This is a genomic window from Streptomyces sp. NBC_01506, assembly GCF_045040295.1.
GTDB lineage: Bacteria > Actinomycetota > Actinomycetes > Streptomycetales > Streptomycetaceae > Streptomyces.
Genome location: NZ_CP109422.1, coordinates 1 through 57,671, shown reverse-complemented (window position 1 = coordinate 57,671; position 57,671 = coordinate 1). Strand labels below are relative to the sequence as shown.

General features: G+C 71.4%; 53 protein-coding genes (1 of these 53 running past the window's edge). 33 read left to right on the top strand and 20 right to left on the bottom strand.

Features of this window, described 5'->3' with window-relative positions; genetic code table 11:
- The 3 genes from mvk to OG329_RS00255 all read right to left on the bottom strand — a co-directional run.
- Positions 1–531, bottom strand: the 5' portion of a protein-coding gene (mvk, locus tag OG329_RS00265) for a mevalonate kinase (protein ID WP_405791564.1). The gene continues 462 nt to the left of window position 1, outside the view; 531 of the gene's 993 nt are visible here — the first part of the coding sequence; its start codon is at positions 529–531; its stop codon lies beyond the left edge, outside the window.
- A 623-nt stretch (positions 532–1,154) separates the two neighbouring features.
- Positions 1,155–1,340 carry a hypothetical protein gene (locus OG329_RS00260; RefSeq protein ID WP_405791563.1) on the bottom strand — a complete coding sequence of 62 codons (186 nt, stop codon included), beginning with the start codon at positions 1,338–1,340 and terminating at the stop codon, positions 1,155–1,157.
- Entirely contained in the window at positions 1,337–1,966 is a 630-nt protein-coding gene (locus OG329_RS00255; protein ID WP_405791561.1) for a hypothetical protein, read from the bottom strand. The genes OG329_RS00260 and OG329_RS00255 overlap by 4 nt, the downstream gene beginning before the upstream one ends.
- 523 nt (positions 1,967–2,489) lie before the next feature.
- On the opposite strand from OG329_RS00255, the gene OG329_RS00250 reads away from it, so the two are divergent.
- From OG329_RS00250 to OG329_RS00155, 20 genes are all read left to right on the top strand, one after another.
- Complete coding sequence (locus tag OG329_RS00250) at positions 2,490–4,484, top strand: FAD/NAD(P)-binding protein (RefSeq protein ID WP_405801600.1); 1,995 nt, start codon at positions 2,490–2,492, stop codon at positions 4,482–4,484.
- Positions 4,485–5,298: 814 nt separating this feature from the next.
- Entirely contained in the window at positions 5,299–6,843 is a 1,545-nt protein-coding gene (locus tag OG329_RS00245) for an NAD(P)/FAD-dependent oxidoreductase (protein WP_405791559.1), read from the top strand.
- A 309-nt stretch (positions 6,844–7,152) separates the two neighbouring features.
- Positions 7,153–8,886, top strand: coding sequence for a cytochrome bc complex cytochrome b subunit (locus OG329_RS00240; protein ID WP_405791557.1), 1,734 nt, complete (start codon positions 7,153–7,155; stop codon positions 8,884–8,886).
- Between the two features lie 100 nt (positions 8,887–8,986).
- The gene (locus OG329_RS00235; RefSeq protein WP_405791555.1) at positions 8,987–9,352 is read left to right on the top strand and encodes a DUF3099 domain-containing protein; all 366 of its coding nucleotides are present in this window, start codon (positions 8,987–8,989) and stop codon (positions 9,350–9,352) included.
- Between the two features lie 523 nt (positions 9,353–9,875).
- On the top strand, positions 9,876–10,901 hold the full coding sequence (locus OG329_RS00230; RefSeq protein ID WP_405791553.1) for a type III polyketide synthase: 1,026 nt from the start codon (positions 9,876–9,878) through the stop codon (positions 10,899–10,901).
- Positions 10,898–11,455 (top strand): cupin domain-containing protein, encoded by a 558-nt coding sequence (locus OG329_RS00225; RefSeq protein WP_405791552.1) that lies wholly within the window; start codon positions 10,898–10,900, stop codon positions 11,453–11,455. Before OG329_RS00230 ends, OG329_RS00225 begins: the two co-directional genes overlap by 4 nt.
- Positions 11,456–11,460: 5 nt before the next feature.
- A complete protein-coding gene (locus OG329_RS00220; protein WP_405791550.1) occupies positions 11,461–12,600 on the top strand; it encodes a DegT/DnrJ/EryC1/StrS family aminotransferase in 1,140 nt (379 codons plus the stop codon).
- Positions 12,601–12,727: 127 nt separating this feature from the next.
- Positions 12,728–14,314 carry an AMP-binding protein gene (locus tag OG329_RS00215; protein WP_405791548.1) on the top strand — a complete coding sequence of 529 codons (1,587 nt, stop codon included), beginning with the start codon at positions 12,728–12,730 and terminating at the stop codon, positions 14,312–14,314.
- Positions 14,311–15,033: an AAA family ATPase gene (locus OG329_RS00210; protein WP_405791546.1), complete on the top strand. Its 723-nt coding sequence runs from the start codon at positions 14,311–14,313 to the stop codon at positions 15,031–15,033. The genes OG329_RS00215 and OG329_RS00210 overlap by 4 nt, the downstream gene beginning before the upstream one ends.
- 72 nt (positions 15,034–15,105) lie before the next feature.
- Positions 15,106–15,729, top strand: a complete 624-nt coding sequence (locus OG329_RS00205; RefSeq protein ID WP_405791544.1) for a flavodoxin family protein — start codon at positions 15,106–15,108, stop codon at positions 15,727–15,729.
- Position 15,730: 1 nt separating this feature from the next.
- Positions 15,731–16,162, top strand: coding sequence for a nuclear transport factor 2 family protein (locus OG329_RS00200; RefSeq protein ID WP_405791542.1), 432 nt, complete (start codon positions 15,731–15,733; stop codon positions 16,160–16,162).
- Positions 16,163–16,173: 11 nt separating this feature from the next.
- Positions 16,174–17,172, top strand: coding sequence for an AvrD family protein (locus OG329_RS00195; RefSeq protein WP_405791540.1), 999 nt, complete (start codon positions 16,174–16,176; stop codon positions 17,170–17,172).
- A 27-nt stretch (positions 17,173–17,199) separates the two neighbouring features.
- Positions 17,200–18,225: a beta-ketoacyl-ACP synthase III gene (locus tag OG329_RS00190; protein ID WP_405791538.1), complete on the top strand. Its 1,026-nt coding sequence runs from the start codon at positions 17,200–17,202 to the stop codon at positions 18,223–18,225.
- A 33-nt stretch (positions 18,226–18,258) separates the two neighbouring features.
- Positions 18,259–18,507, top strand: coding sequence for an acyl carrier protein (locus OG329_RS00185; RefSeq protein WP_405791536.1), 249 nt, complete (start codon positions 18,259–18,261; stop codon positions 18,505–18,507).
- 139 nt (positions 18,508–18,646) lie between these two features.
- On the top strand, positions 18,647–19,720 hold the full coding sequence (locus tag OG329_RS00180) for a polyprenyl synthetase family protein (protein ID WP_405791534.1): 1,074 nt from the start codon (positions 18,647–18,649) through the stop codon (positions 19,718–19,720).
- A gap of 61 nt (positions 19,721–19,781) precedes the next feature.
- The gene (locus OG329_RS00175; RefSeq protein WP_405791532.1) at positions 19,782–20,162 is read left to right on the top strand and encodes a helix-turn-helix domain-containing protein; all 381 of its coding nucleotides are present in this window, start codon (positions 19,782–19,784) and stop codon (positions 20,160–20,162) included.
- Positions 20,141–20,530: a hypothetical protein gene (locus OG329_RS00170; RefSeq protein WP_405791530.1), complete on the top strand. Its 390-nt coding sequence runs from the start codon at positions 20,141–20,143 to the stop codon at positions 20,528–20,530. The genes OG329_RS00175 and OG329_RS00170 overlap by 22 nt, the downstream gene beginning before the upstream one ends.
- A gap of 55 nt (positions 20,531–20,585) precedes the next feature.
- On the top strand, positions 20,586–21,878 hold the full coding sequence (locus OG329_RS00165; protein WP_405791528.1) for a cation:proton antiporter: 1,293 nt from the start codon (positions 20,586–20,588) through the stop codon (positions 21,876–21,878).
- A 106-nt stretch (positions 21,879–21,984) separates the two neighbouring features.
- Positions 21,985–23,379, top strand: a complete 1,395-nt coding sequence (locus OG329_RS00160; protein WP_405791526.1) for an MFS transporter — start codon at positions 21,985–21,987, stop codon at positions 23,377–23,379.
- 174 nt (positions 23,380–23,553) lie between these two features.
- Positions 23,554–24,207, top strand: coding sequence for a hypothetical protein (locus tag OG329_RS00155; protein ID WP_405791524.1), 654 nt, complete (start codon positions 23,554–23,556; stop codon positions 24,205–24,207).
- Between the two features lie 94 nt (positions 24,208–24,301).
- On the opposite strand, the gene OG329_RS00150 is transcribed toward OG329_RS00155, so the two are convergent.
- The 3 genes from OG329_RS00150 to OG329_RS00140 form a co-directional block, all read right to left on the bottom strand.
- The gene (locus OG329_RS00150; RefSeq protein WP_405791522.1) at positions 24,302–25,885 is read right to left on the bottom strand and encodes a DUF6851 domain-containing protein; all 1,584 of its coding nucleotides are present in this window, start codon (positions 25,883–25,885) and stop codon (positions 24,302–24,304) included.
- A 150-nt stretch (positions 25,886–26,035) separates the two neighbouring features.
- Positions 26,036–27,475 carry a DUF6851 domain-containing protein gene (locus OG329_RS00145; protein ID WP_405791520.1) on the bottom strand — a complete coding sequence of 480 codons (1,440 nt, stop codon included), beginning with the start codon at positions 27,473–27,475 and terminating at the stop codon, positions 26,036–26,038.
- A 70-nt stretch (positions 27,476–27,545) separates the two neighbouring features.
- Positions 27,546–28,460: an aromatic prenyltransferase gene (locus OG329_RS00140; protein WP_405791518.1), complete on the bottom strand. Its 915-nt coding sequence runs from the start codon at positions 28,458–28,460 to the stop codon at positions 27,546–27,548.
- 444 nt (positions 28,461–28,904) lie between these two features.
- Here OG329_RS00140 and OG329_RS00135 point away from each other — a divergent pair, with 444 nt between their 5' ends.
- Entirely contained in the window at positions 28,905–29,819 is a 915-nt protein-coding gene (locus tag OG329_RS00135) for an aromatic prenyltransferase (RefSeq protein ID WP_405791516.1), read from the top strand.
- 119 nt (positions 29,820–29,938) lie between these two features.
- Here OG329_RS00135 and OG329_RS00130 read toward each other — a convergent pair whose 3' ends face one another.
- From OG329_RS00130 to OG329_RS00120, 3 genes are all read right to left on the bottom strand, one after another.
- Positions 29,939–31,237 carry an NAD(P)/FAD-dependent oxidoreductase gene (locus OG329_RS00130; RefSeq protein ID WP_405791514.1) on the bottom strand — a complete coding sequence of 433 codons (1,299 nt, stop codon included), beginning with the start codon at positions 31,235–31,237 and terminating at the stop codon, positions 29,939–29,941.
- 180 nt (positions 31,238–31,417) lie between these two features.
- Complete coding sequence (locus tag OG329_RS00125) at positions 31,418–32,206, bottom strand: nuclear transport factor 2 family protein (RefSeq protein ID WP_405791512.1); 789 nt, start codon at positions 32,204–32,206, stop codon at positions 31,418–31,420.
- The gene (locus tag OG329_RS00120; RefSeq protein ID WP_405791510.1) at positions 32,203–33,084 is read right to left on the bottom strand and encodes an aromatic prenyltransferase; all 882 of its coding nucleotides are present in this window, start codon (positions 33,082–33,084) and stop codon (positions 32,203–32,205) included. The genes OG329_RS00125 and OG329_RS00120 overlap by 4 nt, the downstream gene beginning before the upstream one ends.
- Positions 33,085–33,584: 500 nt before the next feature.
- On the opposite strand from OG329_RS00120, the gene OG329_RS00115 reads away from it, so the two are divergent.
- The 7 genes from OG329_RS00115 to OG329_RS00085 all read left to right on the top strand — a co-directional run bounded on the left by OG329_RS00115 (position 33,585) and on the right by OG329_RS00085 (position 40,071).
- Complete coding sequence (locus tag OG329_RS00115; protein WP_405791508.1) at positions 33,585–34,361, top strand: (5-formylfuran-3-yl)methyl phosphate synthase; 777 nt, start codon at positions 33,585–33,587, stop codon at positions 34,359–34,361.
- Between the two features lie 8 nt (positions 34,362–34,369).
- Positions 34,370–35,794 (top strand): aldehyde dehydrogenase family protein, encoded by a 1,425-nt coding sequence (locus OG329_RS00110; protein WP_405791506.1) that lies wholly within the window; start codon positions 34,370–34,372, stop codon positions 35,792–35,794.
- Positions 35,795–35,796: 2 nt separating this feature from the next.
- A complete protein-coding gene (locus tag OG329_RS00105) occupies positions 35,797–36,891 on the top strand; it encodes an NAD(P)-dependent alcohol dehydrogenase (protein WP_405791505.1) in 1,095 nt (364 codons plus the stop codon).
- Between the two features lie 119 nt (positions 36,892–37,010).
- A complete protein-coding gene (locus OG329_RS00100; RefSeq protein ID WP_405791503.1) occupies positions 37,011–37,880 on the top strand; it encodes an SAM-dependent methyltransferase in 870 nt (289 codons plus the stop codon).
- 613 nt (positions 37,881–38,493) lie between these two features.
- Positions 38,494–38,655: a hypothetical protein gene (locus tag OG329_RS00095; protein WP_405791501.1), complete on the top strand. Its 162-nt coding sequence runs from the start codon at positions 38,494–38,496 to the stop codon at positions 38,653–38,655.
- Complete coding sequence (locus tag OG329_RS00090) at positions 38,652–39,239, top strand: RNA polymerase sigma factor (RefSeq protein WP_405791499.1); 588 nt, start codon at positions 38,652–38,654, stop codon at positions 39,237–39,239. The genes OG329_RS00095 and OG329_RS00090 overlap by 4 nt, the downstream gene beginning before the upstream one ends.
- Positions 39,223–40,071, top strand: coding sequence for a hypothetical protein (locus OG329_RS00085; RefSeq protein WP_405791497.1), 849 nt, complete (start codon positions 39,223–39,225; stop codon positions 40,069–40,071). Before OG329_RS00090 ends, OG329_RS00085 begins: the two co-directional genes overlap by 17 nt.
- A gap of 883 nt (positions 40,072–40,954) precedes the next feature.
- Here the strand turns inward: OG329_RS00085 and OG329_RS00080 are convergent.
- Entirely contained in the window at positions 40,955–43,492 is a 2,538-nt protein-coding gene (locus OG329_RS00080) for a Helicase associated domain protein (RefSeq protein WP_405791495.1), read from the bottom strand.
- A 99-nt stretch (positions 43,493–43,591) separates the two neighbouring features.
- Between OG329_RS00080 and OG329_RS00075 the strand changes: the two genes are divergently transcribed.
- Positions 43,592–43,828 carry a hypothetical protein gene (locus OG329_RS00075; protein WP_405791493.1) on the top strand — a complete coding sequence of 79 codons (237 nt, stop codon included), beginning with the start codon at positions 43,592–43,594 and terminating at the stop codon, positions 43,826–43,828.
- A gap of 115 nt (positions 43,829–43,943) precedes the next feature.
- On the opposite strand, the gene OG329_RS00070 is transcribed toward OG329_RS00075, so the two are convergent.
- A complete protein-coding gene (locus tag OG329_RS00070) occupies positions 43,944–44,882 on the bottom strand; it encodes an aminoglycoside phosphotransferase family protein (protein WP_405791491.1) in 939 nt (312 codons plus the stop codon).
- A gap of 102 nt (positions 44,883–44,984) precedes the next feature.
- On the opposite strand from OG329_RS00070, the gene OG329_RS00065 reads away from it, so the two are divergent.
- A complete protein-coding gene (locus OG329_RS00065) occupies positions 44,985–46,205 on the top strand; it encodes a hypothetical protein (RefSeq protein WP_405791489.1) in 1,221 nt (406 codons plus the stop codon).
- A gap of 10 nt (positions 46,206–46,215) precedes the next feature.
- Here OG329_RS00065 and OG329_RS00060 read toward each other — a convergent pair whose 3' ends face one another.
- From OG329_RS00060 to OG329_RS00050, 3 genes are all read right to left on the bottom strand, one after another.
- Positions 46,216–47,220, bottom strand: coding sequence for a hypothetical protein (locus OG329_RS00060; protein ID WP_405791487.1), 1,005 nt, complete (start codon positions 47,218–47,220; stop codon positions 46,216–46,218).
- 93 nt (positions 47,221–47,313) lie between these two features.
- On the bottom strand, positions 47,314–48,900 hold the full coding sequence (locus OG329_RS00055; RefSeq protein ID WP_405791485.1) for an amidohydrolase family protein: 1,587 nt from the start codon (positions 48,898–48,900) through the stop codon (positions 47,314–47,316).
- A 359-nt stretch (positions 48,901–49,259) separates the two neighbouring features.
- The gene (locus OG329_RS00050; protein WP_405802231.1) at positions 49,260–49,730 is read right to left on the bottom strand and encodes a TetR family transcriptional regulator; all 471 of its coding nucleotides are present in this window, start codon (positions 49,728–49,730) and stop codon (positions 49,260–49,262) included.
- A 114-nt stretch (positions 49,731–49,844) separates the two neighbouring features.
- On the opposite strand from OG329_RS00050, the gene OG329_RS00045 reads away from it, so the two are divergent.
- Positions 49,845–50,528 carry an SDR family NAD(P)-dependent oxidoreductase gene (locus tag OG329_RS00045; protein ID WP_405801598.1) on the top strand — a complete coding sequence of 228 codons (684 nt, stop codon included), beginning with the start codon at positions 49,845–49,847 and terminating at the stop codon, positions 50,526–50,528.
- A gap of 33 nt (positions 50,529–50,561) precedes the next feature.
- Positions 50,562–51,197: an NADPH-dependent F420 reductase gene (locus OG329_RS00040; protein WP_405791483.1), complete on the top strand. Its 636-nt coding sequence runs from the start codon at positions 50,562–50,564 to the stop codon at positions 51,195–51,197.
- Between the two features lie 987 nt (positions 51,198–52,184).
- Here the strand turns inward: OG329_RS00040 and OG329_RS00035 are convergent.
- From OG329_RS00035 to OG329_RS00010, 6 genes are all read right to left on the bottom strand, one after another.
- A complete protein-coding gene (locus tag OG329_RS00035; RefSeq protein ID WP_405791481.1) occupies positions 52,185–52,673 on the bottom strand; it encodes a tyrosine protein phosphatase in 489 nt (162 codons plus the stop codon).
- A gap of 1 nt (position 52,674) precedes the next feature.
- Positions 52,675–53,619, bottom strand: a complete 945-nt coding sequence (locus OG329_RS00030; RefSeq protein WP_405801597.1) for a hypothetical protein — start codon at positions 53,617–53,619, stop codon at positions 52,675–52,677.
- 19 nt (positions 53,620–53,638) lie between these two features.
- Positions 53,639–54,745: a hypothetical protein gene (locus OG329_RS00025; protein WP_405791479.1), complete on the bottom strand. Its 1,107-nt coding sequence runs from the start codon at positions 54,743–54,745 to the stop codon at positions 53,639–53,641.
- Positions 54,746–55,012: 267 nt separating this feature from the next.
- A complete protein-coding gene (locus OG329_RS00020; protein ID WP_405791477.1) occupies positions 55,013–55,564 on the bottom strand; it encodes a tyrosine-type recombinase/integrase in 552 nt (183 codons plus the stop codon).
- Between the two features lie 58 nt (positions 55,565–55,622).
- Positions 55,623–56,081, bottom strand: a complete 459-nt coding sequence (locus OG329_RS00015) for a site-specific integrase (protein WP_405791475.1) — start codon at positions 56,079–56,081, stop codon at positions 55,623–55,625.
- 150 nt (positions 56,082–56,231) lie between these two features.
- Positions 56,232–56,507 carry a hypothetical protein gene (locus OG329_RS00010; RefSeq protein WP_405791473.1) on the bottom strand — a complete coding sequence of 92 codons (276 nt, stop codon included), beginning with the start codon at positions 56,505–56,507 and terminating at the stop codon, positions 56,232–56,234.
- 179 nt (positions 56,508–56,686) lie between these two features.
- Here OG329_RS00010 and OG329_RS00005 point away from each other — a divergent pair, with 179 nt between their 5' ends.
- Entirely contained in the window at positions 56,687–57,205 is a 519-nt protein-coding gene (locus tag OG329_RS00005; protein ID WP_405791471.1) for a pyridoxamine 5'-phosphate oxidase family protein, read from the top strand.
- The last annotated feature ends 466 nt before the right edge of the window (positions 57,206–57,671 follow it).

The following is a 57,671-nucleotide window of genomic DNA, read 5'->3' as shown; positions in this document are numbered from 1 at the left end:
CGGGCGCGCCGCGCCGACCGCCACGGCGTCGACACCGCTGGCCCGCCCGTGCGCCATGTTCTCGGCCGTCTGCACCAGCGCGAACGCCTCGCCCGGCGTCAGTTCGCGGCCGAAGAGATCGGCGAGGGCGAAGGCGATCGCGCGGGAACTCGCCGCGCTGGACCCCAGCCCCCGGCCGGGCGGGATCGTCCCGTCGAGGATCACGTCGAAGTGCGCCCCGCCTCCCACGCCCATACGCGCCAGGAACTCCTCCGTCAGCCGGCGCAGCCCGTCGGAGGCCTGCGTCACCAGCGCCCTGGAGGGGGAACCGGTCATCGTGAACGACAGGGCGCCCGCGCTGTCGGACGTACGGGAGGACCACGCGGCGCTCGCGGTGACGGTGAGCTGCGGGATCGGCAGCGCGAGCGCCGGGGCGCCGTAGACGACCGCGTGCTCCCCCAGCAAGATGGCCTTGGCATGGGCGCGGCCGATACCGACCGAGCGGGTCCGGCCGCTTTCCGGCACCCCCTCCACCGAGGTCGGAAGAGTCAACGCACTCAGCTCCCTTTGTCTTGTCTGCATGGAGACCGCACCGTCGAAAGCGCTGGGAAACGAATGGAGCCGCACCCCGTACGGCCTCCCGCGCCGCGGGGGCGGACCGCACACGGCGGCACACACGGCGGCACACACGGCGCCCGGCGCGCGCGGGAGCCGGCGCGCGGACACCGGCGGGCGCCGCGGGGCGGGCGGGGTTTCGTGAGCACCGGGACGGCCGTCACCCGCGCGCGGCGCAAGGGGTGTTGTACGGGGCGCGGGCCGGGCCGCAAGGTGTGACGCACACCGGGCGGGCAGCCGGGCCGGCCTGCGGGAAGGCTGCCGTACGCGCGGGGACCGGGCCTGCCGCGCGGGAACTTCCGGGCAGGGTGGACGTGGGGAGATAGTGACACGGGGGAGCCCGCACGCCAACCGCGCCCCGAAGTGACCTGTGTCACTGAAGGCGGGGCCCCTCGCGCACCGCGCCGCGAGGGGCACCCGCGCACGGGCACCGCGGGCCGCGCGGGCCAACACCGGTGCGGCCGGGGGGACTTCGGCCGCCCGCCGCGACCGCCCCGCCCCCTGCCCCTGCCGGTGGCGGTGCCTGTGTGCGTGCCGGTGTGCGTGCCGGTGTCGCGGGGTCATGGCCGGCGCCGGCGGGCGATCTCCGTGAGTTCCTCGATGTCGAACTCCGAGCGGCGGTGCGGCGCGCCGTAGCGGGTGATCTTCCCGCGGCTCACCCACTTGCGGATGGTCGCCTCGGACACCCCCACGGCGAGCGCGGCCACCTTCGTGGGGACGAGCCGGTGGCTCGGTGGTCTGATCACGCGTCGACGCCCCTTCGCTGCCGTTCCATGAGCTCCCGGAGACCGAGCCACTCGCGTATTTCCCACGAATGCCCCGAGGAGCAGGTAATGCTGCCGCCTCGCGCACCGGCGCCGCCGCGGGGCAGGGCACTGATCGTTCCCGGGCAGTTGTCCACGACACACTTTCTGATGAGCGCGTGGAGATCACTGGGGTCGGGGTCGATCGTCCGGCGCAGTTCAACGACGATGCTCTCGATTTCATCCGCAAAGTCGACCGCCGGGGACTGGGCGGTGAGCCATCCCAGATGGTGCGTGAGAAACCGCGCCAGATGAGGAACCGTACGGGGCGGGGCGGTCGTTCCGAGTTTCTCCACGACCATGCCCGACCATGATTCGAGAATGGCGAAGATGTGATGACGGGCATCGAGAACCGAGATGTCCAGGTGATCCCACTTCCGGGAGCCCGAAACCTTGGTCGGGTTCGTCTGCCTGACGGTCGGTGACACCTGGTGCAGGCACTCCTGGTGCAGACCGGGGAGCGCGCGCAGACCGCGTTCCACCCGCCCGACGCAGGGGGCGCAGAGGACGGACCCGGCGGCGGCACGGTTTTTTTGAGTATGGCTTCTCGGGCATGGGTGAAACTTCATCGAAGCTCCTTCATGAGGGCGGCGCGCCCCGCAACCGCTGTTCAATCACATGGTTTTCCCGTGCCGATTGCGGAAGTTAACTCAGTGCTTTCCTGTCGGTGGGCGTCCGTATCTGCGGGGGAACTCCATATTCCGCTCTCTGTGTCCTGGTCCGGTTAGTCAGGTGCGAGTCCCGGCGGGCAGTGCCAATTACACCGGCCGGCGGCTCGAGTCCCGATACAGCCTCGTTCGGGGCCGGCTTGCGCCGGCACCGCGGGCACACGTACCGCCCGCGCCCCTCAAGTCGGCTTCCACCCGGAACCGAGCCTTGGTAGAGCGCCTGCCTCGACGGTGGCGGAAGGAAGGAGGCACTGTGGACGGTACGCACGGAGGCGAACGCGCAGTAAGCGGCCGACTCGTCGCGGGACCGCCGGTGACGGCGGACGCTCAGTTCCCCCCGCAGGAGCCATCGTCACCCGGCCACCCGGCCACCACCCGCGCACCGGCCCCGCCGGCCGGTGACGCCACGTCAGCACACCTGGAGGTGTGTCTCGTCGGCGCCGGACCCCGGGGCCTGTCCGTGCTGGAACGGCTCTGCGCGCAGGAACGGAAGTCGCCCCGCTGGGACACCGTCACCGTGCATGTCGTCGATCCCGACCCGCCGGGCCCGGGACGGGTATGGCGCTGCGCGCAGTCCCGGCACCTGCTGATGAACACCGTCGCCTCCCAGGTCACGGTGTTCACCGACGCCAGCGTGCGCATCGACGGCCCGCTGGAGGAGGGGCCGAGCCTCTACGAGTGGGCCAAGACCCTGGAGCCGGGCCCCCGCACCCCGCCCGCCCCGCCCACCGCGGGCACACCCGCCCCGCACGCCGCCCGCGAGGACGTCCTCGCCGAGGCACGCGCCCTGGGCCCCGACGTCTACCCCACCCGCGCGCTCTACGGCCGCTACCTGGCCTGGGCGTTCCAGCGGGTCGTCGCGAACGCCGCCGCCCACGTGAGGGTACGCACGCACCGCGTACGGGCCGTCGCCCTCAAGGACGCGGGCACCCCCGGCGCCGGGACCCAGACGGTCGTACTCGAGGACGGCACCCGCCTGGCCGGCCTGTCCGCGGTCGTCCTGGCCCAGGGCCACGTACCGGTACGGCCCACCGCCACCGAACGGCGGCTGGCCGCCTTCGCCGCCCGGCACGCCCTGACCTACCTGGCCCCCGCCAACCCGGCCGACGCGGACCTGTCGGGCATCCGCCCCGGCCAGAGCGTGCTGCTGCGCGGACTGGGGCTCAACTTCTTCGACTACATGGCCCTGTTCACCCACGGCCGCGGCGGCGTCTTCACCCGCACCGCCGGCCGCCTGGTCTACCGGGCCTCCGGCCGCGAGCCGCGCCTGTACGCGGGCTCCCGGCGCGGCGTGCCCTACCAGGCGCGCGGCGAGAACGAGAAGGGCGCCCACGGACGCTACTTCCCCCGGCTGCTGACCGCCGGCCACATCGAGGCACTGCGCGCCCGGGGCGCGGCCGTCGACTTCGCCGCCGACCTGTGGCCGCTGATCTCCAGGGAGGTGTGCGGCGTCTACTACACGGCCCTGCTCGCCGCCCGCGGCGAACCCGGCCCGGCCCGCGAGGAGTTCACCGAACGCTACCTGCGCACCGCACCGGGCCCGGACCAGGACCGGCTCCTCGACGAGGCCGGGATCGGCACGGCCGAACGCTGGGACTGGCAGCGCGTCGCCCGCCCCTACGACACCCGCGCCCTGCGCGACCTGGCCTCCTTCCGCGACTGGCTGCGCGGCCACCTCGACCAGGACCTCGCCCTGGCCCGCCAGGGCAACGTCAGCGGACCGGTCAAGGCCGCACTCGACGTCCTGCGCGACCTGCGCAACGAGGTGCGCCTGGCCGTCGACCACGCCGGCCTGAGCGCCGCGTCCCACCGCGACGACCTCGAACGCTGCTACACACCGCTCAACGCGTATCTGTCCATCGGCCCCCCGCCCTCACGCATCGAGGAGATGGCCGCGCTCATGGACGCGGGCATCCTGGAGGTGACCGGCCCCGGACTCGACATCACCGCCCAGGAGCACGACCCGCTCGGCCCCTGCTTCACCGCCACCTCGAGCCGGATACCGGACGTACGGGTACGGGCCACCGCACTCATCGAGGCCCGCCTGCCCGAGATCGACCTGCGCCGCACCGCCGACCCCCTGATGAGACAGATGCTGCGCACCGGTCAGTGCCGCCCGTACCGCATCACCCACGACGGCGACGGGGACGGTTCGGGTTACGAGACCGGCGGCCTCGCCGTGTCCCCGCGGCCCTACCACCTGATCGACGCCCGGGGCGTGCCGCACCCCCGGCGCTTCGCCTACGGGGTCCCCACCGAGTCCGTGCACTGGGTGACCGCCGCCGGCATCAGACCCGGCGTCGGCTCGGTCACCATCGAGGACTCCGACGCCATCGCGGCGGCGGTCCTCGCCGTCCCACGACAGCAGCCCACGCCCCGCGTCCCGCTCACGGCCCCGGGCACGAAGACGGACGCCTGAGCCCCCGGGGTCACCGTCCGCGCGTACGGCCACCGGCACACCGCCGGCGGCCGCACACGCCGCCCCCTCACCCCGCACGGCGACTCCCGCCCCGGCCCAAGCCCCGCCCGGTCGGCGCCCCGCGCCGTACAGTCCGCCACCGGCCGGCGCGGGTGTTCACCGCGCCGTACGGCACCAGGCACCGCCCCCCCCGGCCCAAGTCCCGCCCGAACCCTGCCGATCGCCGTCCTGGCCACCGGCGGACAGCCCGCCACCGGGCGGGTCCCGACCGGCCACCGGCCCGCCGGGTACTCGCCGCGCCGTGCGGCACGAGGCGCCGCTGTCCCGGCCCGAACCCTGCCAAGTCCCGCCCAGGTCCGCCCGGTCGGCGGCCCGCGCCGTACAGCTCGCCGCCGGTCCCGGCCGACCCGGGGTGTTCACCGCGCCGTACGGCACAGGGCACCGCCGGCCCGTCCCGGCCCAAGTCCCCCGGCCGGAGCCGCGTCCGGGCAGGACGAGGCCGGGGAACCATTGACCCGGGCCGCGCGGCCCCCGGCCGGGTGCCTGCCGCGCCGTGCGGCCCGAACCCCGCCAAGTCCCGCCCGCGGCCGGCCGGTCCGCGGCCCGGGCCGTACAGCTCGCCGCGCCGCCGGGGGAGGACCGCCCCGTCTCCCCGCCCCCGCACCCGGCCCGGGTTCCCGTGGTGGCGCTCGAGGGCTCCTCGTGGGCGCCTCGACGTTCACTCGAGGCCCCGGCCCCCGGCGGTGCGAACCCTCCCGCCCGCACGGCCGCGCCCCGCATGATGCAACCACAACACACGGGGAAGGCGGGCGACTTGAGCCGGGACGCGGGTGGCAGCGGCGGGGGCAGGGGCGGTCACGGTCATGCCGTGGTCGTCGGCTCGGGCCTCGCCGGGCTCACCGCGGCGCGCGCCCTGGCCAACTTCATGGACCGGGTCACCGTGATCGAGCGCGACTGGGTGCCCCCCGGCCCCGCCCGGCGCCCGGGAGTGCCCCAGGCACGGCACACCCACAGCCTCATGACAGCCGCCCAGCGGGGCCTGGAGCAGTTGTTCCCCGGTATCGGCCAGGACCTGACCGGCGCCGGAGCGGTACGGGTGCGGATGCCCCGGGACATGCTGCTCCTGGGTCCGGGCGGCTGGCTGCCCCGGTTCGACTCGCACCTGTCGATGCTCAGCGCCGGCCGCGACCTGATCGACTCGGTGATACGCCAGCGGCTGCGCGCCGACCCCGCGGTGGCCTTCCTCCCCGGGCACGAGGTCGTCGCCCTGAACCCCGGCCGCCACGACACCGTCACCGGCGTATGGGCACGCCGGCGCGACCGCGCGGCGCCCGGCGGACGGGCCGCCGCGCACCTGATACCGGCCGACTTCGTCGTCGACGCCACCGGACGCGGCTCACACGCCCCGAAGTGGCTCGCCGAACTCGGCTACGAGCCCCCTGGCGAAACGGTGGCCGGTGCCCGTACCGCGGTCGCCACCGCCGTGTTCGCCCCGCCCGTCGGCCATGTCGCCGACTGGAAGGCCCTGTTGCTCATGCCCTCGGCCGCCGACCGGTCCCAGGGCACCCTCAACCCCATCGAGGGCGGCCGCTGGTCGGTGTCGCTGTGCGCCGGCGACGGCATGCGCCCGCCCGCCGACCACCAGGAGCTGCTGGACGCCGCGGGCGCCCTGCGCCACCCCCTGCTGCGCGAGGTCCTGGACGCCGCCACCCCGCTGGGCCCCGTCTACCGCTGGACGCGCACCGGCAACCGCTGGCGCCACTACGAGAAACTGCGCCGCTGGCCCGACCAGTTCCTCGTCGTCGGCGACGCCCTCGCCGTCCTCGACCCGGCCCACGGCCAGGGCATGACCACCGCGGTGCAGTGCGCCCTGGTCCTGGACCACCTGCTCGCCGGACACGGCACGGCCATCGGCCTCGGCCACCGCATGCGCCGGGCCCTCGCCCACCAACTGGCCCCCGCCTGGCGCACGAGCACCCGCGAACTGCGCGCGGCACAGGGGGATAAGGACCCGCGGGCCCCGGGCCGCGCCGAACGGCTCGGCAGGCGCTTCGCGGCCCGGATCGCCACCGCCGCGAGCACCGACACGAACGCGGCGACACTGCTGCTCGAACGGCTGCAGAGCGCCTCCCCGCCCGCCGCCGCGCTGCGGCCGAGGGCGCTGCGGGCGGCACTGCGCCGCCCGCACGCCCCGGCCCCGGCCCCGGCCGCGCCCCCCAGCACCACCCACGGCCCCGACACCCGCCGGCGCCGCCCCGCCACCGCCGTGTCCACCGGCTCCGCCCGGCGCACACCCACCACCCCGCCGCCACCGCAGCCGCCGGCCACCACCCCGGCCCGCGACCCGCACCGGCCGTGAACCGGCGTACGCGCCCCCTGAGCCGCCCCCGCCCGCCGTACACCCGCGAACATGGCCGGGAATCAGCCCTGTTACGCCCCCCGGTGGCCGAAACACCCCGGCACCTCGTAACTCGCTCAAGAACCAGTCCAGTTGGACCGGGCCCCGGCCCGCAGAGGTTGTCCGCCCGCGCCGCGCGTCGATAGCGTTCCCACTGATCCAGGGCACAGGCCCGCCCGCGCCGCGGCGGACCGCCTGGACCAACGACCGCTCGCCGGCCGGACCGGGTGTGCCTGTCACGGCCGGCGGCGATGGGGAGGGCGCGCGGGTATGAGCACGACCGGAACGGCCCCGCAGGGCTCACGGACCGAGACACCGAAGGGTGAGCGGGTCGCCGACTGGGCGGACGGGCGGCTGGGGCTCTACCAGTTCCGGTTTCTGATCCGCAAGGTGTTCCCCGAACACTGGTCGTTCATGTTCGGCGAGATCGCGCTCTACAGCTTCATCATCCTGCTGCTCACCGGGACCTGGCTCACCTTCTTCTTCGACCCCAGCATGGCCGAGACCGTCTACGACGGCCCCTACGTCCCGCTCCAGGGCGTGCTGATGTCGGAGGCGTACGCCTCCACCGTCGAGATCAGCTTCGAGATACGCGGCGGCCTGCTCATCCGCCAGCTCCACCACTGGTCCGCCCTGATCATGATCGGCGCCCTGTGCCTGCACACCCTGCGGCACTTCCTCACCGGCTCCTTCCGCAAGCCGCGCGAGGCCAACTGGCTGATCGGCTTCACGATGCTGATCCTGGTCACCCTCGAGGGCTTCTTCGGCTACTCGCTCCCCGACGACCTGCTCTCGGGCACCGGCGTGCGCATCGCCTCGGGCGTCACCCTCGCCGTCCCGGTGCTCGGCACCTACGCCCACATGCTCCTGTTCGGCGGCGAGTTCCCCGGAACCGAAGTCGTCACCCGGCTCTACCCCGTACACATCCTGCTGCTGCCCGCACTCATCTTCATCCTGCTCACCGTCCACCTGATCCTGGTCTTCTACCACAAGCACACCCAGTTCCGCGGGCCCGGCCGCACCGAGAACAACGTCGTCGGCGAACCCCTGGTGCCCAACTACACGGCCAAGGCGGGCGGCTTCTTCTTCCTGGTCTTCGGTGTCCTCGCGCTCCTCGCGGGCATCGCCCAGATCAACCCCGTGTGGGTCTACGGGCCCTTCCGCTCCGACCAGATCTCCCAGGGCTCCCAGCCCGACTGGTACATGGGCTTCCTCGAAGGCGCCCTGCGGGCCATGCCCGCCTGGGAGTTCGTCATACCGGGCGGCTACACCGTCAACATGGGCGCCCTGATACCGGCCGTCGTCGTGCCCACACTGATGATCGCGGTGATCGGCCTGTGGCCGTTCCTGGAAGCCTGGGTCACCGGCGACAGACGCGAACACCACCTCCTGGACCGGCCGCGCGACCACCCCACACGCACCGCGTTCGGCATCGCCTTCGTCGCCCTGTACCTGGTGCTGTTCTTCGGCGGCGCCAACGACATCCTCGCCGAACGCCTCCATCTGTCCCTGAACACGATCACCTGGGCCGTACGCATCGGGATCTTCCTCGTCCCGGCACTGACCTACATCATCACCAAACGGCTCTGCCTGGGCCTCCAGCGCCGCGACCGCGACAAAATCCTGCACGGCCGCGAGAGCGGCAGGATCAGAAGGCTGCCGCACGGCGAGTTCGTCGAGGTCCACGAGCCCCTGGACCCCGGACAGCGCTACGCGCTGCTGTCCCGGCAGGACTACGAGCCGATGCCCGAGCCCGTGGCCGAACACGACGGCGTGCCCCGCCCGCGCGCCCGCACCCAGGTCCTGCGCCACCGCCTCAGCCGCTGGCTGTACGGCGGGAACATCGAAAAACCGGCACCCCGGGAGCTGGAGCAGGCCCACGAGCACACCGCCCACACACCCGACGGCTCCTTGGGCCCGTCCGACGGCCACGACGGGCACAGCGGCCCCGCCGTGCCCCGCCCCGCCACCGAACGGGAACGGGAGCCGGGCCAACTGCGCTGACCCGGCGCGGCGTCCGCCGCGATCCGGACCGGACCGGGCCGGGGGGCCGGCCCGTCCCGGCCGGCCGGCGCCCCTTGCCGCAGTGCCCACGAAAGGCCCGATGAGCCCAGCACCGCGGCCCGGCGCGCCCCGGCCCCAGTCCGTCACCGGGGCCCGCCCCGGCCTGACCCAGGACCTGCGCGCCCGTCAGCGCCGTTACATCACGGCCATGCTGGTGCGCACCGCCTGTGTGCTGGTGATGGCCGCCACCTGGAACCGCTGGCCCGTCCTCGCCGTCTGCGCCCTGACCGGCGGGGTCGTCATCCCCTACGCCGCGGTGGTCGCCGCCCAGGCCGGGTGGCCCCAGCGGCGCGGTACGCGGTCCGCGCCGGCACGCACCGCCCCCGCCCCGGCCGCCCGTGCCGTACTGGAACCCACCCTGATCCTGCCGCCCGAACCCGGCACGGCGCCGCACCCCGGCACCTGACCCGCACCCCCGCACAGACCGCCCGGCACGAACCGCCCGGCACCCGGCCGCGCGGGCGGGAGAACTCCCGTCCCCGCGCCCCCGGTTGACGCCGGTTGACGTGATCCACGTCACTTCACGGTGCTCTTGGCGCGCACGTGACGGCCGTGTCACTATTTGAGCAAGCTCCCCCTGCCCAAAACCTGCCGTGCGGCAGCGGGTTGAGTGTCCACCCCCCCGTACAGGCGAACCGGGTCCGTGCCGGACACGCCCTGTACCCGGGCGGCCCTGTGCCCCGGCGGAACAACCGTCCGGCGCCCGCAGGGGCCTTCGCGCGACGCGTCCCGCCCCACACCTCACCCGCAACCCCGCCCCCGGGCCCCGGCCTTTCGGCGCGGGGTCCCACGCGCGCGTCCGCGGGCGGCACCCGCCCGACGAGCACCGGGGCTCTTCCCGTACAGAAGGCAGACTCTACAGAGAGCGGACCCCAGATATGCCAAGGCTATGCAAGCCCGCGGTGCATGCGCCGGAACACGTCATCACGATGGAAGAGACTCTGGAATTCGCCCGAAGCGCCCACGACGGAAAGCCGCAGCTTCCGCTGGCGCTGCGGCTGATCCGCAACACAGGGGTGCAGAAACGGCATCTGGTGCAGCCGATCGAGAAGACGCTGCGCCATCCGGGCCTGACGGAACGCAACCGTATCTACGAGATCGAATCCAAGAAGCGCTGCCCCCAGGTCGTCGAACAGGCCCTTCAGAACGCCGATATGACGGCACGTGACATCGACGCGATCATCTACGTGTCGTGCACCGGATTCCTGATGCCCTCACTCACCGCGTGGCTGATCAACACACTCGGATTCCGCTCCGACACCCGCCAGATACCCATCGCGCAACTGGGGTGCGCCGCCGGCGGCGCGGCGATCAACCGCGCGCACGACTTCTGCCTGGCCCACCCGGGCAACAACGTCCTGATCGTCGCGTGCGAGCTGTGCTCACTGTGCTACCAGCCCGACGCCGACGACATCGGCTCGCTGCTGTCCGACGGGCTGTTCGGCGACGCGGTCGCCGCCGCCGTGGTGCGCGGCAGCGGCGGCACCGGCATCGAGCTGGAGCGCAACGCCTCCTACCTCATCCCCCACACCGAGGACTGGATCTCCTACTCGGTGCGCGACACCGGCTTCCACTTCCAGTTGGACCGCCGGGTGCCCGGGACGATGGAACCGCTCGCCCCGGTGCTGCGGGAGTTCGCCAAGGACCACAGCTGGGACATCGGCAGCCTCGACTTCTACATCGTGCACGCCGGCGGCCCGCGGATCCTGGACGATCTCGCCAAGTTCCTCGACGTCGACCGTGAGGTGTTCCGGCACAGTTGGGCGACGCTGACCGAGTACGGGAACATCGCCAGCGCCGTCGTGCTCGACGCGGCGCGCCGGCTGTTCGAGCAGGACACCCCCCGGCCCGAGGCCACCGGTCTGATCGCGGGCTTCGGTCCCGGCATCACCGCGGAGATGGCGCTGGGCCGCTGGGGCGCCGACGCCCCGGCGCGACTGGGCAAGGCCGCATGAGCGGCGTCGTCCTGCCGCCCGGCCAGGGGCGCAGGCTGATCACGAAGGCGCAGGAAGTGACCTTCAAGGCGACGAAGGCGCAGGGTTCGGCCGTGTCGATCTTCGAGGTGGTCGTGCCGCCCGGCTTCGACGTCGGGGCCCATGTCCACCGCGACTCGCAGGAATTCTTCTACGTCCTTCAAGGCGAGCTGCAGCTCATGGCGTTCGAGCCGCAGGAACGCACCGGCCAGTCCTGGCAGGACTGGCGGTCCCCGCAGGGGGACCGGGTGATCCGGGCGACCGAGGGCGCGTGCATGTTCGTTCCCCCCGGAACCCCGCACGCGTTCAAAAACGCCTCCGACGCACCGGCACGCATGCTGTTCCAGTGCTTCCCCTCGCCGTACCACGAGCTGTACTTCGAGGAGATCGCGGAGATCTGGGCGTCCGGCGAGACGGTCGACCCCCGGGCCGTGGAGCGGATGCGCCGGCGTTACGACGTCGACCAGCTCACACCGCTTCGCTACGACCCTCCCGCCCTCCTTCCCACCCGGCCGGCGACCGAGCACGGAGTGTGAGCCAGATGAACGCGACGGACACGATTCCCCTGGTGCGCGCGAGCCTGGGCGAGCGCGAACTGGCCGCGGTGGCCGAGGTGTTCACCTCCGGCTGGCCGGCCGGCCAGGGCCCGCAGGGCACCGGGCTGGAGGCCGAGCTGACGCGGCGTTACGCGGCCGGCGGCGCGGTCGCGGTGAGCAACTGCGGCGCGGCGCTGCACCTGGCCATGCTCGCGCTCGGCGTGGCACCCGGCGACGAGGTGATCGTCGCCGACTACACCTTCCCGGCCCCCGCCCACGCGGTGCGCTACGTCGGTGCCACCCCGGTGACGGCCGACGTGCGCGCGGACACCGGGACCGTCGACCCGCAGGCGGTCGCGGACCTCATCGGCCCGCGGACCGTGGGCGTGATCGCGGTCGACACACTGGGACTGCCCGCGGACTACGCGCAGTTGAAGGCGGTCACCGACCGGCACGGGCTGTTCCTCGTCGAGGACGCCGCCTGCGCGGTCGGCGCCACCTACCAGGGCCGCGAGGCGGGCGCGCTGGCCCCGGTGGCCTGTCTGTCCTTCCACGGGCGCAAGGGGGCCACCAGCGGTGAGGGCGGGGCGCTGATCGCCACCGACCCGGCGGTCGCCCGCGACGCGCGCATGCGCTCCTCGTTCGGCATCGGCAGCATCTTCGACCAGGCGCAGATCGTCGGCCTGCCCGTGCCGGAGTTCACCGAGATCGGCTACAACTTCAAACTGTCCGACATCGCCGCGGCGATCCTGCGGGTGCAGCTCGGGCGGACCGGCGAACTCCTCCAGCGCCGCCGCGCCGTCGCCGCACGCTACGGCGAACTCCTGGCCGGCGAGGAACTGCTGAGCGTGCCGCACGTGCCCGCGGACCGCACCCACGCCTGGCAGTCCTACCCGGTGACCCTTGACGCGGGCGTGGACCGCGCGAAGGTCGCCACCGACCTGCGCGCGGCGGGCATCGGCTGCGGGCACGGCGCCTGGGCCACCCATCTGCAGCCGGTGTTCGCCACGAAGCACACCTGCCCCGTCTCCGCGGATCTCTTCCGCCGCACCCTGGCCATACCCATGCACGCCGAACTGAGCATGGACCAGGTCGAACGGGTCGTACGGGTGCTGCGCACCGCGCTGCGCGCCCACGCGTCCTGAAGGCCCCGGCGCCGCACAGCACACACCCCCGCACCCGGCCCGGTCGCACCCGCCCCCCACCGGAATTCGCGCCCCGTGCGCCCTGCGCCGCCGACCCCGCGAGGCGCCCGAGAAGGAGACAGTGCCCATGAAGGGCTCGACAGCCTACACATCCATACAAAAACGCGGTCTTCACATCGGCCTGCTGCCGGAGATGGCCGCGGCCGTGAACGCGTCGACGCCGATCACCCTGGACCACGACCTGGACGTCCTGCCCGAGGCGGGACGCCGGCTGACCGTGGCCCAGTACGCCGGCCACGTGGCCGACCTGGCGGCCCGCCTGTGGGCGGCCGGGGTGCGCCCCGACGAACACGTCGTGATCCACAAGAGCGCCAACGCCGACATCTGGATGCTCGCCGCCGCCGCGTCACGGGTGGGAGCGGTCGTCGTGATGCTCTCACCCGCCCTGGACGCGGTGACCGTCGGCGCCCTGATCGAGCGGGTGGACCACCCCAACCTGCTCACCGACACACGCACGCTCGACGCCCTGGCCGAGCTGCCGCTCGCGGACCTGACCCGGCGGGTGATCACCGCGGACGGCGACCGCCCCGGAGCACTGTCCCTGACCTCCCTGGCCGGCGCACCGCCGGTGCGCCCGGTGGTACGCCCCATCGACGCGCCCGCCGTGATCACCCACACCTCCGGCACCACCGGGATCCCCAAACTCGTGGTCCACACACCGCGCACCCAGGGCATCCGCCTGCTGCCGCAGTGGCGGCTGCTGGCCCTGATGCGCAAGAAGGAAACCGTCGCGATCCATATCCCCTTCGTGCACTCGCGGATGGTCGCGGCGATGTCCCTGGCACTGCTCAAACAGTTCCCGGTCCTGCTCATGCGCGACTCCGACCCCGCCGCCGTCGCCGAGCGGTTCATCGAACACCGGCCCGTGTTCGTCGAAGCGCTTCCCAACTCACTGATGGAGTGGGAAGAACTCGCCGACGACCCGCGCGCCCCGTTCGGCTCGGTGAAGGTCTTCAGCAGCACCTTCGACGCGATCCACCCCGGCACGATGAGCCGCCTCCTCAAGGCGTCCGACCGGCGCGGCGCCCTGTTCTTCCAGATCTACGGGCAGAGCGAGGTCGGCCCGGCCGTCGGCCGCGCCTACTTCCGCAACTCCGCCCACAAGGCCAACGGGCGCTGCGTCGGCTGGGCCATGCCCAAGGGCGCCGCGCGGATCCGGGTGGTCGGCCGGGACGGCCAACCCCCCTCCGAGGCCAACCCCGGCTTCATCGAGGTCGCGTGGGCCGGACTGGCCAAGACCTACTTCGCCGAGCAGGAGCGCTACGACACCAACCGCGACGGCGACTGGTGGCGCACCGGGGACGTCGGCTACCGCACCCGGCTGGGCTGCCTGCACATGCTCGACCGCGAGATCGACATGATCCCCGGCGTACGCAGCTCCCTGCAGATCGAGGACGTCGTCCTGAGCCAGCTGAACGAACTGAGCGAACTGGTCGTCGTCCAGGGCCCGGACGGCGGACCGGTCCCGGTCATCTGCACCGTCGACGACAAACCCCTTGACCCCGCCCGCTGGGCCACGGCCGCCGCCGCCTTCCCCCAACTGGCCGCCCCCGTCCAGATCCCGCAGGCCGAGCTTCCCCGCACCGCCACGCTGAAGGTCCAGCGCCTCGCGCTGGCCCGGCGCCTGAAGCAACAGCCCCGGGACCCCTCATGAAACTGGCCGTGTCCGGCACCTACTCCTCCGGCAAGACCTCCACGGTGATGGCCCTGTCGCACTACACCGGCATCCCGCGGACCCTGGCCCGTACGATCCGCGAGATCATGCCCGAAGCCCTGCCGGGCCTGCGCCTGGCGGAGGTGACACCCGCACAGTTCCTCCAGCTCACGATGCGCCGCCACACCGGCCGCGCCGTCCAGGAAGCCCTGCTGGGCGACGACTTCATCTCCGACGGGTCCTCCCTCCAGGAGTGGCTGTACGGGGCGGGGCGGCTCATCCACGGAATGAACCCGAACGCCACCGCGCACCGGCAGGACGGCCGCCCGGCCCCCGGCGACAGCGCCGGCGACCAGGAGATGGTCTTCTTCGGCAAGGTCGTCGAGCAGTACGGACAGGCGTTCAAGCAGCACGTGAAGAACACCTACGACGCCTACGTCCACCTGCGGCACGAACTGCCCCTGGCGGCCGACGGACACCGGCCGATGAACAGCCGGTTCCGCGCGACCATCGACACGATGCTGCTGGCGACGCTGGACGAACTGAAGATCCCCTACCACGTGGTCGGCGGCACCATGGACGAGCGCCTGGAGACCATCACGGCGATCTTCGGCCTCACCCCCGTCATGAGTACGGGCCGGGCCGTGGAACTGGCCCGCCGCGACTACGCCCGCCAGGACTTCCGCCTGGAGACCGACCGGGCCCCCGCCCGCACCTGACCCACCGCCCGCCCGCACCGGTGGTGCGGCCACGCCCGCCCCCGCCTCCGGGAGAACAGGGGAACAACCACGATGGACACCCCGCCCGCAATCGCCATTGCCCACCACTCCGGCAGGGGCCACACCGACGTCCTGGCCCGCTCGGTCAAAGCCGGCGCCGAAGCCGCCGGGGCCACGGTCACCCTGGTCGGCGTCGGCACCATGACCGACGCCAAGTGGGAAAGCCTCGACACCGCCGACGCGATCGTCTTCGGATCCCCGACCTACATGGGCTCGGCCTCGGGGAAGTTCCACACCTTCGCCGAGTCGACCAACAAACGCTGGGCGGCCAAGGCATGGCGGGACAAACTCGGCTCCGGATTCACCACCGGCGCCTGCAAGGCCGGCGACAAGCACTCCACACTCGCCTACTTCGCGACCCTCGGCGCCCAGCACCAGATGACCTGGATCAACCTCGGCCTGCTCCCCGGCTGGCACCTCAGCCACGAGAGCGAGAACGACCTGAACCGGCTCGGGTACTTCAACGGCGCCGCGGGCACCACACCCGGCGACCTGCCCGTCGACGCCGTGCACAAGGCCGACATCGCCACGGCCGAATACCTCGGTGACCGCGTCGCCCGGCACACCGCGATCTTCCTCGCCGGACGCCGGGCCCTGGGAATCGGCACCGGCACCGGCACCGGCGGGAAGAGCTGACATGACGAGAGCACAGACAGCACAGACAGCACAGGCCCACTCCACCCGCACCACCCTCGACGCGTTCCTCGACCGATTCGGCTCCGGCGACATACCGGGCGTACTCGCCCTGTTCGCCGGCACGGTGGACTTCCGCGTCGACGGCAGCCCCAACGTGCCCTGGACGGGCACCCGCTCGCGCCCGGATCAGATCGCCGCGTTCTTCGCACTCCTGCCCACCGTCCTGACACCGCCGGAAAGCTTCACCGTCCACACCCGCGTCGTCGACGGACACGACGCGGTCCTCACGGCCCACGGCGTCTTCGGTGTCCTGGCCACCGGAAAGAAGTTCACCAACCGCTACGCCCTGCACCTGCGCGTCGAGGACGGCCTGATCACCCGCTACCACATGTACGAGGACAGCCACGCGATCGCCCGAGCCTTCGCCGACTGAGGAGCACCCCTGTGCACCGCCCGTTACACGCGTCCATCGACGACGTCCTGGGACCGCGCGACAGCCGGTTCCTCGGCGAGGGCTTCAAACGCGTCGAGCACGCCCTGAGCCACCTCGCCATCACGCCGGGAGCCGACGGCGCGGGGAGCATCGAAGCCACCGCCCACCTCACCATCCCCGGCCTGTGGTCACGCAAGGGCGACCAGAGCCCCAGACCCCACCTGAGCACCATCGACGCGATGATCCTCGCCGCCCAGCTCACCGGCCTGTACGCGGCCCACACACTCGGCCTGCCGCCGCACGCCCACTTCGCCGTGCGGCAACTGGACATGAAGGCCGGATCCCGCCCCGACGAGGACGACCTCCAGGAGTTCCCGGTCAGCGCCCGCCTGGTGAGCACCGGGCCCGGCGGCGAACAGGGGCCGGCCACCACCATGGACTGCCGGATCGGATCACTGTCGGCCAGGGTCCACGCCGTGCACGGCACGGGCCACGGCCCCACCCGCTCCTCCCACGTCTACGACCGGGCCGACGAGCTGCCCGGCCCCTGGAACGACGCACCGTACGGCATCGCGCACCGGGCACGGAAACAACTGCTCACCCAGGTCGGCGTCAGCACCCGGGGCCCCGGCGACCCCACGGCCTCGGCCGACGTCACCCTGCCCGGCCACCGGGCGGGCCAGATCCCGCACGGCACCCCGGCCACCATGATCGACGCCTTCGCCGCCGTCCTGCAGCTCGGCCAGGTGCTGCTCTACACACTGGACGGCGTCGACCGCGCCGACAGCGCCAACCTGTGGATGCGCCGCACCCGCGTCACCACCGGCACCCCGCCCGGCCCCGCCCACGGCCCCGCGCGGGCCACGGCGTCCCTGGAACGGGCCAGGCTCCTGCCCTCACAGGCCGGCACCTGGCGCACGGCCGAGGTGACCGGCGCCCTGCACGCGGTGCGGATACAGGCCGGTGTCACCCATCTGCTCCCGGCCTCCTGGCACGGCAACGACCTTTGACCAGAAGAAAAATTTAGGGGGTGGACGATGGCCGCTCGCGCCGCCGTCCTGACGGGGCTGGGCGGCTATCTGCCGCCCCGCACGGTGACCAACGACGAACTGCCCCGCCAACTGGACACCAGCGACGAATGGATCCGCCGGCGCACCGGCATCCGCCAGCGCCACTGGGCCGGCCCCGGCGTGTCCACCGGCGACCTCGCCGTCGAAGCGGGCCACCGGGCACTGAGATCCGCGGCCCTGGGCACCGGGGACACCGTCGGCATGGTGATCGTCGCCACCACCACCCCCGACCACCCGTGCCCCGCCACCGCCCCCGACGTGGCCGCCCGCCTGGGCCTGGGCCAGGCGGCCGCCTTCGACCTGGCCGCCGGCTGCTCGGGCTTCGTCTACGCGCTGGCCACCGCCGCCGCCGCACTGACCGCCGGCCACGCCGAACACGCCCTGGTCATCGGCGCGGAGACCTTCTCCACCGTCCTGGACCCCGCCGACCGCACCACCGCGGTGATCTTCGGCGACGGCGCCGGCGCCGTCGTCCTGCGCGCCGGCACCCGCGACGAGCCCGGCGCCGTCCTGGCCGTGGACCTGGGAGCGGACGGCACCGGCAAGGACTTCGCGTCCATCCCCGGAGGCGGCGCCCGCGAACGCTCCCTGCGCCCCGAACCCAACCCGGACGACCGCTACCTGCGGATGCGCGGCAAGGAGATCTTCACCCACGCCGTCCACCGGATGGAACACTCCTCGGCCGCCGCGCTGGCCACCGTGGGCTGGCACGTCGATGAGGTCGACCACCTGGTGGGCCACCAGGCGAACCTGCGGATCCTGCACGCCCTGGCACGCCAACTGGGCATGGACCGACAGCGCGTGGTCTCCCACATCCAGCAGGCCGGCAACACCTCGGCCGCCTCCATCCCCCTCGCCCTGGCCGACGCCGCCGCCCGCCACCGCTTCCAGGCCCACGACCGGCTGCTGCTGACCGCCTTCGGCGCCGGACTGACCTGGGGCTCCGCCGCACTCACCTGGCCGGCCCCCACCCCCGGCCGGGCGCACCCCTGAACGAGCGCACCCCTTGAACGGAAAGGAACCACCATGACGACGCGTCACGCCGTACGGCCCGAGGGCGTACTGCACACCCTCACCACGAACTTCGAGGTCCCCGCCGGCACGACGGCCCACTCCGACTTCGCCGACCTCGACCTGGACTCCCTGGTCCTGATCGAACTCGCGGTCGTACTGAGGAAGCAGTACGGCGTCGAGGTGGCCGAACACGAACTGGCCACCGCCGGCACCGCCGCCAAGGTCGCCGAACTGCTGTCCGCGAAGGGCGCCAACGACTGACACCACCCGCGCCGCCCACCACGGGAGCGCGGGCGCACGCGGCCCGGCCCGTTACACGTCAACCGGCCGCAGGACAGACCCACCACGGCCCCCGCACCCCGCCCCGCGCCGCCCGCCCGCCCCGCCCAAGGAGACAGCCGTGACCACCGAAGCGACCCCCCTGCCCGGCACCGGTCAGCCCCCGGCCGCCCAGGTGCGCCGCGTCACCGACGACCTGCTGCGGCGCACCGAGCACCGGCTGCGCTCGTTCCTCACCGCCGAGCGCACCCACCGCGCCGCGGTGGACGAACGGGCCGCCACCGCCGTCGACGCGCTGTCCACCCTGGTCGCGGCCGGCGGCAAACGCATCCGCCCCGCCTTCTGTATCGCCGGCTACCTCGCCGCCGGCGGCGACCCGCACGACCCCGGCATCGTCGCCGCCGCCGCGGGCCTGGAGATGCTGCACGTCTCCGCCCTCGTCCACGACGACATCCTCGACGACTCCGGCCGACGCCGCGGACAGCCCACCGTGCACACCGTCTTCTCCGAACTGCACCAAACCCGCGGCTGGCAGGGCGAGTCACGCCGCTACGGCGAAGGCGTCGCCATCCTCGTCGGCGACCTCGCGCTCGTCTACTCGGACGAACTGATGACCCAGGCACCGCCGGCCCTGCTCACCGAATGGCACGCACTGCGCTCCGAAGTCCTCATCGGCCAGTACCTCGACGTCACCGCCGCCGCCGAGTTCTGCGTCGACCCCCAGCTCTCACGGCTGATCGCCCTGATCAAATCCGGCCGCTACACCATCCACCGCCCGCTGGTCATGGGCGCGAACGCGGCCCAACGGCCCGACCTCGCCGCCGCCTTCGCCACCTACGGCGAGGCGGTGGGCGAGGCGTTCCAGCTCCGCGACGACCTGCTGGACGCCTTCGGGGACTCCGCGCAGACCGGCAAACCCACCGGGCTCGACTTCTCCCAGCACAAGATGACCCTGCTGCTGGGATGGGCGATGCAGCGCGACGAACACATCCGCGCCCTGATCACCGAGCCCGGACACACCCCCGAGGAAGTACGCGCCCGCCTGCTCGACACCGGCGTCCCCCACAGCGTCGAACAGCACATCGCCGGCCTCGTCGAACGCGGCTGCGCCGCCCTCGCGCAGGCACCCGTCGCCCCCGCGTGGCGCGAGGAACTGACGGCCATGGCCGTACGCGCCGACCGCCGGACCAAGTGAGCCCCCGCCGCCTGCCGCAACCGGGCCGCGCCGGCGGCCACATGACCATCAGGAGCCCTCCATGGAGCACCTCGTGCGGCATGCCGTCACCACGATCCGCGAACGCTACCCGGAGCCGCTGAGCCTGGACGCGCTCGCCCAGAACGCCATGGTCAGCAAATACCACTTCCTGCGCGTGTTCAGCCGGGTCACCGGTGTCACACCGGGACGGTTCCTGACCGCCGTACGGCTCCAGGAGGCCAAACGCCTGCTGCTCAGCACCTCCCTCAACGTCGCCGACATCTCCGCGCGCGTCGGCTACAGCAGCACCGGCAGCTTCACCCGCCGCTTCACCGAACTGGTCGGGCTCCCGCCCACCCGCTACCGGCAGTTGTCCCTCGCGGCCCGCGACGCCACCCCCGCCCCGCCCCGGTGCGGGCGGTGCGCGCCACCGGCACGGTGACCGGGGCACTGCGCACCGCCGGGGCCGTACTGCCCCCCGTCTACATCGGCGCCTTCGACAGCGCCATCCTCCAGGGCGCCGCCGCCTCCTGGACCAACGCCTGCGCACCCGGGCACTTCACACTCACCCGCATCCCCGCCGGCACCTGGTACATCCACGCCGTGGCCCGCGGCACACACCCCGCCCCCAGCAGCGGCCCGGCCGCCGCCGATCCGGATCTCACCCCGCTGACGGCCACCGTCGGCCCGGTGAGGGTCGAGGGCGACCGCGGACACCGGCTGGACATCACCCTGTCCCCGATGGACTGGACCCGCCCGCCGATCCTCTCCGCCCTGACGGGCCTCGCCCCCCGGCCGACGGCGGCATGAGCACCCGGGCCCGGCCCGGGGGAGAGACCGCAACGCGAAACGCAGAGGGGACCGCATGACCGCGCATCAGACCACGTCGCTTCTCCTCGGCCTCGCCGCCATCGTGCTCCTGGCCCGCCTGCTCGGCGCCCTGGCCCGGCGGATCGGCCAGCCGGCGGTGATGGGCGAAGTCCTCGCCGGCATCGCACTGGGACCGACCGCGCTGAACGGGGCCCTGTCCGACGCCCTGTTCCCGCACACCGTGCGCCCGCTGCTCAGCGCCCTGGCCGTCGTCGGAATCGCGGTCTTCATGTTCCTCGTCGGCCTGGAATGGGACGCGGCGATGATACGCGGCAGCGGAAGCCTCGCCGCCACCGTGTCACTCAGCTCCATCCTGCTGCCCTTCGGCCTCGGCGCACTCCTGGCCCTGCACCTGACGGACGACTACGGCACCGGCGACAGGACGGCGTTCATGCTCTTCATGGGCATCGCCATGTCGATCACCGCCTTCCCGGTACTGGCCCGCATCCTCACCGACCGCCACATGTCCCACACCCCCCTGGGCGTGGTGGCCCTGGCCTGCGCCTCCATCGACGACGTCCTGGCCTGGTCCCTGCTCGCCGCCGTGGTCGCCGTCAGCGGCTCGGCCGGCCCCGACCAGTGGCGCATCCTGCTCGCCCTGCCCTACCTGCTCGCCATGCTCTTCCTCCTGCGCCCCCTGCTGCGCCGCTTCACGGCCCGCCGGCCCGAACAACGCCTGACCCCGACCGTGTTCGCGTGCGTCCTGGCGGGCCTGCTGCTGTCCGCCGCCGCCACCGAATGGGTGGGACTGCACTACATCTTCGGCGCGTTCCTCTTCGGCGTGATCCTCCCGCGCACCGGCACCGAGCCCCTGCGCACCGAAGTCCACGACCGCCTGGGGCAGTTGACCGGCACCCTGCTGCTGCCGGTGTTCTTCCTGGTCGCCGGCCTCCAGGTCGACCTGTCGGGACTGGACCCGGGCGCCCTGGGAGCCCTGGGACTGATCCTGCTCGTGGCCGTCGGCGGCAAGTTCACCGGCGCGTTCCTCGGCGCCCGCGCGAACCGGATGCCGCCGCGGCAGTCCGCCGCGCTCGCCACGCTGATGAACACCCGCGGCCTGACCGAACTCATCGTCCTGAACGTGGGCCTGCAACTGGGCTTCCTCGGACAGGAGCTCTACTCCCTCATGGTCGTCATGGCCGTGATCACGACCGCGATGGCCGGCCCGCTGCTGAACTGGATCCTCGGCCGCCCCAAGGACGGCGGCCCGCCCGGCGAACCCGGCGAACCCGGCGAACCCGCGCACGGGGCGGGAAGCGTCACCACCACCGTCCAGGGCCGCGTCTGACACCCCGCCACCCCCCGCCGGGCACAACCCTGCCGGGCGCGTCGGCGGACGCCGTGGCACCGCCCGCGTACGTTCCACGTACCTCCGTCACGAAAGGGCCCGCCCCATGACCACGGACGCCCCGGCACAGATGGGCCCGCAGGAGTTCATCGACCACCGACCGATGAGCCGGCGGCAGTGGCTCATCGTGATACTGGGCCTGCTCATGATGGTGGCCGAGGGCCTGGACACCACCGTCGCCGCCTTCGTGTACCCCAGGATCGTCAAGGACTGGGACACCGACCTGAGCACCGTGACCGCCATCGTGACCCTGAGCGTCCTGGCGATGATCGCCGGCGGTGTGGCGGCCGGCCCGCTCGCCGACCGCTACGGACGCAAAGGCGTCACCGTCACCGGCATCGCCGTCTTCGGCCTGGGCACGGCCGGCATGGGACTCGCGCAGGGCGTCGGCGCCTTCGCCGGGCTGCGGATCGTCGCCTGCCTGGGACTGGGCGCCGTCCTGCCCACCGTGATGGCCCTCGTCGCGGACTGGACACCCGCCGCGCGCCGGGTCCAGATGGTCGCCCTGGCCTTCGCCGGAGTCACGGCCGGCACCACCCTCGGCGGACTCCTCGCCTCGGCCCTCATCCCCGCCCACGGCTGGCCCACCCTGCTGGCAGTGTGCGGAATCGTCCCCCTGCTGCTGATCGGGCCCGTGCTGCGGTACGTCCCGGAGTCCGTGAGCATCCTCACCGCCCGCCGGCGCCCCCCGGCCCAACTGCGCAAAGCCCTCGCCGCCGTCGCCGGCGAGAAGGACCTGTCCACCGTCGACTGGGACCGGAGCACCGCGGGGCACCGGCCGCGCTCCGCCCCGAAGGTCATCCTGTCGAGGGCCTTCGCCGCCACGACGGTCCTGCTGTGGCTGTGCTTCTTCCTGGTCCAGGGAGTGGTGTTCCTGATCCTCAGCTACCTGCCCCTGCTGGCCGAACGCACGGGCCTGACGGCCGCACAGGCCGCGCTGGCCGTCGCGGTGTTCGGCTGGGGCGGACTGACCGGACAACTGTCGGTGTCCTTCGCCCTCAAACGCCTGGACCGGTTCAAGACACTGACCGGCCTGTGGGCACTGAGCGCACTGGGCCTCGGGGCCGCCGCCCTGTGGGCCGTACAGTTCACCGCGCTGCTCGCCGCGGCGTTCGTCCTGGGACTGTGCCTGCCGGCGGCCAGCTCCGTACTCCAGGCGATCGCCGCGGTCGCCTACCCGCCGTCCGCCCGCGCCACCGGAATGAGCTGGGCCAACAGCGCGGGAAAGCTGGGCCCGGTGGTCAGCGGCCTGCTCGGCGGCATGATGGTCGACGCGGGCTGGACACTGGCCACGGTCCTGCTCGTCCTGGCCGCACCCGTGGGGATCGGCCTGCTGGCCACCCTGAGCCTGCGCGCCCGCGCCGGCGAACCGGGACCCTCACCGCGCCCCGGCCCCCGCCCGCTGCCGGCCTTCGTCCCCGAACGGCCGGGCCCCCACTGACCCGCCCCGCCCCCCGGTCCGCCGGGCCGGGGCCCCGCCCCGGCGGACCGGCGGCCCCTCACACACCGCCGAGGCCCACCGCGTCGCCGTCCACGGGCAGGTGTGACAGGCCGCCGGGACGGAACCCGCCACCGGGGATCCGACCGAACACACCGCACTGAAAGGGCGTCAGAAGTGTTCAGGCGTATCTATGGAAAAACCGTACGCTCCCTCACGCGATGCGGTGCCTCGTTCGGGATCGCCGCGTTACGGATATCCCTGGGGATCATCTTCCTCTGGTTCGCCCTGCCCAAGTTCTTCCCGGGAGCCAGCCCGGCGGAAGCCCTGGCCACGGACACCACACAGCGGCTGACGTTCGGCCTGATCGAGGGAACCACCGCCTCCGTCCTGACCGGCGTACTGGAGACGGCCATCGGGCTGCTCCTGATGAGCGGAAAGGCACTCGCACCCACGGTCATCATGCTGCTCGGGCACATGGCGGGCGCCTGCACCCCGCTGGTCATCTTCCCGGACCGGACCTGGAAACACTTCGCCGTCGCCACCCTCGAGGGCCAGTACATCCTGAAGAACCTGGTGTTCGTCGCGGCCGCGTTCGTGATACTCGGCCACTCCAGGACCCGGGGGAACCGGACACCGCCCGACAGCCCGCTCCCCGGCAAGACCCCCGCACCCACCCCCACCCCCACCACCGCCACCCCCACCGCCGCCGCCGGGGCGGCGCCGGTGACCGACAGCCGGCCCACCGCGCCCGTCCGCCCGCCGGCCGGCGTCTTCGCCCGCCCGGCCGGCGGCACCGCCGGCGACCCGCCCCGCCGCACCCGCACGTGAGCCCCGCCGCACCCCGCACGTGAGCAGGCCTCCGGCCGGGCACCCGCGACACACACGGACACCCGGCCGGAGGCCACCCCCCGTGGGTCCTTGATCAGTCCTCGACCTCACCGCGCACGTGCCGCTGCACGAACTCGTGCGCCAGGTCACCGAACTGCTCACCCAGCTCCAGGGACACATCGACCGTCTTCTGGAAGTGCACCCCGCCCCACACCCGGGTGTTGGCGCATATCTCGCTGAACTTCGACCAGGTGGGAATGTGCACATCGAGGTCCCTGCCGGGGGTGAGCCCCGGCTCCACCAGCGACTTGCCGGCCGCGATGGTGAACTTCCAGTCCAGCTCGTCGGTGCCGAAGGAGCGCCGCGCGGACTGCGCGGAGGCCGCGGCGAGCGTCGTGGAGCCCGACGGGTACTCCGGGTGGTCACTCACGTTCAGATAGCTGGCCCACTGGTCGGCGGGGATGTTGTCGACCGTCCCGCGCCCCGGCCCGCCCCACGCGGTCACCTTGCGCCGCCCGTACACATGACGGATGGCACTGAACGGCCGCACCGCGTCGTACACCACCTTGTGGTGCCAGGCGACGATCGCCGGCTCGAACGTCGCCAGGATGTGCTCCAGCAGATAGTGGATCCACCCGTGCACCCCCAGCTCGCCGTTGCGGTCGTGCTTGCGGGCCATCACGATCGCCGAGTGCCCGATGCCCCACACCTTGTTGTCCATGACCTCCGCGAGCATCTTCTGCTCGTCGGTGAGCGCCGCCGACGCCGCCAGCATCTCGTCCACCGAGCGCTTGTAGGCACGGGGATCGGTGTGGTCGATGTGCTTGGGCGCGGGCAGCCGGAACTGCTTCACGTCCTTGAAGATGTGCGCCTTCACCCGCCGCAGGTGCGGGGTGACCATGTGCTGGGCGACGTAGATACCCGTGTCACCCGGACCGCCGCCCAGCCGCCGCCCGTTGTGCGGCCCGAGGTCGGGCTGCCAGCGCGAGGGGTTGCGCAGCTCGTAGGCGGTGTTCACCGGCTCGTAGCCGGTGTAGTCCGACCAGGGCCTGGGGTTGAACCGGCGCCCGCCCTCGTCACCGAGGAAGTTCATCCCGTCGCGCCTGAGGGCGTTCCACACGCCCTTGGCGGCGATGTTGCCGATCCCGACCGGGCTCGTCGGATTCTCCGACGTGTCGTCAGGGTTCAGCCCCAGCGAGGCCATCATCTCCCGCAGGGGCTCCATCTTCTTCGGCAGCACCTGCTTCCACACCCCGTACTGGGCATGGAGGATCGCGATGTTCAGATTCCGGTTGGTGGCCGACTCACCGGAGGGACGCCGCGCGATCCGCGAGTACACACCGACCGCGCTCTCGTGGTACGGCGCCAGCGCGTCGAACCCCGCGAGCGCCGTCAGGCGGTTGAGCCACAGGAACACGGTCACGTCCATGGGACCGAACATGTCCGCGTTCGGCGACTGCCCGGCCATGTCGTCGCTGGGCTGCGCCCAGGAGAGGTAGTTGCCGGTGTCGAGGTCGAAATCGACCTTGGCGGGCGCGTCGCTCCCGGCGGCGGCGGCCGTGCCGGGAAGACCCAGCGTGGTCATCGCCGCGGCCGAGGCGCCGCCGAGCCCACCGATCAGCAGCGACCTGCGCCGCGGTGAGATGCCTGAGACTGCAGAACGGCCGGACGTCGTCATGAGTGTGTTCCTTGTCCTTTGAGGAAGAGGTCGTGCCACTTGCTGCGGGTGAGGTCTGCGCGGACAGACCCGACCGAGGGGGAAACGGGGAAACGGGGGAGCGGGGGAGCGGGGGCCCGCACCGGGCGGAACGAAAAGGGGAGGGCGCGTTCAGTCCTCGGCGGCCTCGCCCCGTACGTGCCGCTGGACGAACTCGTGGGCCAGGTCGCCGAACTGCGCGCCGAAGCCCAGGGACGCCTCGACCGTCTCGGCGAAGTGCGCCCCGGCCCACACCCGGCTCGTCGCGCAGTCGTTCTCGAAGTCGGTCCAGGTGTCCCAGGTCAGCTTGAGGTCGCCGGCCGGCACGAGCCCCGGCTCGCGCTGCGTGGAGCCGGCCGCGAACGCGTACGTCCAGTCCAGGACGTCATCGCCGAGCAGCCGCCGCGCCGCCTGCGCCTGCGCGGCGCACAGCGTGGTGAAACCGGACGGGTACTCGGGGTGGTTGCCCACCGGCAGGTAGCCGGCCCACTGGCCGGCGGGGATGTCCTCGACGCGCCCCTTGCCGGGCCCGCCCCACGCCGTCACCTCGCTGTCGCCGTACACGTGCCGCACCGCGCTGAACGGCCGCACCGCGTCGTACCCGCGCTTGTGGTGCCAGGCGGCGATCAGGCTGTCGAACCGCGCCACCGAGGTGACCATGAACAACTGGACCCAGCCGTCCAGGTCCAGGTCATGGGCCTGCGCGGCGGCGCGCGGCGACAGGGTGACCGACAGCGGCGTGTGCTCGAAGAACTCCGCCTTCACCTTCTGCTCGTCACTCAGGGCCGCCGACGCCGCCAGCACCTTGTCCACCGCCGCCCGGTAGGCGTCCTCGCCGCCGTCGCCCAGATGGGCGGGCGGGCGCAGAGGGAACAGGCCCGGGTCCTGGTAGGTCTGCGGCGAGACCAGGGCGAGCTGCGGGGTGGCGAACCGCTGGACGGTGAACACGCCCTTGTCGCCCGGCCCCCCGTCGACACGCCGGCGGTGGGGCTCGGACGCCGGCTGCCAGCGCGCCGGGTCGGCCAGCTCGCCCGCGGTGTTCACCGGCTCGTAGCCGGTGTAGTCCTCGAAGGGCCGCCCGTTGTACCTGCGGCCCGTGTCGCCCAGGACGTTCATGCCGTCGTGCGCGCGGGCGGCGACGACCGCACGCCCGGCCGTGTTGCCGATCCCGACCGCACCGGCCGTGTCCAGCGACGTGTCGTCGGGATCCAGGCCGAGCGCGCCCAGCGCCTGGCGTATGACCGGCGCCCGCTCCTCGAACACCGCCTGCACCACCTGGTACATGGCGTACAGGGCGGCGATGTTCTTGTTCCGGTTGGTCACCCCCTCCTCGGCGGGGCGGCGGGGGATCGTCGAGTACACCCCGACCGCGGTCGGGTGGTAGGGCGCCAGGGCGTCGAACCACGAGGTCTGCAGCAGATGGGTGAGCCAGGTGTAGGTGGCCACGTCCCCCGGGGCCATGGCGTCCGCCGGGGGGAAACCCCCGCCGCCGTGGGTGGTGATCAGGTCCCGGATGAAATTGCCGTTGTCGAAGTCGAATTCGATCCGCTGGGCGCGGCCGGACGTCGTCACGGGGTGTGTCCTTTCTTCTCGGAAGAGGCCCCCGCGGGCGAGGCCCGGGGACAGGCCACGGATGCGCCCGCTATCCCTGTGCTTCGGCGGCCGTCAGTGCCTTCAGATGCTGCGGCGAGATCTGGTAGTACGCCGCGAGGTCGAGGAATTCACTGTCGGGCGACCACTTGGCGGCCGAGGCATTGATGAGCTCACCGTCGTACGTGTGCGCGGTATTGCGCATGAACTCCTCGAACCCCGGCTCCAGCCGGGCGGGAAGCTCCGACAGGTCAAGACTGCGGCGCGGCGACGGGGCAAAAGAAATCCGGCGGATCTCCGGAGAATCCCAGCCGACCGTGGCATAGACCCGGTACGCCTTTCCCGCGTACGCCAGCAGGTCCTCGTCCGGTTCCCGCATCCCGGTTTCGCGGAGCATGGCCAGGACGGTCTTCGGATCGAGATCGCCGGCGGTGCCCGCGGGGAGCTGGAAATACAGATTCATTGTCCTGCGCCGGTAGTCGACCCCGATCAGTACGACGTCCTGAAGACCGTAGCGGCCGAAGAAGTCCGAATTACCGGCCACCGCCGGAGGCATCGACGCAATATCGGAGAGATCCGACACCCGCCGCGGGTCGTGAGGGAAATTCGCGTAAATCTTCTTGAAACCGCCGACGATTCCGCAGTCGATATAGTATTCGCTGGTGGGGACCCGTTCCTTGATGTCCTGGAGCAGCGTGGCGACCGGGTGGTCCGTCTCCGGCACAAAGCCGCCCGCCAGGGCGCGGGCATAGGGGTCACCGACCCCCGGAGAGACCTGGACGCTGTATTCGACTTCCTCGGCGCGCTCACCGGCCTGCAGACTGAGAATGGCCCCGCCGGTGTCGAACCCGTCCCGGTACGCGGACAGGATCGGCCAGACCTTCTCCCGCGAAAAGGGCGCACCCACCAGGTGGGCCGATTTCTCGAGAGCCGCGTACAGTTCCTCTGCCTCAATACCTCCGGACATCAATACTCCAGGTAGTCGGCGGCGCAATATGTTTCCGCTCTTTCCGCATGGAATCGGGCCCCACCTTACTGGCCGCCGCTAGAGATCCACTAGAAAGTCACTATGATTAACAATTAACTTGACACGCCTCGTGCCCGGCATCGACACTCACAGAGCGGCGAAAATTCGGATACGCCCCGCCCGGTACCGGCACGGCACACCCGGACGAATTCGTTCCGGCCCCGGTGCCGATAACGGCGCCGATATGTCCGGCCGCCGCCGCAGTGCCGGCCGAAGGTCCTCGGCGACAAGGCCGCCGGCGGTTGTCCGCCGGCCGCCGGCGAGTAGACCGGCCGAGCGGCACCGTACGACACCATTTGTTCGGCCGATTGACGCCGCCGGTGTACTGCCACATCAATTTGCCCCTGATTCACACGGACGCTCGGATCCGACACTGGAGGACCAATGACCAGGACAGGCATGGAAGGTCTCTACTCCGCCATCGAGGACGCGGCCGCACTGCTGGACGTCCGCGTCTCGCGCGACAAGGTCTGGCCCATCCTGACCACCTACGAGGACGCCCTGCCGCGGCTCGTCGTCGCCTTCCGGGCGACGACCCGCGGCACCGGCGATCTCGACTGCCGCTTCACGGCGCTTCCCGCGGACGTCAACCCCTATGCCTTCGCGGTGTCCAGGGGCATCGCCCCGCCGACGGACCACCCCGTCGGCACCCTGCTCGCGGACGTCCAGGGCAAACTCCCCATCACCGCCCACGGTGTCGACTTCTCGGTCGTCGACGGCTTCAAGAAGACCTGGACGTTCCTGCCCGTGAACGATCTGCAGAAACTGTCGAAGCTCGCCGACCTGCCGTCCATGCCGCCGTCCCTGGCCGCGAATTTCGACTTCTACACCCGCTACGGCCTGGACGACAAGAACAGCATGATCGGGATCGACTACCCGAGCCGGACGGTGAACGTCTACTTCCTCCAGGCACCCGCCGAGTGCCGCGAACCGCGCACCGTGCGCGCGATGCTGAGCGAACTGGGCCTGCCGGACCCCAGCGAGCAGATGCTCGAACTCGCCGGGCGGGCGGTCGGCATCTACACCACCCTGAGCTGGGACTCGCAGAAGATCGAACGGATCACCTTCGCCACCATGGTCCCGGACATGGAGGCGTTTCCCGCCCGCGTCCCGGTGCCGCCGGAGATCGAGAAGTTCGCGAAGAACGTTCCGTACACCTACCCGGGCGCCGGCCAGGGCCTGTACAACGTCGCGTCGCACCCCGGCGGCGAGTACTTCAAACTCCAGACGTACCACCAGCTCGGCGAGGGCTCCCTGGAGGCGCGGGTGCTCCTCGGCTCCGCCGGCTCCGCCCGGTAGAGCCGGTGCGCCGCGGGGGCCCGCACCACGGGCACCCCCGCACCACGAGCGGCGCGGCGGCCGGCCCCCGTGAACGGGGGCCGGCCGCCGCGCCGCTCGTGGTGCGGGGGCCGGGGGTGTCAGTTCCCGGCGGCGGACGGGTCCTTGACGTCCTCGACGTCCCCGACGTTCTCGATGAGGTCGTCGAGGCTGAGATCGAACAGTCCGCCGGCGCGTCCGCTGAGCCCGGAGATCAGCTTGACGAAGTCGACCTGCGCGTCGTTCTTCTTGTCCGGGTCGTTGATCTGCTGTGCCAGGTCGAAGTAGAAGCCCTTGGTCTTCGACCGGTCGTAGAACCCCTCCACGAACGTGCGGATGTCGTCGAAGAAGTTGCGGTACGCGGTGGAGTACCGGTCGAGCGCCTTCTCCTCGATCTGCGGGTTCCGCAGTATCTTGTCGACGATCTTCGACAGGGTGCTGCCCGCCAGTGTCGCCAGCGCGACCCCGGTCGAGAACAGCGGGTCCACGAACGCGGCGGCGTCCCCGACCAGCACCCACCCGTCGCCGTGGAAACGGTCGTTGGTGTAGGACCAGTCGCGCGCGGTGCGGTACCCCGCGGCCGGGGTCGCGTCCCTGAGGAGATCCTTGAGCTTGCTGGTGGTCTCCAGCTCGGAGGCGAACAGCTCCTTGAGGGACTGGTCGCTCTTGCTCGCCACGTCCGACCGCGTCACGTAACCGACGCTGAACACACCCTTGTCGATGGGAATGCCCCAGAACCAGCCGTCGCGGGTCCCCTCGATGAGGATGTTGCTCCACTCGTCGCCGGGCAGCCGGTGGCAGTTGTCGAAGTACGTCCACACCGCGACGTTGCGCAACTGCTCGTTCCAGGTGATCTCCGAGTACTTGCGCCCGAGCACCCGCGCCTGCCCGGAGGCGTCGATGACCAGGGACGCCCTGGCCTCCTGCACGCCGTCGAGCCCGCCCACGGCGTAGCGGACACCGACCACGCGCCCGTTCTCCTCGACGGGCCCCTTCACCGTCGCCTCTTCCACGACGAAGGCGCCCAGCTCGCGCGCCCGGTCCAGGATCATCGTGTCCAGGTCGGCGCGGCGTGTGTGAAAGGCGTAGGGGATACGCCCGCCCGTGGTGAACGAGAAGTTCCACGGGACCTCGTTGTTTCCCCATACGAGGGTGCCGCCGTATTTGCGCTCGAAGCCTTTCGCCTCCATACGCTCGACAAGGCCGAGTTCTTCCATGGGCACCATCACCCCGGGAATGAGCGACTCCCCGATGTGATATCGGGGAAACCGTTCACGGTCGAGTACGAGAACACGGTGTCCGCGCTCGGCGAGAAGCGCCGCGGTGGTCGCACCGGCGGGCCCGCCGCCGATGACGATGACGTCGAAATCGCCAGAAAACCCGAAGAGAGTGGACGACATATGAGACCTTCCCCAGTTCCGATCCGGCCGCACCCGCGGGTCACGTGAACAACCCTCCGCTCCCGCACGGCGCGTTCACCGACCAGAGTGCAGGGGCCGCCCGGCCGGTGTCATCGCCCAGATTGCTCAGTGGGAACCGGGCCGCGGAAAGGCGGACCCCCCCCGGGGCCCGGCACCGGATCACACCCCCCTGAGCGCGTCGGCGGCCTCCCGGAATCGGCGCGGGTCGAAATGGCCGTGGTACGCGCTGATCAGCCCGCCTCGGAACCGGAAGACCCCGGCGCCGGCGGCGGTGTGCACCGCCCCGCCCGGGAGATGGGCGCGGACCTGGAACTCCACACAGACCGTGTCGGAGCTCACCGCCGGGTGCACACCCGTCAGCTCGGTGTCGAACTGCCCGTACACACCGAACAGTTCCCCGTACGCCGCGACGATCTTCTCCCTGCCCTCGATCAGGGCGGGGCACCCCCGCGGCGGGTACGGCACGCTGAGCGCACCGTGCTCGTGCCACAACGCGCCCCATCCGGCGCTGTCCCGGTCGCGCAGCAGGGTGAAGAACCGGCGCGCGGTGGCGGCCTTGGCGCAGAAGACGCCCAGGAACGCGGCGGTGTCGGCGTACTCCGTGAACTCGGCGATCCGCTCCCCCTCCAGTCGGAAGAGCGCCACCCCCCGGTTGCGGTAGACGCCGCCGGCCAGCAGTTCGACCTCCAGCGTCCAGGTGGCCAGCACCCGCCGCGGATCGCCGCCCGGCTCGGCGTCCCAGGTGAACCGCACCCGGCCGAACAGCGCGAAGAAGCCCCGCAGTGCGGCCACGATCGTCTCGCGCCCGGCGAACTCACCGCGCACACCGTCCGGGGTCACGGGAACCCGGTACACCGCGTCCGCCGTCCAGAGCTCACCCCACGCGTCGAGGTCCTTGGCCTGCAGGGCACGGTAGAAGTCGTCCACGACGCGCAGGCGGGCCGTCATGTGAGGATCTTTCCCAGTACTTCCCACTGCAGCGGCCCGAATTGGAAGTACGAACCGACGTTGAACCATTGTCCGTCGGGCGACCATTTGACCATCGAAATACTGAAACGCTCCCCGGGGTACGTGTACGGAGTGCCCGTCACGAACCGTACGATTTCCGGTTCCACCCGGTCCTTGACCACCGGCAGATCCAGTCTGCGGGCGAAGCTGACCCGCTCGATCACCGGGGAATCCCAGCCGAGGGTGAAATAGACCCGGAACGTCTTGCGGGCGGACTGAAGCAGGCTCTCCTCCGGTTCCGGCAGCCCGAGGTCGCGAAGGATCGACGCGACGGCCCGCGCCTTGATTCCGTCGGGGAGGGGGAAGTACAGATTCACCGTTCTGCGCCGGTAGTCGATCGAGACCATCGCCACCTCGTGAAGGCCGTGACGGGCGAAGAAATCCGTGTTCTCGGCCACCGCGCGCGGCATGGACGGAATACCGGCGAGTTTCACCACCCCCTGCACGTCACGGGGGAAATGCACATAGACCTTGTTGAATCCGCCGACGACCCCGAAATCGATCAGGAACTCGTTGACGGAACACCGCTCCTGGATGTCCGCGAGCAGGTCACCGACGGGGTGATCCGTCGGGTCGAGCAGCCCGTTCGACACCGCGTGGGCGTAGGGGTCGGCGATCCGCCGGGGCACCTGGACGGTCAGGTCGAGGTCCCCCGCGTGCCGTTCACCGGCCGACGCGCTGAAAATGATCCCGCCTTCGAACGGCTCGAACGCGGTCAGGACCGGCCACACCCGCTCCCGCGAGCAGGGCACGTCAAGCAGTCGGGCCGACTCCTCGACGGCCGCGTACACATCTTCCACTCCGGCGGCTGGGGACACGTGTCCTCCTGATCCCTGAACGGTGCTGTCGGTGCATCATGCGGCGCCGGGGCCCGCGCGGGGCAGTGCCTCCCGCCGCCCGCCGCCCGCACCCCGGCCCCCGCCCCCGCCCCCCGGCCGGGCGCACCCACCGTCCGCCCGCCCGGGCTGTGGTGCGAAGTGCCTGGTCGAAGCCCGTACACCGGCACCGCCCGGCGGTACGGCCCGCGCCCCGCGCACCGGGCCGGCCCGGTGCAGGTGTTCGAGCGGCCTTCGAGACGGCCGCGAAGAGAGCCCGAGCACCCGTCGAGCACCCCCGCCCCGGGACACGACCGGCGCGGCGGAGCCCGCGGCCGGGCGGGAGCCGGTTCAACCCGGCGCGCACGGCGCACCGAGGACCCCCCGGCAGTCCCCGCCCGCACTTCGCACGCTCTACCGGTGCCCCCGGGCCACGGCAATGATGAGCGGACCCGAAAGGGACCCAGGCGACCCCGCACACCCGCCTCCTGGCCGGGTGGAGCATGCGGGGGAAGGAGTCCACGTTGTTGCTTCTCATCTCCCCGGACAGCGTCGAGGAAGCCCTCGACTGCGCGAAAGCGGCACACCATCTCGACATCGTCGACGTCAAGAAGCCCGACGAAGGGTCACTCGGCGCGAACTTCCCCTGGATCATCAGGCAGATCCGCGACACCATCCCGGCCGGCACACCGGTGTCCGCCACCGTGGGAGACGTACCGTACAAGCCCGGCACGGTGGCCCAGGCCGCCCTCGGCGCCGCCGTCTCCGGAGCCACCTACATCAAGGTCGGCCTCTACGGATGCACCACACCCGAACAGGGCGTCGACGTCATGCGCGCAGTCGTACGGGCGGTGAAGGACTACCGGCACGACGCGTTCGTCGTCGCCTCCGGCTACGCCGACGCCCACCGGATCGGCAGCGTCAACCCCCTCGCCCTGCCCGACATCGCCCGCCGCTCCGGCGCCGACGCGGCCATGCTCGACACCGCCGTCAAGGACGGCACCCGGCTGTTCGACCACGTGGGCCCGGACGTCTGCGAGCGGTTCGTCCGCCTCGCCCACGACGCCGGTCTGCTCGCCGCCCTCGCGGGCAGTGTGAAAGCCGAGGACCTCGGCACCCTGACCCGCATCGGCACCGACATCGTGGGAGTGCGCGGCGCGGTCTGCGAGGGCGGCGACCGCACCACCGGAAGGATCCGGCCGGAGCTGGTGGCCGCCTTCCGGGCCCGGATGGACCGCCACGCCCACGAACACACCACCGCCACCGCCGCCGCGGGCTGATCGCCGCCATGGCGACGAACGGACCTGGCCGCACGCCCACCACGGCCCGCGCCGCGCCCGGGCCCCGTGCCGCGCGCCTCGCCGTCCACGACCCGGCGACGGGCGAGGCGTTCGGGGAAGCCCCCGACCAGCACCCGGACGAACTCGACGCCGTCGTCACCCGCGCCCACCGGGCCTGGCGGAGCTGGCGCGAGGATCCCGCAGCCCGCACCGCCGCCCTGCTCGCGGCGGCCGACGCCGTCGAGGCGGCCGGGACGGACCTCGCCCCCCTCCTCACCCGTGAACAGGGCAAACCCCTGGCCGAGTCGTACGCGGAGGTCACCCGCACAGCGGCGCGCCTGCGCTACTTCGCCGCACTGGCCCCCGGCCCCCGGCCGATCACCGACGGCCGGCCGGTCGACAGCGAGATCCACTGGCGCCCGCTGGGGCCCGTCGCCGCGATCGTCCCCTGGAACTTCCCCCTGCAACTCGCGTCGGCGAAGTTCGCACCCGCCCTCGCCGCCGGCAACACGATGGTCCTCAAACCCTCACCCCTGACCCCCCTGGCCACCCGGCTGCTGGGATCGGTCCTGTCCACCGCCCTGCCCCGGGACGTACTGACGGTCGTCACCGGCCGTGAACCCCTCGGCGCCCGGCTGGCCGCCCACCCAGGGATCCGGCACGTGACCTTCACCGGCTCCGTCCCCACCGGCCGGGCCGTCGCCCGGGGCGCGGCCACCTCGCTCGCCCGCGTCACCCTGGAACTGGGCGGCAACGACGCCGCCATCCTCCTCGAGGACACGGACGTGGAACAGATCGCGGACCGGCTGTTCTGGGCGGCGTTCCACAACTGCGGGCAGGTCTGCATGGCGGTCAAACGCGTCTACGCCCCCGCCCGCCTCTACCCGCAGGTCGTCGAAGCCCTCGCACAACGCGCCCGGGACACCGTCGTGGGACCCGGCCTCGACCCCGGCACCCGGCTGGGCCCGGTCAACAACGCCCCCCAACTGGCCCGCGTCGAGCACTACACGGCCCGCGCCCTGGCGGACGGCGCCCGGATCGCCGCCGGCGGCCACCGCCCGAAGCGGCCGGGCCACTTCCACGCCCCGACGATCCTGGCCGACGTCCCGCCCGGCAGCCCGGTGGTGACACAGGAGCAGTTCGGCCCCGTCCTGCCCGTCCTGCCCTACACGCGCCTCGACGAAGCCGTCGAGGCGGCCAACGGCACCGGCTTCGGGCTGGGCGGCTCGGTATGGGGGACCGACCTCGACCGGGCCCAGGAGGTCGCCGGCCAACTGGAGTGCGGGACGGCATGGATCAACCACCACGCCGAACTGTCCCTCGCCCAGCCCTTCGCGGGCACCAAGGACAGCGGCGTCGGCGTCGCCGGCGGGCCGTGGGGCCTCTACGGGAACCTCAGGCCGTTCGTCGTCCACCGCCCCCGCACGGCATGACGATGAGATTCACCGCGGCGGTACTGCGCGCGTACGACAGCCCCTTCACCCTCGAGGAGGTGACCTTGGACGCGGGGCCGGCCGACGGCGAGATCCTGGTGCGGATCGCGGGCTGCGGGATGTGCCGCACCGACCTCGCCGTCCGGCGCTCGGCCGGCCGCTCCCCGCTGCCGGCGGTCCTCGGCCACGAGGGCGCCGGGGTCGTGGTCGACACCGGCGGGGCGCACACCGGCCTGAGCCCCGGCGACCACGTCGTGCTGAGCTTCGACTCCTGCGGACACTGCCGCACCTGCCTGAACGCCGCCCCCGCCTACTGCGACTCCTTCGCCTCACTCAACCTCTACGCCGGGCGCCCGGGCAGCACCGCACGGCTGGCCGGCACGGCCGCCAACGCGCTGGCCCCCCGGTGGTTCGGCCAGTCCTCGTTCGCCCAGTACGCGCTGGTCCCGGCCCGCAACGCCGTGCGGACCGACCCCGCGCTGCCCCTCGAACTCCTCGGACCGCTCGGCTGCGGCTTCCTCACCGGCGCCGGAGCCGTCTTCCACTCCTTCGCCGCCGGACCCGGCGACACCCTCGCGGTCTTCGGCGCCGGGGCGGTGGGCCTGGCCGCGGTGATGGCGGCCACCGCCGCCGGAGTTACGGCCGTGGCCGTCGACCGGCACCCCGAACGGCTGGCCCTCGCCGAGCGGTTCGGCGCGATCGCACTGCACGCCGCGCCCACCGGCCTGCCCGGCCGCATCCGGCGGCTGACCGACGGCGGCGCACAGTACGCCCTGGACACCACGGCCTCGCCCCGCCTGATCAACGACGCGCTGCGGGCCCTGCGCCCGACCGGCCACCTCGGCCTGGTGGCCCGGCTGAACACCGCGCTGCCACTTCAGCCGGGAGCACTGGACCAGGGCCGCAGGATCTCCCACATCTGCGAAGGGGACGCGGTGCCCGGACTGCTGATTCCCCGGCTGACCAGGCTCTGGCAGGCCGGGCTCTTTCCCTTCGACAAGCTGATCCGCACCTACCCGCTCGCCGACATCAACGAGGCCGAACGCGACTGCGACGCGGGCCGCGTGATCAAACCCGTCCTGCTCCCCGGCGGATGACCGCACAGCTCCCCAGCTCCCCAGCTCATCCAGAACCGTCCCAGGGAGGACATGTGACCGGCACAACGCCCGGGACCACCGGCGTGGAAGGTGCGGAAGGTGCGGAAGGTGCGGAAGGCGTGGCAGGGGGTGTCGGACTGACCGCTCTCCTGGTGGCCGCGGCACGGGCGATCGAGACCCACCGCCACGACACCCTGGCACAGGACCTCTACGCGGAGCACTTCGTACGCGCCGCACCGGCGTGCGCCGGCTGGCCGGTACGCATCGAGCAGGCCCAGGACGGGGACGCGAACCCGCTGTGGGGGCGCTTCGCACGCTACTTCGGCCTGCGCACGAGGGTCCTCGACGACTTCCTCCTGCGCTCGGTGCACACCGGCGGCGCCCGCCAGGTGGTCCTGCTCGGCGCGGGCCTGGACTCACGGGCCTTCCGCCTCGACTGGCCGCCGGGCCGTGTGGTCTTCGAGATCGACCGGCCCGGCGTGCTGGCGTTCAAACACACCGTGCTGCACGCGCTGTCGGCCACCGCGAAGGCGGCGCGCGTCGTTGTCCCGGTCGATCTGCGCGCCGACTGGGCCGCGGCACTGGCCGGCGCCGGCTTCGACACATCCCAGCCCAGCGTCTGGCTGGCGGAAGGGCTGATGTTCTACCTGCCCCCCGCCGCCGAGACCAACCTCATCGACACGGTGGACCGGCTGAGCACCCGGGGAAGCGCTCTCGCGTTCGAGGTCAAGCTCGACAGAGACCTGCTGGAATACCGCGACAGCCCGCTCTACACCTCCACGACCCGCCAGATCGGCATCGACCTGCTCAGCCTGTTCGACACCCGGCCACGCCCCGACTCCGCCGGCCGTCTGACACACCGGGGCTGGTCCGCCTCGGTCCGCACCCCCTTCGACTTCACCCGCCACCACGGCCGCGGCCCCCTGCCCGAACCCGACGACGCCCTGGCGGGCAACCGATGGGTATTCGCGACCAGAGCCCGCCCGTAACACCCGCACCGGCACAGCGGCGGAGCCCACTACCCTCGAAACGCACTGGAGTTGACGAACAACCAGAGAAAGATGAAATGTTCTGACATCACGGGAGCGTCGCAGCCGTCGATCCGGCCGGGCGCGCCCGCAGCAGACACCCGTTCCACCGAGAACGCACCGGGGCCCACCTCTGCCCCCGGACCTGGTGACGCCGCCGCCGACTTCGCACCGGCCCCGCGGAACGGGCGTCACCCGCGGAGTTCCCGGACACTCCCGCCGCCGCCCTCCAGGCGCGCCACAACTGTGTGACATGAACCACACCCCACCGGAACGGCCGTTTGCTTTCTTCACGCAAACCCACGAAGTGGACTGGTCCAATTCACGCGCACGCAGGTCAGCGAAGACCAACAAGACACCACCCGGAGGGTGTTGGCACCGAATCGCGCACGCGAACAGATATTCGCCCCCAGGGGATCGCCCTGCGTAGTTCTTTCTCGCATTGCCCGTGCACACATCACGACGCCCGGCAGTCATCTCGGTGGAGGGCGCACAACAGCGCACTCCCGGGCCCTCGTTCTGGGGGGAACGCGCACCGGGCCCGTCTTGCCTCAGGAGGGGAATCCACCAGCCGATGACCATCGAACTCGCCGGGGACGTGACCATGCTCGCTGTCGCGGTCCGGGTCTTCGGACGCGACGCCGTCGCCCTGCTGCGCAGGATGGCCGCCGCGGGCGTACGCGCCGGCGTCACGGAGATGAACCGCCATCACCACGAAGGGAGCGGCGGCCGGTGACCGAAGAATCCACCCCGCGCACCCCCGGCGCCACGCCGATGCCCCGCCACCCCCACCACCTGCCCCTGGACTTCGCCGCGTTCCACCAGATGCACCGGCCCGGCTACGTGCGCTACGCCAAGTCGTTCCTGCACAACTGGGCCGACGCCGAAGAAGCCACCGACGCGGCCTTCGAACGGATCTACCGCCGATGGCACCGCGTCCTGGCCAGCGAGAACCACGAGGCGTACGCGTGGCAGATCCTGCGCAACCAGGTCCACGACCACGACAAGGCCCGCCGCCGCCGGCCCCTGCTGGACGCGGCCGCCTTCGACACCGCCGCCCTGCGCGAAACGACCGACCCCATCGGCCAGTTGACCGAATCCCTGACCCTGCTACGGGCGTTCCGCGAACTCACCGACCGCCAGCAGGACGTCATGGTCCTGCTCCACCTCCACGACCTCACCCCCGCCGCGATCGCCGACGAACTGGGCATCGCCGCCGCCACCGTCCGCTCGACCGCCCGCTACGCCAGGCTGCGCCTGGCGGCGATCCTCGACCCGGACCGCACCACGGAGGGACACACCGATGACCTCGCACATTGAGGACCTGCTCTCTCGTGCCCGCCTGGTCCACGAGCCCTACACCCAGGCCGACATCGACGCCGCCGAACGGCGCCTGGCCGCCCGCATCGCCCGCTCGCTGCCGCTCCCCGTACCGCCCGAGCCGGCCACACGGGACGAACGCACCGCCGCACGCGATCTGCGGACCCTGTGCGAGACGGTCGTCGCCTCCACCGCCCTGGACGTCCTGGGCGACGCCTTCGTCCTCGCCCAGCCCCTCCCCGACCCGCAGGGCGCCCGCGTGCTGGGCTGCATCCTGCGGCTCACCCGCTCCCACGAAGCCGCCCGCGACTGGTGGCAGTACGCCGCCGGCGACGGCGACGCCGCCGCCGCCTACTGCCTCCACCTGCACCACCTCGCCCGCGGCGAACTCACCGAAGCCCGCTGGTGGCACACCCAGGCCGAGCGCACCGCGACACCCACGCCCGCGCACACACAACCCCCGCCCGCCGGCCCCGGCACCCCTGCCCCCGGCGTTCCCTTCGGCATCACCACCGTGCTCGACCAGGCGGCACTCACCGACTTCACCATCCTGCCCACGACCCTGCGCCTGATCAACGCACTGAGAAACGCCGGACGCGACGCCGTCACCGAATGGCCCACGGCCCTGCGCGCCCTCCTGGACTACGTACCCGCCGCCGTCGGCTACGTCGACGAAGACCTGGACCTGCCCCTGCCCGACCCGGGGTTCACCGACCGGATCCGCGCCCTGACCGCCCGCCGCCCCAAGACCCCCACCACCCGGCACCACGGGAAGAACACACTGCCCGAACGGACACCCCCGTGCCGCCGACAGGAGAAAACCCGCACCTGACACCCCCCCCCGCCCCCACGGCTGTCAGCACGACGGCCCGCGCCCCGCGGCCGAGCGGGCGACATACCCCTGCCCGTACCCGACGTCGCCGACTCCGGGGGAGCGGGGCCGATCCGGACGGCGAGCCGGCCCGGCGCCCGGCGCCCGCCACCGCTGACGGAGGCGACACGCTGTCGTCCAAGAGGGGGCGCCCGCCCGGCCGGTGACGCGTGCCCACCGGCGACACCGCGGACCTCGGCCCGCCCCGCGGACTGCCGGCCGCCCGAACACCTCACCGCAGACCAGAGCGCCGCAACGCGCGCCCGAGCCGGTGCGCCACCGCCCCGCACCCGGCCGACGCACCGTCACCCAGGCTCCGGACCGGTCCCCGACGCAAAGTGCCGAGAGCCGGGAGACCGCATGAGCAAGCCCACCACGTCCGGTCCGCACCGCCGGTCACTGCCGCAAGCGGCGATACAAGCCCCCTGTACCGCGGCCCGGACGACCGGCACCACCAGGTCGAAAAAGTCGCTTACTACGCGCACGCGGTCGCGCCACAGCCGGTTTGCATCCGGCCACGGCGACGGTACGCCCCTGATCGCCGTCCACGGCTCCCCGCTCGCCGGCGCACCCCTCGAAGCGATGACGCCTCACGGCCCGGTACACATCCTGCGCCCCGAGTCCCTCGCGCCCACGCCGGCCAACGCCCCCGGGACACCGGACGCCTGGCGCGCGCGGGCGGTGGCCGGACAGGTGGGCCGGGTGCCGGCCCCGTACGCGGACCCCGGGCAGCGACAGGGCCACCGACCGGCAGGCGAAGAAGCCGTACGACACCGCAGACCCCCGCCACAACCCCCGCCGCAGACCCCCGCGAGCGCGACAGCCACAGCGCCGACGACACCCCTCACGACCACCGCATCCCGACCTCGGACAACCGCTCCACCCGCTCCGGCGACAACGAAGCAGCCCTGCTGCGCTGGTTGCCCACCCACGCCCCCAGCCGCAACCGCACCTGACTGCCGTCCCCGGACAGCACCGTCTCCACATGCCCCCTCGGCACCCGCAGGTGCCCCTCACGCGCGTAGTACCGACGCGCCGCGGCGAGATGCGCAGCCCACCTGTCCGCCTGCGTACGGCGCACCCCCGGCCTCTCGCCCTCACCCGCGGGCCCGACCCCCAGCACCTGCTCACACATCCACCGCTGCACACCGGTGAGCCCGTCCCACCCGAGCCGCACCGACCGCACCCACCGCCCCAGATCCTCACCCTGGCGCACGACCACGCCCGGCGACAGAGGCAACGCCCCGCCCTGCCCCAAGTGAAGCCGGACCAGGTGAAAACAGCGCTGCCACTCCACCGGCCAGGCCGGACACCACGACGGATCGATCTGCGCCAACTGCTCACGCCGCCACCTCGGCATCGCCCACACCACCGGCACCACCGGCAGACCACCGGCACGCCGCCGCTCGTTGTCCACAGCCCTGCGGGCAGCCGCCCGCGCGTTCTTCAGCCAGACCCCCACCCGCACACCCCGGTACGTGGCGTCCAGCGGCGCCAGCAGATGCCCGTGCTCCGCCGCCCACCCACGCGCGGCATCCAGACCCTCCTGCCACGCGACATCGAGACGGCTCCAGACCATGCCGAGTCTCTCCAACTGCCCCACGCGCTCCTCACCCAACTCCCCCTGGGCACACAACCGCCTGGCATCGGCGATCCACTGCCCCAGCGGAAAACCGGACAGCGAAGCCGGCCACCCCCCGGCCCCCACCACCCGCCCACCCCCGGCCGGGACACGAAAGGTGAACGGCACACGCAGATCACCGTGTACGCGGGCGTAGACGACAGCCGCCTCCACCCCACGCCGCCAGTGCTCACGCTCCGGATCCACCACCCGCAAACTGATGAACGCGGCCAGAACAGCCGGATCACGCGGCGTACTGAACCTCAGCAACCGCCGGGCCGGCCCCGACAGCCCACCCCGCCCCCGCGCACCCTCCCTAACGGGGGCGTACACCCCCGGAACCTGCCGCACCGCCAACTGCTCCACCACCCGGGCATCGTGCGCCCTCAGAGCCTCCAGCAGCTTCGCCAGCCCACCGTACGCCCGCGACGTCAGCATGCTGTCGGCCGTCTCACCCGGCCCGAGCAGAACCGGCACCACGAGCGACGCCACCTTGCCCTCACCCGGCCGCATCCGCAGCGCCCGCCCCACCGCCTGCACAAGATCCGGCATCGAACCACGCACATCCGCCCAGAACACCGAATCACAGTTCACGGTGTCGACACCCTCACCCAGCACCTTCACCGAACACAGAAAGCACTTCTCCACGACCGTGCCGTCCGCCGCGACCCCGGCGGCGAACTCGTCCAGCACCCGCCGCCGGTGAACCGGCCCGTGCTCCCCGCACAACCACTGCGCCCAGACCTCGCGCGGATACAACCGCGGCTCACCGGCACGCAGTTGAGCGGCGACCCGCGGCAGACCGGCCGCGAACGCCTCGGCCTCCCGCACCACATGATGGAACACCAGCGTCCGCCGGAACCCCTCCTGCGCCGACGCCTTCACCAACGCCGTCTGCAACGCGGCAAGCCGGGCCCCGCGCACCCGGTCCGAGCGCCCCTCCACACCCAGGAGCTGCGCGGCCTGAAGCCGGGCATCGGTGATATCCACACACACCACCTGGTACGGCGCACACACCCCCCGGTCGATCGCCTCCGACAACGTCAGCGTGTAACACCTGCCGCCGAACGGCCCGTCAGGATCGTCCTCCATACTCGCCACCAACCCACCCGCCACACCCGCCACACCCGCCACACCCGCCACACCCGCACCGCCCTCACCGCCCTCACCGTCCTCGTCCACCTGCCACAGCCGGGGCGTCGCCGTCATGTACAGCCGGCGCAACGACGGAATACGGGCGTTGTCATGGACAACCGCCCACGGCTTCCCGATCCGCCCGGACACCCGGTGCGCCTCATCCACCACCACCAGGTCCCAGCCCGCGAGACCGGCCGCATGCGCCCGCTCCAGCGTGCCCAGACCCACCGCGGCGTACGTGGCGAACACCGTGACCTTCTCCAGGCCCCCCGTCCACTCCACCAACTCGCCCGCATCCGTGGTACAGGGAAAACCCGCCTCCCCCTCCCGCAGCGAGCACACCCCGACCACCGGCCCCCCACGCCCGCCCTCCCGCCACCCGGCCTCGCTCTGAGCGAGCAGATCCAGACCCGGCACGAGCACCAGCACCCGGCCCGCACGCAACTCCCGCGCGCTGCGCACCGCCACCCTCGTCTTCCCCGACCCGGTCGCCATGATCACCTGCGTCCGGAGCCCCCGCTCGGGCACCCGTGAACCCGCCGGCAGCTCAAGCGCACGCACAACCGCGTCAACGGCTTCCCGCTGGACGGCCTCCCGCTGATCCGCACGGCCCGCGCCCGCCATATCCGTCCGCCCTGTCGAAAAACCCCCGGCAAGCCCTGAGCCCATAGCCTATCCGCAGAACAGAATGAAGCACGCGTAGGACCGGGCAGACTCACCGCCATGGACAGACACAGCACACAGAACCGGACACTGACGGTCGACGGGGAGACGTTCGAGGTCACCGAACGCCCCGGCGAACCAGGCACCTACGACTTCACCTGGCTGTCCGGCCCCCACCCCGGATACGGCTTCACCTCCGCGGTACGGCCGGCCACAGCCCTGAGCGCGCGGGAACTGGAGCAGTCGGCCCGGGACTTCCTGGCACAGGTCGACCCCACCACCGGCCACATCGAATAGCCCCCACCCACCCATCCACCCATCCACCCACCCCCACGACACGGCACGGCACGCCGCGCCGCGTTCCCCGCTCCGCGCGGCCACCGCGCCGTCGCCGAGCACTCACCGCCCCGGATCACACGCCACCCGGGCCGGCGGGGCGAGCCGTCGCGAGGAGACGGCGCAGTGAGGCATGGGCCGGCGGACCCCAGGTGGACTTCCCGTTGGGACGGCCCCGGTCACCGTCCTCCCCGATCAGAATGCCGGCGAGGGCACGCAGCACCGCCCAGCCGCGCGCCCGGCGCAGCGTCGCGGCATCGGCGGCCGGCCGGTAGGCCAGGTGAAAACCGGGCGCCGCCCCCTCGGGCAGCAGGATCCAAGGAGCGGCAAGGTCGCAGGCGGGGTCGCCCGCACAGAGATCCCCGAAATCGATCACACCGCACAAGGTGCCGTCCGCCGTCAGAACATTCGCGGGATGAAGATCACCATGGAGCCACAGCGGCGGGCCCTGCCACGCGGGCGCGCTGACGGCGTCCTCCCACACCGCCCGGACAGCCTCCGGATCAGGAATCAGCCCGAGCCCGGTGGCCGAGGCGAGTTGCCTCTCGAACTGCCCGGTGTGCTCGGCCGGCGGCCTCCCGCGCCCGAGACGGCCGACAGGCGCCCCCTGCGGCGCGGGTCGGTGAAGGACCGTCAGGAAACGAGCCAGCGCGCCGGCCGCCTCAGCCGCCCGCGTGACCGGGACGCTGTCGGCAGGACTACCGGCCACCCAGGTGGTCACAAGCCAGGGACGCGGAAACCGTTCGGAGGGCTCACCGATACGCTGCGGAACAGGGACCGGCAGACAAAGCCGCGGAGCCAGGACAGGCAGCCACGCGTACTCCTTGCGCAGCAGCTCGTCCGCGGACCCGGTCGCCCAGGGCAGCCGAACGGCGAGATTGTCGCCGAGCCGCCACACCTGGTTGTCCCACCCGCGCGCACCCAGCCGCAAAGGAAGATGGGCCAAATCGGGGTGCTGCTCCCGCAACAGGTCCCGGACCAACTCCGCCGTGATGTCGACCCCGGTACCGATCATGCCGAGCAACGATAGTCGGCTCCGCCAGGGGCTCCGTACCGACCCTGCGACGGGGAGCCGACCGTCCGCAGGGTCCGACACGTCAGGCCCTAGTCTTGCCGGATGCGTATCGGGGGCACCGGGGAAAACGGCAACAACGGCGACGGTAACGGCGACGGCGGTGACACGCAGAGTCCTGCCGCCCGTCCGGGGCTCCGAGGCCGGCTGCCCCGAGCAAGGAAGCACCAACTCCTCCTGGTGGGAACGGCGTTCGCCGTGCTGGTGGCGGCCACCGTCGCCGTCGTGGTGGCCGTCACCGGTGACGAGGACGGCGAGAAGTGCCATGAGGTGCCCCCATCGGTCCGGGCACTCGCCGACAACCCCGCAGCGGCCACGAAGGCTCTGGATCCCGGGGACGACCTCGACAAGATCTCGTCCGCGGCACATCTGCTGGCACACGACACGGTGTGCGGCGACGGGGCCCGCGTGCTCGGCCGCGTCGTGGACGCGGGCACCCGCGCCGCAGCACCCGGCAAGCCGCACACCGCGGCGCAGGCCCGCAGCGCCTACGCGGTGGCAGCGGCCCTGAGCGGCCAGGAGATCCCGGCGGGACTGGCGCCGGGGGTGGCGCGGATGCTGGCCGAGTACGTCGTGGACGCCGGACGGGCCGACGACCTGGGCACCAGTGACGCGACCGGCCCCATCGCCCTGCCCAACGAGGCCCTGCCCGACATGAACGGCTTTACGGAACTCGGCCGCTTCCTCGCGCCCGGCGAGGTGCACACCAGATTCGAGTACGGCGACTACGACGCGGACACGGACATGAGGACCCTGGTGGCCGAACTCACCGAGGACCCTGAGGCGTTCGCCGTTCTCTACGACGCCGAACGCGCCAATCTGGCCGCCTACCTGGAGCGGCTGACCGACGACGGCGGTGACCCCGACTACCGCCCCTCCCCAGACGACCGATCGGGACCGACAGCCTGGCCGGACAACGACCTCCAGGACCTCGCGGGCCGGGTCGGCACCCTGATGAAACACCGCGCCAACCACACCAGGGACGGCACGATCCCCGACCTCGACGCCTTCGACCGGTCCGTACGCGCACACACCCGGGGCACGTTCCGCCCGGCCGGCAAACAGATCAAGACCCGCCTCCCGGTGGGCGACATAGCCGCCCGGCCCGTTACCGGCCCCCCACGGGGCGATCTGATGGACGGCCGCGACCAGATGTTCACCGTGCTGGACCGATGGGCCGAGCAACGCCACGTACCCGACCGGCGAGCGGCCGCCATGCGGCAGTTGATGGACGACTTCTACGTCCGGGGCCTGTGGCTCAGGTAATCGCGCCGTGTCAGGAGTGGAACCGCAGGTCCGTGCAGCCGTGGCGGCGGACCTCGTCCCGCGCGAACTCCTCGAACATCCGCTCCTTGGCCGCCGCGCTCACCCCGGGGATGTCATCCGAACCGCTGACGGCGTAGTTGGCCCCCTCACCGTCGCAGCGGGCGCTCGCGGTTCCGGGCCGGGGCCTGCCGTCGTTGTCGTACGCCGTGAGCCGGTTGCTCCAGTCGCCGTACCAGGACACGAAGGCGAGCACCGAGCGGCCCCCCGACGACCCGTCCCCACCCCCCAACGTCAGCTCGCAACGCCCGGTCGGGGCAGCGCTGTTCGCCCCCACCCTGATCCGCCAGTCGCCGCCCTTGGGCAGCCCGGCCCGGGACACCCAGGCACAGTCCGTGCCCGCCGCCTCGGCCACAGGGACCGCCGGCACACCATCCAAGTCACTGGCCGGCGCAACGTCCTTCTCCGGGGGCTCGATCGCCTCGGCACCACAACCCACCTTGTCCGACGCCGAGTTGGCGAACGCCACAGCGATACGGTACGCGGCCCCCGGCGTCTCGGTGGCAATGTCCCGCCCCATGTAGGTCTGCACCATCAGCTTGCGCGGCCGGCCCTGCCCGTCCTTGCCGAGATCCGGGCAGGGCACGAGAAACCGTATGGAGCCGTACTCGTCGATGAAACCGGGCAGACTCCCCGGCAGCGGCTTCTGGTCCTCGAACCCATCGAGGGTGAAGACCGCCATGAACGCCCGGTCCTGCTCATCACGCCGGGTGGACGCCGACATCGTCACGGTCCGTTCCCCGGAGACGTTGTGGCCGTCGAAGGTGAGCGTGCAGGAGTAGGAGCCGAGCGCCTGCCTACGCTTCGACTCCGCGGACTCCAGGCGGGCGTCCACCGGCGTGAGCCCCTTCACAACATCGCGCGGCAGCGCGCCGTCGCACGCCTGACGGACCAACAGCCACTCCCGCACGGACGGCGCGGCCAGATAACCGCCCAGAGCGAGCACGGCCGCAGCCACCACAGAAACCTTCACCCAGCGCCGCATCGTTCCCCCGTCGTACCGGCCACCCGTACGTACCGCCGCACCCTACTCGCCGCCGCCGGAAGGCTGTCAGGGATGTCCCCCGCAGCCGCAGCCCGTCATCGCCACCCCCTCCTGAGGCGGCGCAGTGGCTGCGGCGGCCTCCTCCACCCCCACGAGCAGCCGGCGGCGTTCCTCCGGAGGGATCCACCTGCCGTCGACGACCACGCCGTGGATGCGCCGGGTGTTACGGATGTCACGCAGCGGATCGGCGTCGAGGACGAGCAGATCGGCAGCCTGCCCACGGGCCACGGTACCGACATCGGACAGACCAAGGACGCGGGCCGCGTCCCGCGTGGCCGCGCACAGAACCTCAGCCGCAGTGAGGCCGGCCGCCACGAGCAACGCCAGCTCGTCGTGGAGGGCGAAGCCCGGAACGAGATATCCCGTGCCGGTATCGGTGCCCGCCGCCAGCCGCACACCCGCACCGTGCAACTCGCCCACCAGCCGGAGCCGGTGCGCGAAAATCCGGCGGATCCGCCGCACCTGCTCGGCAGTGCGCCCACCGGTCAGGGCCGCCAGTTGGTCCGGCCAGCTCTCCACCTGCCAGGCGGGCAGATACTTCCACTCCTCGGCCCGGGACACAACGTCGCCCGGCATCTCCAGCGTGCGGTGCACGCTCAGCGTGGGCACCACCGCGGTCCCCCCGGCCGCCAGACTCCGGAAAAGGACATCCGCCCGGTCCCGGTCGTAGCCCTGCACCGCCCGCCACTCGAGAGGATGCACCTGCTGGAACCAACTGCGATACCGGGACAGGCTGCTGGCGTCGCCCGGGTCGATCCGTACAGCGGCCAGACGGCGCCGTATCTCCTTCTCATGCCGTGAGGTCGCCAGGAGCAGCGCGTGCAGATGCTCGATACTGCGATGACCGGCCGCGCTCGCCTCCGCGATCCGTACGGTGTCCGGGCAGTGCCCCAGATGAGGGATGCCCTGGCGCCGCGCCTCGTCCGCGATGGCGAAGTAGGCCTCGCGGGACAGCCGGGAGTACACCTTGACGAAGTCCGCACCCTCACGCCTGACCTGACGCACGGCACGCCGGGCCCCGGCCGCGTCGCCCACCTCGATGGTCGGACCCACGTCCGCCGCCCAGATCGACGGCGTGCCGTCGACGATGGGACTGCCGACCACCCAGCGGGGGCCGAGCAGCGCACCACTGCGAATCTTCTCGCGCCACTCGTGATGGACCGGCTGGCCCCGCATCTCCCTCACCGTGGTGACCCCGGCGAGGGCGTACAGCGCCGGAACCACCGCCTCCGGGCCGTCGCTGTGGGTGTGCGCCTCGACCAGCCCCGGCATCAGGTACTTGCCGCTCAGGTCGACCGTACGGGTCCCCGGCCGCAGCCGCATGCGTGCGCTCGGGGCCAGTGCGGTGATGCGACCGCTTTCGACGACAACCGTCATACCAGGAGCCGGCGGTGCCCCCGATCCGTCGATCACCGTGACATGAGTGAACGCCAACGGCCCGGTGCCGGCGCCGTTCGCGACCCCCGCCCCCGCCGCACGTGCCGTCCCGGCGACCGCCGCACCCGTCAGCGCCGTACCCGTCACGACGGCGGCCCCGGCCAGGAACCCTCGTCGGGCCAAACCGCGATGCGCCCCCACTGCTGCTCCGGACATGCTGATTCCCCTCCCGCTGGTCAACTCGTCGGACTCGTCCGCCGACCCCCACGACTCTGGCGGACACGGGGCGATGGGACAGTGCGGCCAGACAGCGCATACGGGGGTGTTGCTGGGACCACCGAGGACCGTCCCCGGCACTTTGCCAGCCGGTCGATCACGCCGCCCCAATCCGTACGGCAGGTTCGAGCTGGACATGAACAGCCGCCTCAATCTGGACCCGTCCATCCGGGCGACGGTGCCCGGTCCGCGCAGCTCACAGGGGGAAGCAGCCGCAGTTCCGGCGTGAGACCTGGGCGCCGGTCCCGGCCGGAGCCCAGGCAACGTGCGTGAGCGTCACCAGGAGTGTTGGTGGCACGTCAACTCGACACTTCCTCCCGTCGCCGGTCATCGCTGGCTGTGGCGGGGACGGCGGTGTCGATGAGGACGGCGGCGATGGCGGCGGCGGTGGGGAAGGCGTCGGCGTCGAGGACGCGGGTGCGGGCCGCGGCGCCGTCGATGAGTAGCGCGAGCTGCTCGCCGAGCTGTTCGGGGTCGGCGGCGCCGGCTTCGCGGGCGGTGTCGGCGAGCCGCGCGGCGACGGCTTTCTTGTAGTCGCGTGCGTACTGGGATGCGGGGTGCTGGGGGTCGTGGAGTTCGACGGCGGCGGCGATGTAGGGGCACAGGGGGGTGGTGGGAGGGATGTCGAAGGCGGCGAGGAGCCGTTCGCGGGGCGTGAGGTCGGTGCGGTCGAACACGCCGGACAGAACGGAGGGGTCGAACCTGCGCAGGTACTCGGCGACGAGTTCGTCCTTGCCGGTGAAGTGCTGGTAGGCCGTGCGCTTGGACACTTGGGCCGTGGCGCAAAGCTGGTCCATGCCGGTGCGGTTGATGCCCTGCTCGCGGAACAGTTGCTGGGACGCGCTGATGATGCGCTCGCGGTCATCACCGGCGGCACCACCGGCATGGCGCTGGCAGGCGCGAAGCTGTTCGTCGACGAGGGAGCGCACGTCTTCATCACCGGCCGCCGCCAGGACTCCCTGGACGGGGCCGTGAAGCAGATCGGCCGCAACATCACCGGCGTCCAGGGCGACGCCGCCAACCTGGACGACCTGGACCGCCTGTACGACACCGTCAAGCGGGAGAAGGGAAGCCTCGACGTGCTGTGGGCCAGCGCCGGCGGGGGCGAGCCCGCCCCGCTCGGCGAGATCACCGAGGCCCAGTTCGACACCTGGTTCGGGCTCAACGCCCGCGGCACCCTGTTCACCGTCCAAAAGGCCCTCCCTCTCTTCAACGACGGCGGCTCCATCCTCATGACCGGCTCCAACGCCTCCCTCGGCGCCTTCCCCGGCTGGAGCGTCTACGCCGGCAGCAAGGCCGTCCAGCAGGCATGGGCCCGCGTCTGGCTCAACGAGCTCAAGGACCGCCGCATCCGCGTCAACGTCCTGACCCCCGGCCAGGTCGCCACCGCCAAGCAGGAAGAACTCTTCGACGAGGCCACCAAGCTCCAGTTCGAGTCCCTCATCCCCCGCAGCAAGATGGGCCGCCCCGACGAAATCGCCACCGCCGCCCTCTTCCTCGCCTCCGACGACTCCAGCTACGTCAACGGCATGGAACTCGTCGCCGACGGCGGCACCACCGCCATCTGAACCGAACAACACCCGACCAGGGCAGGACATCTCATGAGCAACATCAGCATCATCGGCACCGGGAACATGGCCCGCACCATCGGCGTGCGGGCAGTAGCGGGCGGCAACAGCGTCGAAGTCATGGGCCGCGATCAGTCCAAGGCCGCTGACCTGGCCAAAGCTCTCGGCAGCGGCACCACGACGGGAAAATGGGGCACCGCCCCGGCCGGGGACATCGTCATCGTGGCCCTGTTGCACGACGGCGTCGTGCCGGTCATCGCCCATTACGCAGACGCTCTCGCGGGCAAGGTCATCGTCGACATCAGCAATCCCTTCAATGCCACGTTCGATGGGCTGGCCCATCACGAGGAGACCTCGATCGCGCAGGAAGCCGCCAAGGTGGCCCCAGCCGGCGCCAGTGTGGTGAAGGCGTTCAACACCGTCTTCCGTCATGTCCTGGAGAAAGGCCGGCCCGACGTCTTCATCGCCGGCGATAGTACGCAGGCCAAGGTAAGTGTGAAGGCGTTCGTCGAGAGCCTCGGGCTGCGCCCGCTGGACGTCGGCAGCCTGAAAATGGCGCACTGGCTGGAAGGAGCGGGCGTGGTCACGGTGGGCCTCGCCAACCACGGGGTGGGTAACTTGGACTTCGCCCTCAGCATCACCGAACTTCCCGTCCCAGTAGACGGTTGACGGATCACCGAAAGGACTCGCCAAGTGAGGCCGTGGCGAGTCGGCGGAGTAGACGGCGGGGCCGGGCCATCCCGTGCGGGCCGGACAACGGCGCGCACATGGCCCGGCACTCCGCCCTCCCACAAACGACGGATTCCTGCTCGACGAAGTCCCCTGGGAGAACTTCCCGCAGGGGTATCACGTCAGGGAGGCCATCCAGATGCTCCACACCCGCGGCCTGCTCGTTCGCACCGGAACGGGTGTTGTGAACGGCATGTGCGCCAACGACATGCACGCGGCCGCCGTGCTTGCCGTGCCGTTCCTGATCCGGATCGCTGCCGATACCCGCCACCCTTACCGTGCCGACACGCTCGCCGAAGTCTCCTCCGATCCGGATCCGCACCGCCTACGCACTGGCCGCCACCACCGACCTCGATCACACGCAGCCACCCCGGAGGACCTGTTCCACGGGCAGTGGCAGGGCCGGCCATCCAAACTCGACGCCTTCAAGCCCTACCTGGATGACCGCTGGAACCAAGGCTGCACGAACGCCTGGACGGTGTGGGAGGAGATCGTGCCGCTTGGCTATCAGGGCAGCTACCAGCGGGTTCGCGCCTATTTCCGGGAGAAGCGGCTCTCGCCGGGCCGCGTCACGGCTCGGCCACCGTCACCCCGGGTCGTCGCCGGATGGATCCTCCGCCGGCCGGAGACCCTCACCGAGACGGAACACCTTCGGCTCAAGGCAGTTCTGGTCCACTGCCCTGAGCTGGACGCACTCACAGGCCACGTCCGCTCCTTCGGCCAGATGCTCACAGAACGCCAGGGCGAACGGCTGCCGCAGTGGCTCGATGCCGTCCGGCGAGACAACCTTCCCGGCCTCCACACACTCGCCGCAGGCATCGACCGTGACCGGGATGCAGTCATCGCCAGCCTCACCCTGCCCTGGAGCTCAGGCGTCGTCGAAGGTCACGCCAACCGAATCATTCTGTGGAATCTGATTTGTCAATATCATGCATATTTGCGCAGGTCCATCGTCCATTCTCGTTGCTCGGCTGTGTCTGGGACGGCGAGCCCGCGAACTCGTTCGATCTGGTTCCAGGCGGTGTCGGGATCGACGCCGTTGAGGATGAGGAGTGCGGCGGCGAGGAGGGATGAGCGTCCGATGCCAGCTCGGCAGTGGGCGACGACGTGTGCGCCTTCGTGTAGCTGTTCGGCGAGTCTGTGCAGGGCGGGCAGGATCGTGGTGAGGTCGGGGACGGTGCGGTCGGGGATGGGGATGGCGACGAACTGCAGCCCGGCCGTGATGGCTGTCCGGGATTCGTCTGCGAGGCCGAGTTCGTCGAGTTCGGGGTCGGTGAGCGCGCAGACCAAGACATCGACGCCGCAGTCTTTCAGCGCGGCCATTTCGTCTTCGAGCCAGTCATTGCCACGGGGTCTGGCCATGGTGCTCAGTTGTCCCGGGCCGGAGAAGTCGATGGTGAAGAGGTCGGGTCGCATGTCAGCAGCACTTTCGGTCGGTGGAGTCAGGTGGTGATCGGACGGTCAGTGGCAGGGGTCGGCCGGGTTCGGCGCGGAGCTCGTTCGGGGTCGGGCCGGCTGGGGTGGCCACCTCTGCGAGGCGCTGGAGAAGCCGGTCGAGGGCGCTCTGGCCGTCGTCGACGGCGGCGCGTTCCTCCTCGGTGAGCGGAATGCTCATGAGCATGCGCTGCAAGTTGGCCTTGGCTTCAACGAGTTGGGCTTTCGTCGATTCCTTGGGTGTGTAGAAGTCGCAGCGAGCGCAGGCCATCCGGTGCTGGCATTGTTCGAAGAACGAGTAAGAGCACAGCCCGTGACCGAGATCGTAGTACTGCCAGGGTTCACCGGTGGCCGCTGCCCCGGAGGTGATGGCGTCGCGATCGAGCAGGACCTCGACCGTGCGGACATTGCGCTCGAAGTACCCGGCCTCGGTGTATGCCTTCGTGAGGGTGTTGGGCGTGATCTTCGCGCAGTACTGGGTGGATTGCGGGGACCGATGTCCGAGCCAGGCTTGCAGCTCGAACAGCGTCATCGGTTCCTTGGCGTTGTAGAGCTGGCTGGCGATGGTGGACCGGGCCCGGTGGCTGGTGATGTTGCCGCGGATGTCGGCGGCCGGGACTCCGGCCTTGCGACAGAGCATCGGGATCATCGTGTTGTTGATGTAGCTGGTGGAGACGCGGCGGGCCCTGATGGCGAACAGCGGGTCGACCAGCTCGCTGGTTCGGCGGTCGGTGAACTTCGGCTGGTCGGGGCGGATGCTCTGCCAGGCGTCGACGGCCTGGCCGAGGATCGGGTCGACCGGCTTGGTGAACGAGGAGCCGGTTTTATGGGTCGGGACGTCGAGCAGGCAGACCACGTCGCGGGCCAGGACCTGCTGCGAGTCGCCGGCAATCGGTGCCCCGTCGTGCTGCCAGCGGATGCAGCCCACCCTCAACCGGGCGATCTCGTCACTGCGTTGGCCGGAGAAAAGCCAGGTCAGCGTGACGGCGCGGACCAGTTCGAAGGGGTAGAAATGCCCGGATCGGGTCTGCGGCAGATCCGCGAGCTCCAGGTTCAGGCCGGCCCACAACAGCTTCGCCCAGATCTCGTCGGCGATCACTCTGGGATCGGGTCCGAGGAGGGCCGTGATGCTGCGGGGGATGGCCAGCGCGCAGTGGATCGAAGCGGCGGGGCAGCCACTCCCATTCCTGGCAGTCCCGGAAGAACGTCCACAGCGCGGTGATCTGCCCGGCCTTGCTGGGCGCTTCCAGTGGCTTGCCGAGACGGTCGCCCAGACCGATCGTGCGCTGGACGTAGTCGCCGACCTTCATCCGGTCCAGCGCGGCGATCCACGAAGCGCAGGTCTGACGCGTCCAGTCGGCCGGATCCGCAGCGTCGGGCTGTTCGGCGGCGATCCACCGGCCGACCTTGAGCAGGTTCGATCGGACGCTGCCGCGAACGCGCGGGGTCAGCGTCGAGGTCGTGTGCCAGCGGTCGGCCCACTGTTCCCAGACCGGCGCGCCACCGGTTGCCCGCGCCGAGTGGCGGCCGGTGCCGGGACGCGGAGGATCACAGAATCCGAGCTCGGCGACCGCCCGCTGCATCGCGTGCAGGGTGTTCAGCCGACTGCCCTCCAGCAACTCGTCGCGGCGGACCCGGTCGAACAACGCCGTGTCCAGATCCTCAAGATGCGGGCTGCGGTCGAGCAGGAACAGATGGCAGGCCACCATCGGCAGCAGCGTGTCCTCGTCCCGGCCGAGCCGGTATCCCCAAGCGCCGAGGACCGCGCGCAGTCGTGCGATCTCGCCGTTGACGCGGTCGCGTCCGAAGATCCTCCAGGCCAGGGTGAGCCGTTGGAAGCTGCCGAGTCGGTGGAACTCGTTGAAGGATCCGAGCAGGTAGGCGTGCGCTGCGAGATAGGGGCGGACCTCGTCGCCTGCCCAGGCGGGCGCGTGCTGGCGGAACTCGGCCTGAGTGCGGCCGAGCAGGTAGGTCCATTCCTGCTCGCTCCAGCCCCAGAAGGTCCGGCCGGTCGCCGCGCACCGCGTCAGCAGCACCGCGACCACATCGAGCATGGCCCGTCGGCGGTGCGGGGTAGGCGGGGAGTCCAGTGCGGCGTTGACCGTCTCCAGCGGGCCCAGCAGCCGCGCTATCACGCGCCAGCCTGGTGCGGACGGGTCGGTCGTGGTACTGCAGTCGTCGCAGATTGCGCACGCCCAGGTCGGCCACGGCCCTGGCCTCGGCAGGTCGCATCACCGCCGCAGCGTCGTCGCGGGGCGGGGAGATCGGCCAGGACCAGCGTTCGGCCCCGTCCTCGGCGGCGGTGGCCGGCAGTGGTGCGGTCACCGCGACACCTCCGCCGTCGTGCCGTCCGCAGACGTGAGCATTTGTATTCGCCAGGCATGGATGTGCTCCATGCCGCGGGCCAGCTTGTCGGCCAGGTCCCGGCCGGACAGGTGGATGTACTGGAGCGTTGAATCGGTGTTGCGGTGGCCGGCGAAGGTCGCGATCGCGTGCAACTCCCAGCCCATCCGGGCCAGATCGGTCAGACACAGGTGCCGGGTGGTGTGGGTGGAGAACCGCGGGACACCGGCCTCCAGGGCGATCCGGCGGACCACCTTCGACCAGGTCCACAGGGCCAGCGGCTGCCCGTGGTTGCGCCGGGACTCCGAAAGGAACAGCGGCCCCCTGGCCCGGCTGACCGTGGCCCGGTGGGCTAGGTAGGCCGACATCAGCACGCCCGTCGACGCCGAGTATGGCACCACCCGCTCCAACCGGTTCTTCGTCGTCTCCGCCCGCACCCTCAGCGTTCGGTGGGCCGGATCAAGGTCACCGGTCCGTAGCGAGCACAACTCCTCTCGCCGCAGCGCGGCATCGTAGGCCAGGGCCAACATCACCCGGTTGCGGACCGGCTCCTCCCGCGCGACCTGCAGGATCCCCAGCCACTGCTGTTCACTGGGGATCCACGGCAGCTTCGTCAGCCGCGGTACCAGCCCGCTGCTGCCCGGCCCGCTGGCGCCCCGGGGTGTAGCGGCCCCGGCCGACCGGGTTCGACTCTCTCAGACCTTCCTCCATGAGGAAGTCGTAGAACAGACGGACTGGCACCAGACGCTGCTGGATGGTGGCGTTGGCCAGTCCTGCCCCCGAGTCGATCGAGACCACATTGGCCCCTCGACGGTGAGGCCGTGAGGTCAATTCCCTTACGTAGACGGCTATATGTGCGCGGTTCGCGGTGACCGGGTCGACGTCCTCCCGCTCGCACATCAGCAGGTACTCGGCCAGCCCGCGGGCGTAGGCATCGATCGTGCGGGGCGCACGTCCGAGATCCATCCAGATCGTCAGCCAGGTCGCCGCCTGCTCGTGCCGGCCGAGCACCGGCCACTTCTCCATCAGCACCGTCGTGGCGCTCAACACATCTCCCAAGTCCGTGGTTGCACCGGAGAGACATGATCACTCCGGCAGATTCCACGTAACTTTTAAGATGCTCAAACGCCAGATGTTCGGCCGGGCCGGCTTCGCCCTCCTGCGCACACGCGTTTTGCTCTACTCGTGAAGCACAGGTCAGACCGCATCATCAAGGAGCCCGAAGCCCTCCGGGAACCCTTCCAGGAACTCCCGCCGCGCGGGGTCGGACTCGGCTTCGGCCATCGTCCCGAGCAGGTCGATCAACTCGTTCCGCTGGTCGCTCGACAGCTTGCCGACCAGGTGGGCGACGCCCTCCAGGACCTTGACCGCGTCGTCCGGATCCATCTGCTCGTCTTCACTGCCCTCGATGAACCACAGGACGTCGACCAAGGCCTCGGCCAGGGCGTGGGTCAGAGACGAGTACACGGGCATCGAGACGGGCTCCCAGCAGGTCACGGCAGCAGAGCCCGGCCATCCCATCACACACCACTGACATCACGCTCAGTCAGCCCTCCACGGAAAGTGAGCCAGAACCCGACTTTTGACGGCGCTGCCGACGACTGTGCTGTCTGAACTCTGGAGAGCCCGGGAGAGGCATGGGACACTTGATCATGCCTGTGACCAACCCGTGGCTGGCCGGCCCGTCCCCGAAGAAGCGACTCGAACCCCAGCGCCTGGAAGAGCGGATACTCAACCTGCTGTCGTCGCAGAACATGTGCGTGATCGCGACGGCCGGACCGGAGGGGCCGCTCGCGACTCCTGTCCGGTATTACCACCTCGACTTCGCGGTGATGTTCTCCGCAGCCGCTGGTTCGCCGAAGATGAGAAACCTTGCTGCGGACCCTCGGGTGTCAGTAGGAATCTTCGCTCCGCTGGTCGGTCAGGCAAGCAGCCGAGGCGCTCAGCTCTTCGGACAGGCTCGCGTGCTGTCCGAAGACGACCCCGATTTCGAGCACTACTGGCCAGCTTTCCGCTGGCAGTCCGACCACGTCGAGCGGTCCCGTTCCCTCGAGGAACCCCCGTTGGGGCCGCTCATCGTGATCGAGGCCGAGCGAATCGTCTATACCGAGCACTGGCTGCGGCGCGAGGGGTTCGCGCCCCGCCAGTTCTGGACCAGATCGGGCAGGTAGCCGCGAACCCCTGTCCTGGTAAGAGCCTCGTGCCTCCCAAACTCATCAACATCACCCGACCGTGGTTCGGGGCGCCTCCCAAACTCATCAACAGGTGACGTCACTACTGCTCGATAAAGCCAATCTTCGGTACGGACACGAGCGGTAGGAGTCAGTGCCGATGAACCGCCACAAGACGCCCCCCGCCCCTCGTAGCCAGCTTGCCCGCGAAGCGGGCCATAAGGGCTTGGAGGCGAAGCCGGAAAGACCGGGCAGGGGAGCGAAGCGGACCTGCCACAAGGGCGCGCAGCGCCCGCAGTCTCTTTCCAGATCCCAAGCGAAGCGCGGGATCTGACGGCCCGAAGGGCCGGCCCCCGCGAAGCGGGGGCAACCCCGTTGCGAAGCAACGGGGTTCCTGAGAAGCGAAGCGCCCCCGCTTCCGCCGAGCGAAGCGAGGCGGTTTATTCCCCAGCGCGCAGCGCTGGGG

What these genes read in the sequence shown, in the direction of transcription:
- OG329_RS00255 (WP_405791561.1), bottom strand. Translation starts at nt 1,966, where the DNA reads ATGAAGTTTCACCCATGCCCGAGAAGCCATACTCAAAAAAACCGTGCC.
- OG329_RS00240 (WP_405791557.1), top strand. Translation starts at nt 7,153, where the DNA reads ATGAGCACGACCGGAACGGCCCCGCAGGGCTCACGGACCGAGACACCG.
- OG329_RS00235 (WP_405791555.1), top strand. Translation starts at nt 8,987, where the DNA reads ATGAGCCCAGCACCGCGGCCCGGCGCGCCCCGGCCCCAGTCCGTCACC.
- OG329_RS00230 (WP_405791553.1), top strand. Translation starts at nt 9,876, where the DNA reads ATGGAAGAGACTCTGGAATTCGCCCGAAGCGCCCACGACGGAAAGCCG.
- OG329_RS00225 (WP_405791552.1), top strand. Translation starts at nt 10,898, where the DNA reads ATGAGCGGCGTCGTCCTGCCGCCCGGCCAGGGGCGCAGGCTGATCACG.
- OG329_RS00220 (WP_405791550.1), top strand. Translation starts at nt 11,461, where the DNA reads ATGAACGCGACGGACACGATTCCCCTGGTGCGCGCGAGCCTGGGCGAG.
- OG329_RS00215 (WP_405791548.1), top strand. Translation starts at nt 12,728, where the DNA reads ATGAAGGGCTCGACAGCCTACACATCCATACAAAAACGCGGTCTTCAC.
- OG329_RS00210 (WP_405791546.1), top strand. Translation starts at nt 14,311, where the DNA reads ATGAAACTGGCCGTGTCCGGCACCTACTCCTCCGGCAAGACCTCCACG.
- OG329_RS00205 (WP_405791544.1), top strand. Translation starts at nt 15,106, where the DNA reads ATGGACACCCCGCCCGCAATCGCCATTGCCCACCACTCCGGCAGGGGC.
- OG329_RS00200 (WP_405791542.1), top strand. Translation starts at nt 15,731, where the DNA reads ATGACGAGAGCACAGACAGCACAGACAGCACAGGCCCACTCCACCCGC.
- OG329_RS00190 (WP_405791538.1), top strand. Translation starts at nt 17,200, where the DNA reads ATGGCCGCTCGCGCCGCCGTCCTGACGGGGCTGGGCGGCTATCTGCCG.
- OG329_RS00185 (WP_405791536.1), top strand. Translation starts at nt 18,259, where the DNA reads ATGACGACGCGTCACGCCGTACGGCCCGAGGGCGTACTGCACACCCTC.
- OG329_RS00175 (WP_405791532.1), top strand. Translation starts at nt 19,782, where the DNA reads ATGGAGCACCTCGTGCGGCATGCCGTCACCACGATCCGCGAACGCTAC.
- OG329_RS00165 (WP_405791528.1), top strand. Translation starts at nt 20,586, where the DNA reads ATGACCGCGCATCAGACCACGTCGCTTCTCCTCGGCCTCGCCGCCATC.
- OG329_RS00160 (WP_405791526.1), top strand. Translation starts at nt 21,985, where the DNA reads ATGACCACGGACGCCCCGGCACAGATGGGCCCGCAGGAGTTCATCGAC.
- OG329_RS00150 (WP_405791522.1), bottom strand. Translation starts at nt 25,885, where the DNA reads ATGACGACGTCCGGCCGTTCTGCAGTCTCAGGCATCTCACCGCGGCGC.
- OG329_RS00140 (WP_405791518.1), bottom strand. Translation starts at nt 28,460, where the DNA reads ATGTCCGGAGGTATTGAGGCAGAGGAACTGTACGCGGCTCTCGAGAAA.
- OG329_RS00135 (WP_405791516.1), top strand. Translation starts at nt 28,905, where the DNA reads ATGACCAGGACAGGCATGGAAGGTCTCTACTCCGCCATCGAGGACGCG.
- OG329_RS00130 (WP_405791514.1), bottom strand. Translation starts at nt 31,237, where the DNA reads ATGTCGTCCACTCTCTTCGGGTTTTCTGGCGATTTCGACGTCATCGTC.
- OG329_RS00125 (WP_405791512.1), bottom strand. Translation starts at nt 32,206, where the DNA reads ATGACGGCCCGCCTGCGCGTCGTGGACGACTTCTACCGTGCCCTGCAG.
- OG329_RS00115 (WP_405791508.1), top strand. Translation starts at nt 33,585, where the DNA reads ATGCGGGGGAAGGAGTCCACGTTGTTGCTTCTCATCTCCCCGGACAGC.
- OG329_RS00110 (WP_405791506.1), top strand. Translation starts at nt 34,370, where the DNA reads ATGGCGACGAACGGACCTGGCCGCACGCCCACCACGGCCCGCGCCGCG.
- OG329_RS00105 (WP_405791505.1), top strand. Translation starts at nt 35,797, where the DNA reads ATGAGATTCACCGCGGCGGTACTGCGCGCGTACGACAGCCCCTTCACC.
- OG329_RS00095 (WP_405791501.1), top strand. Translation starts at nt 38,494, where the DNA reads ATGACCATCGAACTCGCCGGGGACGTGACCATGCTCGCTGTCGCGGTC.
- OG329_RS00085 (WP_405791497.1), top strand. Translation starts at nt 39,223, where the DNA reads ATGACCTCGCACATTGAGGACCTGCTCTCTCGTGCCCGCCTGGTCCAC.
- OG329_RS00080 (WP_405791495.1), bottom strand. Translation starts at nt 43,492, where the DNA reads ATGGCGGGCGCGGGCCGTGCGGATCAGCGGGAGGCCGTCCAGCGGGAA.
- OG329_RS00075 (WP_405791493.1), top strand. Translation starts at nt 43,592, where the DNA reads ATGGACAGACACAGCACACAGAACCGGACACTGACGGTCGACGGGGAG.
- OG329_RS00070 (WP_405791491.1), bottom strand. Translation starts at nt 44,882, where the DNA reads ATGATCGGTACCGGGGTCGACATCACGGCGGAGTTGGTCCGGGACCTG.
- OG329_RS00065 (WP_405791489.1), top strand. Translation starts at nt 44,985, where the DNA reads ATGCGTATCGGGGGCACCGGGGAAAACGGCAACAACGGCGACGGTAAC.
- OG329_RS00055 (WP_405791485.1), bottom strand. Translation starts at nt 48,900, where the DNA reads ATGTCCGGAGCAGCAGTGGGGGCGCATCGCGGTTTGGCCCGACGAGGG.
- OG329_RS00045 (WP_405801598.1), top strand. Translation starts at nt 49,845, where the DNA reads ATGGCGCTGGCAGGCGCGAAGCTGTTCGTCGACGAGGGAGCGCACGTC.
- OG329_RS00040 (WP_405791483.1), top strand. Translation starts at nt 50,562, where the DNA reads ATGAGCAACATCAGCATCATCGGCACCGGGAACATGGCCCGCACCATC.
- OG329_RS00035 (WP_405791481.1), bottom strand. Translation starts at nt 52,673, where the DNA reads ATGCGACCCGACCTCTTCACCATCGACTTCTCCGGCCCGGGACAACTG.
- OG329_RS00025 (WP_405791479.1), bottom strand. Translation starts at nt 54,745, where the DNA reads ATGCTCGATGTGGTCGCGGTGCTGCTGACGCGGTGCGCGGCGACCGGC.
- OG329_RS00020 (WP_405791477.1), bottom strand. Translation starts at nt 55,564, where the DNA reads ATGTTGGCCCTGGCCTACGATGCCGCGCTGCGGCGAGAGGAGTTGTGC.
- OG329_RS00010 (WP_405791473.1), bottom strand. Translation starts at nt 56,507, where the DNA reads ATGCCCGTGTACTCGTCTCTGACCCACGCCCTGGCCGAGGCCTTGGTC.
- OG329_RS00005 (WP_405791471.1), top strand. Translation starts at nt 56,687, where the DNA reads ATGCCTGTGACCAACCCGTGGCTGGCCGGCCCGTCCCCGAAGAAGCGA.